The organism is Blastocatellia bacterium (genome assembly GCA_035275065.1).
Lineage (GTDB): Bacteria > Acidobacteriota > Blastocatellia > UBA7656 > UBA7656 > DATENM01.
This window is the reverse complement of sequence record DATENM010000034.1, coordinates 1-57,671: the sequence shown is the minus strand read 5'-3', so window position 1 is coordinate 57,671 and position 57,671 is coordinate 1. Positions and strand designations below refer to the sequence as shown.

The window sequence follows — 57,671 nt, the reverse complement described above, 5'->3', positions numbered from 1 at the left end:
CGAAGCCTACGTCTTCCCCGAAGTCGCCGGCAAGATGCAGCAGGCATTGCGCGAGCGGCTCGCGAATAAAGAATATGACAGCGTCACCAGCGCCCGTGGCTTTGCCGAAAAGCTGACCGCCGACCTCCAAGCCGTCAGCCATGACAAACACCTTCGCGTCGGCTACAGCTACGAGCCGATTCCTGAGCGCAAGAATGCCGAGGAACCATCTGCTGAAGAGATCGAGCGCTTTAAGACGTTCATGCGCCAGACGAATTTTGGCTTTGAAAAGATTGAGCGGCTGCAAGGTAACATCGGCTATCTCGACCTGCGCGGCTTCAACCCGGCGCAGTTTGCCGCCGAAACCGGCGCGGCAGCGATGACTTTTCTGGCCAACACCGACGCGCTGATTATCGATCTGCGGCGCAACGGCGGCGGCGACCCGGCGATGGTCGCTTTCCTGACCAGCTACCTCTTTGGAGCCGAGCCGGTGCATCTCAACGACCTCTATTTCCGCCCCGACGATTCGACGCGCCAGTGGTGGACCTTGCCGCACGTCCCCGGCAATCGCTTCGGTGACAAGAAAGAAGTCTACGTGTTGACGAGCCGGCGGACATTCTCGGCGGCTGAAGAATTCACCTACAATTTGAAGAACTTGAAGCGCGCCACAATCGTCGGCGAGACCACCGGCGGCGGCGCTCATCCGGGCGGCGGGCGGCGGCTCAACGAGCATTTCCAGATGTTCGTGCCGACCGGGCGCGCCATTAACCCCATCAGCAAGACAAACTGGGAAGGCACGGGAGTCGAGCCGGATGTCAAAGTTCCCGCCGATCAGGCGCTAAAGGTGGCGACGGTCGCCGCCCTCGGCAAGCTCATCGAGAAGGAAACCAATGCGCAGCGCAAAGCGCAGTTGCAAGGCGGGCTTGAGGCCGCGCAGAAAGAGCTTGATGAGATGAAAAAAGGCGCTAAACCAACGCCCTAACTGAAAAGATAGTCTGTGCCGCGCGCGTCCGCCGCGAAGTTCCGCGTATCCGAAGGCGGAAGAAAACCGGCGCGCGCGGTCTACTCAACCTCAAAAATCATTTGACGCGGCGCGTGCTAACCATAAGAATAAGCAGTACGCTTGTGGATTTAACCCTGGACCTCATCCTTTGGAAAGAAAGATCCTCGTCGTCGAAGACCATCCCGATAGCCGCGACCTCTTGGCGCTCTATCTTAGAATGCAAGACTACACGGTCTATACGGCGGAAGATGGGCTAGAAGCCCTGAAGCTCGTTCAGCTGGACTGCCCCGACTTGATCATCACCGACCTTTCCATGCCGAACATGGACGGCAAGGAGCTAATCAGGCTGGTGCGCCAGATGCCGCCTTGCACAAGCCTTCCCATTATCGTCATGACAGCCTTTGGCAGCGGCGATGAAGCCGCCGCGCGCCGCGGCGGCGCCAATCAAACGATTGCCAAGCCGATTGATTACGAAGTGCTCCTCCAACAGATCAACCAACTGCTACCTGCCTGAAGGTCCTGGCGCTGCCGATGAGTCGTGGCAACTCGGCGAAAGGCCATCGTCATTCATAACCGCGAACAGAAAAGTACAGGACAGGCGGCCAGCGCCGGACTGTTGCTGATCGGGCTCGCCTACCTCGGCTTTATCAGCCTGGGCCTGCCTGATGGCTTGCATGGCATCGCCTGGCCCTCGGTTCGCGCGACGTTTCAACTAGGGATTGATGCACTCGGCGCGATACTGGTGATGTTCACCAGCGGCTATCTGCTGGCGAGCTTCAGCAGCAGTCGCTTGCTGACGGTCATGAATGTCGGAACCCTGTTGGCGCTCAGTTGCTTGTTGATGGCGATCAGCCTGACGGGTTATGCGCTGGCCCCTAGCTGGGGATGTATGGTGGCGCTCGCGCCGGTTGCCGGAGCCGGGTCGGGAGCGATTGACGCAGGATTGAACAGCTATGCGGCTCTCAATTTCAGCCGTCGCACAGTCAACTGGCTGCATGCCTGTTACGGCATCGGCGCAGCCATCGGGCCGGCCATCATGACTGCGGTGCTGAATGCTGGCCGCCCCTGGCGTTGGGGTTATGCCATCGTCGCGATGACTCAGTTCGTGATGGCCGTGGCATTCGCCTTGACGCGTGCCCGCTGGACAAACATAGACGCGAAGGCGCAGGCTGTCGGCAAACTGCCACGGCAGTCAAACCGCGGCACGCTGCGCTTACCTGCGGTCTGGTTGAGCATCGCGATCTTCTTCATCTACACCGGCCTTGAAACGGCCGCCGGCGCGTGGGCCTTCAGTTTCTTCACCGAAGGGCGCGGGGTTGGAGCGGGTGAGGCCGGTCTGTGGGTGAGCGTGTACTGGGGGAGCCTGACTGTGGGCCGACTGATCTTTGGCTTTGTCGCCGAATCGCGAGCGGCGCGGTGGCTGTTGCGCCTCTGTCTGGTCAGCATCGGCGTGGGTGCGGCGCTGATCTGGCTCAACGCCGCACCCCTTCTAAGCTTCTGCGGATTGGCGTTGATGGGGTTAGCCTCGGGGCCGGTTTTCCCTTCGATGATTGCCGAAACGCCTCGCCGCCTGGGAGCCGCCCACACGGCAAACGCGGTTGGTTACGAGATCGCTGCGGCGATGCTCGGCGCGTCGTTGCTGCCGGCGGCAATCGGCATCGCCGCCAGCCGATTCGGCCTTGAAAGCATCGGCCCGGCGCTGTTGCTTACGGCGATTCTGCTGTTTGTCTTTCACGAGAGCTTGCGCTTCGCCGGGCAGTCGGCGATCCGCGGCGAATCGTCCTCGACATAGGACAGCTTGCGAATGCATCCAGTCTTAGCCACAAAGTCACAAAGAATCACGATAGGCCCGGGGGTTCTTGGCGTCCTCGGTCTTTGTGCGATTCTTCCCGCTATCGCTTGACAATCATGCGCCGCTCGCGGGAATTTCTAACCTGCGCCGCGTCACTTAACAGACGGGCAAGCTCAGTCCGCCACTGCGGATGAATACCTTCATTCAACACACCCGTGCCGTAAGCGGCACAAAGTGAGGCCGATGATGCTACCCCTCCAAGGCATTTACGAAATTGCTATTCCCGTTGACGACCTGAGCAGGGCTCAGGCTTTTTACTGCGACATCCTTGGTCTGAAGATCGGGCTGCGCGATGAAAAGAGAAACTGGCTATTCCTCTATGTCGGTGGCAATGCCGGCATGGTGGTTCTGCAAGAGAACGCCGGCGACTGGCCTTCGCAGCACTTCGCTTTCCAGGCTGACCAGGGCGACCTGGAAAGCGCCGCGGCGAGCTTGCGCGAGCAAGGCGTTGAAGTGGAAGGGCCAATCTTTCATTCATGGATGGGCTCGACATCAATCTACTTCAGCGACCCCGACGGCCATCAGCTTGAAATCCTGGCGCTCGCGTAAGGCAGCCACTAAACGAGCCATTAGCATCCTTGCAGTGGCGAGCGATAATCAGGCCGCCGTAATCATCATCTGGATGCCTGGCTATGCGAACAGAGCAAGACACCGACCCGGTATGGCAACTGCCGGCGGGTGAGCTATCGTTGCCGCGAGATGAGGTTCACGTTTGGCAGGATGACATTTACCTTGCGACTGACAAAAAGGGCCTGCCACGCATGGCGCGGCAGGCTTGGAGAGCTTAGCCCATGAGATTTCCTAGCGCCGGTAACTACGCCGGCAGAACGCTACCGGTTACAAATGTCTGTGCCGACGGCCAGCAGGCGCGCGACGCCGTTGTTTGAATTCACTCAGCGGCAGGTGCTATATTGGCCGCGCATCAACGAATCCCCTTTCAATCAAACAAAAGGGCTTCGCTTGGCGACTGACGGGCCGCCGAGCGCGCCAGATGGGAGAACGCATATGGCTTCAAAAAATCGCCGCCAATTCATCAAGCAGTCGCTAGAAGCTGGTGCCGCAGCGGCGGCCTATACCGCATTGTCGGCTACCGGCGTGGCCGCGCAATCCACGAACAATGTCGCCGGCGCGAATGACCGGCTGCGCGTCGGCCTGATTGGCTGCGGCGGCCAGGGCCGCGGCGACCTCCGCCAGATACTGAAGCTCAAGAACGTCGAATGTGTCGCGCTCTGCGACGTCGACGACGAGCAAGCGGCGCGCGCGCAGAAGATGGTCGAAGGCGATTACTCGCAACACCCGCAACTGGTGACGCGCGACTTTCGCCGCGTGCTTGATCTTCGCGACATCGATGCCGTCATAGTCGGCACGCCCGACCACTGGCACGCGCTGCCGACGATTATGGCTTGCCAGGCAGGCAAAGATGTTTACGTCGAGAAGCCGCTGGCCATCAGCATTGGCGAAGGCCGCGCCATGGTCAACGCCGCGCGCCAGCACCATCGCATTGTCCAGATGGGCACGCAGCAGCGCAGCGCCGCTCACTATAAAGACGCGGTAGAATATGTGCGCAGCGGCAAGCTCGGCAAGATTCGCATGGTGCGCGCCTGGGCTTACCAGAACTGGATGGGCAACATCGCACCGGTTCCCGACAGCGAGCCGCCGGCGACAGTGGATTACGAGATGTGGCTCGGCCCTGCGCCGAAGCGGCCTTTCAACAAGAATCGTTTTCACTTCAACTTTCGCTGGTACTGGGACTACTCCGGCGGCTTGATGACGGATTGGGGCGCGCACATGATCGATATCGCCAACTGGGCAATGAACGTCAAAGCGCCGCTTTCAGCCGCAGCGGTCGGCGGCAAATTCGGGTTCCCCGACGATGCCGAAGAGACCCCGGACACGCAACAGGTCATCTGGTCATACCCCGATTACAGCATGGTCTGGGAGCATGCGACGGCCATCGGGCGCGGCCCTGAGGCGCGCGATCACGGCGTCGCCTTTCACGGCAACAACGGCGTGCTGGTGGTTGATCGCGGCGGCTGGGAGGTCTATCCCGAAAGCGAGCGCGTCAATGGCAAAGCGCGCTATAAAGACGCAGGCATGCCGCGCCAGGGAAGCGGCGGCGATGATTACCACCTCCTGCATATCAAGAATTTCGTTGACTCGGTGCGCTCGCGGCAACTGCCGAACTCGGATGTCGAGATCGGCCACAACTCGATGATCGCCTGTCACCTTGGCAATATCGCCTTCCGACTTGGCCGGCAGGTGCGTTGGGATGTCGAGAAAGAATCGTTCATCGGCGACAACGAAGCGCAGAGCTATCTGACGCGCCGCTACCGCGCGCCGTGGAAACTCCCTGTAGAGTGACAAGTGACAAGTGACGAGTGACAAGACGATGTCGCTCCGATTCCGGTCAAGACTCGGCCTGCGAATCCCTCTTGTCACTCGTCACTTGTCACTTGTCACCCTCACGGGCGGAAGCCCCTGAGCTTTGGTCCCAGTTGCATGGGCAATAAGCTGTAAGCCGTCTCGACCCAGTCGCAGAGAATGGGGCGCGTTTCGCGCGGGTCAATGATCTCTTCGACGCCGAAGGCTTCGGCGGTGCGGAAGGGCGAGCGCAACTGGTTCAATGTCTCTTCGATCTCGCGGCGTCGCGCTTCCGGGTCCGGCGACGATTCGATGTCGCGCCGATAAGCCGCCATCACGCCGCCTTCAATCGGCAACGAACCCCAATCGCCTGACGGCCACGCGTAGCGCAAGTTCAGTCCGTTCGTGTTGCCATGCGCCGCGCCCGCCACGCCATAACAACGCCGCAGCAGGATGCTCACCCACGGGACGCGGACTTGATAGATTGCCGCAATCGCCCGCGCGCCGTACCGCGCTGTGCCGGCGCGCTCGGCTTTGGTGCCGACGACGAAGCCCGGCTGGTCTACGAGGTTGACGACCGGCAGGTGGAAGGTGTCGCAGAGGTCAACGAAGCGGACGAGCTTTTCGCTTGCCGGCGCGTCCAGCCCGCCGCCGTGAAAATGAGGGTCATTGGCCATCACGCCGACCGCATAACCGTTCAGCCGCGCCAGCCCTGCGATCAGCGGGCGCCCGTAAAAGCGGCTGATCTCAAAGAATGAGTCGCGATCAACGATCAACTCGACCAACCGCCGCGCATTGTAGCCGCGCCGCCGGTCGCGCGGGATGATCGAGATCAAGTCCGCTTCCGAGCGGTTCGCTGGATCATCCGTGTCGCGGCGCGGCGGCAACTGCCAGACGTTCGACGGCAAGTAACCGAGGAAGGCGCGAATCTGCGCGAAGGCTTCATCTTCGCTGCCGACCTCGTTGTCGACGCAGCCGCTGCCGTGCGCGTGGATGTGCGAGCCGCCGAGTTCTTCCTTGCCGACTTTCTCGCCGACGCTGCGCTCGACGACCGGCGGCCCGGCGACGAAGAGCTGCGCCGTGCCTTTGACCATCAACGAAAAGTGCGAGTTGACGACGCGCACCGCGCCGAGTCCCGCGACCGAGCCGAGACATGCGCCGACGACCGGAACCTCCGCGAGCAGCGCCACAGAGATGTCCCAGCCCGGCAGCGGCGGCACATAGGTGCGCCCCATCGTCTCGATGGTCTTGACGCTGCCGCCGCCGCCCGTGCCGTCAACCAGTCGGACCAGCGGCACGCGGAACTCGCGCGCCAGCCGCTCGGCGTAGACCGCTTTGTAGCCGACCGCGCCATCCGCCGCACCGCCGCGCACCGTGAAGTCGTCGCCGCCGACGACGACCTTGCGCCCGTCAATGCGCCCCGTGCCGAAGACGAAATTCGCTGGCGTGAACGAAGCCAGTTGACCCGCTTCATAAGTGGCGCGGCCCGCCAGCGCGCCGACTTCATGAAAAGAATGGCTATCGAGCAAGCGCCCGATACGTTCGCGCACCGTGAGTCGGCCATTGGCATGGTGTCGCGCGACGTTCTGTTCGCCGCCCATCTGTTTGGCCAGTTCGGCGCGGCGCTTGATCTCTTCGACTTCGGGCTCCCAACTCAATCGCTTGTCTCCTGAGGAAGGATAGTGTTGATGTTGCGCTGAAAGGCTAAAGCAAAAAGCGAAGATTGAAAAGCCGCGGGGCGGCGGCCACTTGACCAATCGCGGCGGCGGTTGGAGAATGCCTTTTCTCCATTCATCTGCGCGATGGCTTATCCGGCCATTGTTGATTAATCTGGCGGGCTGATTGGAACTGGCATGGGCGGCACAATCATCGATAGCCACCAACATTTCTGGCAGGTCGGGCGCTTCGACTACCCGTGGATGAGCGCCGAGGTCGAGACGCTCTACCGCGACTTTCTCCCTGAGTCGCTCGCTCCGTTATTGAACGAGAATGGCGTAGGGCAGACGGTGCTGGTGCAGGCCAGCAACAGCCTCGCGGAGACGCGCTGGCTGTTAGAATTGGCTGACCGCCATCGCTTCATCGCCGGAGTCGTCGGCTGGGTGGATTTGACTGATCCGCAAGTCGAATCGCGGCTCGCGGAATTTATCGGCCATCCGAAATTCAGAGGCGTGCGCCATCTGGTTGAAAGCGAGCCGGCGGACGACTGGCTCCTACAGCCCGGCGTGCTACGCGGCCTCAAGGTTCTGGCGGCGGGGGGCGTTGCGTACGACTTGCTGGTGCATACGCGCCACCTGCGCCACGTGCTGACGGTGGCCGAGCGCTGTCCCGGCTTACGGCTAGTTGTTGATCATATGGCCAAGCCGCCGATTGCCAGCGGCAAAATAGAGGAGTGGGCGAGCGGGTTGCGAGCCGTCGCGCAAATTCCCGGCATCCACTGTAAACTTTCGGGCCTGGTCACCGAAGCGGACCACCTGAGCTGGAAGACCGAAGATTTACGGCCTTACGTCGAGCGGGCGCTCGAATGGTTCGGCCCTGAGCGCATGATGATCGGCAGCGACTGGCCCGTATGCTTGCTCGCGGCCTCGTACGAACAGGCGCTCACGGCTTACCAATCGTTGCTCGGCGGTTTGAATGATCGTGAGCGGCAACTTGTTCTCGCGGACAACGCCGCGAGCTTTTATCGATTGCCGCAGAATTCTTAACCAATCCTGAGATTTAATAACTATGAGCGAAGCGTACTTCATCACCGGCGCACAGGGCTGCATCGGTTCGTGGATCGTCAAGGCACTGGTCGAGCGCGGCGACGCGCCGTTTGTCTTCGATGTCAGCGATGATGCGCGGCGGCTGCGACAGATCATGAGCGAAGCCGAGATTGCCGCCGTCCGCTTCATCGTCGGCGACATTACCGATTCGTCGGCCATCGCCGCGGCGATGGCCGCATCCGGTGCGCGGCGCATCATTCACCTCGCCGGCCTTCAGGTGCCGACCTGCAAAGCCGCCCCGGTGCGTGGCGCGGCGGTCAATGTCATCGGCGCGCTTAACGTCTTTGAGGCAGCGCGGCAGGCCGCCGTCGAGCGTGTTGTTTATGCCAGCTCGGCAGCCGTCTTCGGCATGAGCGAAGATCACGAGCCGGTTGATGAAACGACGGTGTGCGAGCCGGCTACGCACTATGGCGTTTTCAAGCGCGCCAACGAAGGCAACGCCCGCGTCTATTATCTCGATCACGGGCTGTCGAGTGTCGGGCTGCGGCCCCTGACGGTTTACGGCGTCAACCGCGATACGGGATTGACCAGCGACCCGACGAAGGCCATGAAAGCGGCGGCGCTCGGCGTGCCGTTTCGGATTCGCTTTGGCGGCGCGACCGATTTCCTCTATGTCGCCGACGCGGCAGCGGCCTTCATCGCCTGCGCCGACCGCGCGCCGACGGGGGCGCACGTCTTCAACCTGCACGGGCAGACCGTGTTGATCGAAGAAGTCGCCCGCCTTATCAACGAGACGGCTGGCCGTGAGCTGGCCACATGCGGCGGCCCGCCCATCCCGATTGCCGCGGCGTTGAGCGATGCCGCCATCCGGCAAACCATCGGTGAGCTGCCGGTAACGCCGCTTGGCGATGGCGTGCGCGAAACCATACAACGCTTTGCCGAGTTGAACGCCGCTGGTCGGCTCGACACCGGCGACATCGAAGCCGAGATGCGTGCCGCCTGCGTCTAAGCGCGGAAGATTATGACGAACCCTGGCATTCACCACAGCGGATCGGCGACCATGCGAGCCTGTGTGCTATGTGACGTTGCGCGCATGGAAGTCCGCGACGTGGCGCGCCCACAGACGGGGCCGCGTGAGGTTCTGGTGCGCGTCGCGAGCGTCGGCCTGTGCGGCACCGACATACACATTTTCGCGGGCCACGCCAATTACAACACCGACGCGCACGGGCAGCCGGTGCCGTTTAACCGCGAGCCGCAGATACTCGGCCATGAGCTCAGCGGCGAAGTCGTTGAAATCAGCGCCGAAGTGCGCGACCTGCGCGAAGGCGACCGCGTCGTCATCGATCAAGGGTTGAACTGTGTCAGCACGGCGCGTGCGCCAGTCTGCGAATACTGCCGCACCGGCGATTCGCATCAATGCGAGTTCTACCGCGAGCATGGAATCACAGGGCTGCCGGGCGGGCTGGCTGAATACATCGCCGTTCCGGCGGTCAATTGCGTGCCTATTCAATCATCAATCGGCGCAGAGGCGGCAATGACCGAACCGCTCGGCTGCATCATTCACTCGTCTGATTTTGCGGCGCGGGCGCGCGCCCGCTATGCCATCAACGCTGTCGAGGCTGACGAGCGTGTGCGCGCGGTCTTGATCTGCGGCGCGGGGCCGGCCGGACTGTTGTTCACGCAGTATCTGCGCCAGGCGCTCGGCTACGATGGGCGCTTGCTGGTCAGCGAGCCGAACCGCCGCAAGCGTGCGCTCGCCGAATCGTTTGGCGCGCAGACGATTGATCCGTCTAGCGGCGATGTGATTGAGGCGGTTCGCGAATTGACTGACGGGCGCGGCGTCGAGTATTTGATCGAAGCAACTGGCTCAGGTCGCGTGATGGCGCTGATCCCTGGCCTCATTCGCAAGCAGGCGACGGTCTTGCTCTACGGCCACGGCCATGCCGGCACAGACATGAGCCTGTTGAATAATGTATTATTTAGAGAGCCGGTGCTGGTCGCCTCGGTTGGCGCCTCGGGTGGGTTTAATGCGGATGGCCGCCCCGCGGTCTATGCGCGAGCCCTGGAATTGATCGAATCGGGCCGCATTGACGTGGCTTCGATCATCACACATCGCTACACACGGCTCGATGAGGTGCCGCAGGCGCTTGGCGGCGACTGGCGCGCGGCGGATTACGTTAAAGGCGTCGTGACGCTCTGAACAGTCGCGATGATTCTGAATTCATTTGCCATAATGCGATTGACGAGAAGGAGACTTAAACGATGAAGAACCTGACTGCCCGAATGACGGGCAAGATAATGATTATTCTATTGCTGGCGGCCCTCGCTCTGCTGCCGGTCACTTCGGGCGCGCAAGATCGCTTGAAGACGATGCCGGGATATGACCAGTTCCAGCGCATGAGCAAGGAGATCCCCGGCTCAGTCAAGCCGGGCAACCTCGCGGTCAAATGGGTGGACGGCGGCAAGGCATTCACTTATCAAAAAGACGGCAAGTCGTATCGCTACGACACGGCGACCGGGCAGACGACCGAGGCCGGCCAGGCTACAGGCGATGCGGCCCAGGGCGATACCCCGATGGGCCGCCGTGCGCCCGGCGCGCCTGAGCGCGGGCGGCAGCTCGGCTTTGCCGTGTCGCCCGACGGTAAGCTCAAGGCGCTTTACCGCGACCGTAATCTCTGGCTGAGTAATGCCGATGGCTCGAATGAGATGGCCATCACCAAAGACGGCAGCGAGCAGAAGCGCATCAAGTATGGCGTCGCCAGTTGGGTCTACGGCGAAGAGTTAAGGCAAACGACGGCGATGTGGTGGTCGCCGAACAGTAAGAAGGTTGCCTTCTACCGCTTCGACGAAAGTCCTGTGAAGGATTATTATCTGCAACTCGATCAAACCCAGTTGCAGAGCCGCATGGACATCGAAGCCTATCCGAAAGCCGGCACGCCCAACCCCATCGTTGAGTTGTTCGTTTATGACGTTGACACGAAAAAGATGACTCAGGTTGACGTGCGCGACGGCAAGCCATTTGATAATGCGGTGGTCGGTCACTACGTCTACCGCGTGGCGTGGTCGCAAGACAGCAGCGAGCTTTTGTTCAACCGCACCAATCGCCGGCAGAACATCATGGAGTACACCGCTGCCAACCCTGACACCGGCAAGTGCCGCGTCATCGTTCGCGAAGAGTGGCCGGCAAGCTGGACAGAAAACTCGCCGGAGATGCGATTCCTGGCCGATGGCAAGCGGTTCATCTGGGCGTCAGAGCGCACGGGCTGGCGCAATTTCTATCTTTACGATTTGAGCGGCAAGCTGATTGCCACGCTGACGAATCACCCCTTCGAGGTGGCGAACATCGTGGCGGTGAACGAAACCGCCGGGCAGCTTTATTACATGGCGCGCGACGGCGACAATCATATGAAGCTGCAACTGCATCGCGTCGGTCTCGATGGGCGCGGTGACCGGCGGCTCACCGACCCGGCGCTCAATCACACGGTCAATGTCGCGCCCGATGGCCTTCACTTTGTTGACGTGGCGCAGACGCACGACACCCCGCCGGTCACACGGTTGATGGACGGCGAAGGCAAAATGATTGCCGAGCTGGCGAAGAGCGACACGACGAAGGCTGACCAACTCGGCTTGAAGCGCGTCGAGCTGATCACCTACAAAGCGGCGGACGGCATGACCGATCTGCATGGGCTGCTGCACTTCCCGTCGAACTTCGATCCGACGAAAAAGTATCCGCTGCTGGTGAGCGTCTACGCCGGGCCGGCGACCAATGGGGCGCGCGAAACCTTCAGCACGCCGAATCCGCTCACCGAGTATGGCTTTCTCGTGGCGACGCTCGATTCGCGCAGCGCCGCCGGGCGCGGCAAACGTTTCCTCGACGCCATCTATATGAAACTCGGCACGGTCGAGATTGACGACCAGGCGGCGGGCGTGCGCTATCTGTGGGCGCGGCCCTATGTGGACAAGACACGCGTCGGCATCTTCGGCACGTCTTATGGCGGCTATACGTCGGCGCTCGCGATTTTGCGCCATCCCGATGTGTTTCAGGCGGCGGCGGCTTCGTCACCGCCGACCTCTTGGTATCACTACGACACGATCTACACCGAGCGCTACATGTGGATACCCCAGGAGAACAAAGAAGGCTACGAAGCGGGCAACGCCATGACTATGGCAGACAAGCTCAAAGGTCGGCTGATGATTTACTACGGCACGGCGGACAACAACGTGCACCCGTCGAATTCGATGCAGTTGATTCAAGCCTTGCAGAAAGCCGGCAAGAGCTTTGAAGTGCAGGTCGGCCCGGACATGGGCCATTCGGGCCTGCGCCCGGATCGCATGATGGAGTTCTTCATCGAGAACCTCGTCTTGCGAAACGGCCCCGCGTCTTAGAAACGGTGTGAGCGAAGTAAGAGAGGCTGGCCGCGAAGTCGCAGCCAGCCTCCCCTCTCTCCTCGTCGGCTCCGCATTCGCCTCATCATTCGCCAGCCGTGTTGCCCAGGGCCGGGAGGGCTGGGCATAATGATTACCGGACGGCGCTTGTGCTGAAACCCGTGAGCGTTGCCGCGGGCGTTGGAGTTGTGCGGCGACTGGCGAGGAAACGGTGCCCAGCGAGCGAAGCCATCATCTTCCTTCACAACAAAAATCTCATCAGCCAATTGGCTCAAAGTCGCAAACCGAACCGGGGCGAAAAATCCCCGCGGCGATGCGCGCTCTCAAGCACCGCAACTATCAGCTCTTCTTCGGCGGGCAACTGATCTCGCTGACCGGCACGTGGATGCAATCGGTCGCGCAATCGTGGCTGGTCTACCGCCTGACTGGTTCGGCAATCCTGCTCGGCCTGGTCAGCTTCTCTTCACAAATCCCGGTCTTCTTGATCGCACCCATTGGCGGGGCGATGGCGGATCGCCACAATCGTCATCACACGCTGATCGCGACGCAGACCGCCGCGATGCTGCTGGCGATGGTGCTGGCGGCTTTGACCCTGAGCGGGCGCGTGCAGACCTGGCATCTCTTCGCGCTGGCGGCGCTGGTCGGCGTTGTCAATGCGTTCGACATCCCGGCGCGGCAAGCCTTCGTTGTTGACATGGTCGGCCGCGAAGACTTGATCAATGCCATCGCGCTGAACTCTTCGATGTTCAACGGCGCACGCATTATCGGGCCGGCGGTCGCCGGCATTCTGGTCGCCGCCATCGGCGAAGGCTGGTGCTTCTTTGCCAATGCCGTCAGCTACATTGCCGTGATTGCCGGCCTGTTGATGATGAAGATGACTCGCCGCCGAGCCGAGCCGCCGCCCGGGTCGGCGCTGGCCCACATCATCGAAGGCTTCCGCTTCGTCGCCGCAACCGGGCCGGTGCGGGCGCTGCTGCTGCTGCTGGGACTGGTGAGCCTCATGGGCATGCCGTACGCGGTGTTGATGCCGATCTTCGCAGACCAGATTCTTCATGGCGGCGCGAGCGGGCTCGGCATCCTGATGGGGGCGTCGGGGATGGGGGCGCTGGCCGGCGCTTTGAGCCTGGCTGCTCGCCAGGGGGCGCGCGGGCTGGGCCGCTGGGTGGCGTTTGCGACCGCCGGGTTTGGCCTCAGCATCATTCTGTTCTCTATGTCGCGGCAGTTCTGGTTGTCAGCCGCGTTCTTAATTCCGGCTGGTTTTTCGATGATGGTGCAGATGGCGGCATCAAACACGCTGATTCAATCGATGGTGCCGGACGCCCTGCGCGGCAGAGTGATGGCAGTCTATTCGATGATGTTTATGGGGATGGCACCCATCGGCGCGCTGCTGGCGGGCGTCTTGGCCAATCATCTCGGTGCGCCGCTTACCGTAGCACTTGGCGGCGGGGTCTGTCTGCTTGGCGCGGGCGGCTTTGCATTGCGGCTGCCGGGTTTAAGAGCGGCGGCGCAACCGCTCTTCATCGCGCAGGAGATGGCCGCCGGAATCCCCGCCGAAGAGATGACCGGCAACTCGCTGACCGAGCGCTCTCGAAAAGCCGAAGCCTCATCGCGAAGCTAATCTGGCTCAGCCGCCAGGGCGGCATAGGCTGAGGTGGCTGGCGCATGGTCGCTTGCTATACTGTTATCGGGGTCTCACAGAGAGGAAGAGGTTAACCATAGAAGCTGTGAATCTGAAAAGCCTGAGAATCTATACGAACTATGCCCGCCAGCACGGGCGGCGCTTCATCAAGCAAAAGTTTAAAGAATCACGCAAGCCGATACAGCCGGCTCCTTACCGGCCCGCGCCCGCGACCTGGGGCGATGATGAGCTAACGCTTGCGTGGCTCGGTCATGCGACGGTGCTGATCAACTTTTATGGGACATGGTTATTGACCGACCCGGCTTTGCGGCCACACGTCGGCGTCAACATCGCCGGCCTGACCATCGGCCCGCGCCGCCTGGTGCGACCGGCGCTGGCGAGCAACGAGCTGCCGCGGCTCGATGCCATTCTGGTTTCGCATTCGCACATGGATCATTGTGACCTCGGCACGCTCAAACGCTTACCGCGCCAGACGGCGGCCGTCGTACAGAGCGGCAATGGCGACCTGGTCCGCCGTTTCCGGCGCGTCAATGAGCTGGCGTGGGGCGAGTCGGTCGAGATCAACGGCGCGCGCATCGAAGCCATCGAAGTCAATCACTGGGGCGCGCGACGACTGACCGACAGGCATCGCGGTTATGGAGGGTTCCTGATCACCAAGAATGATCGCGCCCTCGTCTTTGGCGGCGACACGGCTTATACAAGAGCCTTCGGACGGTTGCGCGAGCGTCTGTCACGAATTGATGTCGCTATGCTTCCCATCGGCGCGTATGATCCGTGGATTTATGCCCACGCCAATCCCGAGCAGGCATGGGCGATGCGCGGCGAGATGAACGCCACGTATATTCTGCCGATGCATCACTCGACTTTCCGACTGAGTCGCGAGCCGGTGGATGAGCCCATCACGCGCTTGCTCAACGCCGCCGGCGGCGAGCGCTGGCGCGTCTGCCTGGAACAGCCCGGCCAGCAGTGGCGTTTGTCCGAGGCGGCGGTGGAAGACAATCGCAACCTCGTTCACGCTTTGCCGCTATGATAAACTGCGACACGCTATGAGCAAGCCTCGAAACATCAGAGCGCCGCGCGGCCGCCAGCTCAATTGCAAAGGGTGGCATCAGGAAGCGGCGCTGCGCATGTTAATGAACAACCTCGACCCGGAAGTCGCCGAGCGCCCGGACGAGCTGATCGTTTATGGCGGCACGGGGCAGGCGGCGCGCGACTGGCCCGCCTTTGAAGCGATAGTCGGCAGCCTGCTAGAGCTGGAAAACGACGAGACACTGCTCGTGCAATCGGGCAAGCCGGTCGGCGTCTTTCAAACTCACGAATATGCGCCGCGCGTCTTGATCGCCAATGCCAATCTTGTCGGCCAGTGGTCGAACTGGGACGAGTTCCACAAGCTCGAACGCATGGGGCTGACGATGTACGGACAGATGACTGCCGGCTCGTGGATCTACATCGGCAGCCAGGGCATCGTCCAGGGGACCTTTGAAACTTTTGCTGCCGCCGCCAAGAAACACTTTGGCGGCACGCTCGATGGCCGCCTCGTCGTCAGCGGCGGCATGGGCGGGATGGGCGGCGCGCAACCGCTCGCGGCCACCTTGAACGGCGCGTGTTTTCTCGGCATTGACGTTGACCCGGCGCGCATCGAGAAGCGCATCAAGACGGGGTACTGCGATGTCGGGGCGACAACGCTTGATGAAGCATTGCGCCTGATTGCTGAGGCGCGAGCCAGGGGCGAAGCGGTTTCGGTCGGGCTGGTCGGCAATTGCGCGGATGTGCTGCCTGAGCTTGCGAGGCGAGGCATCGTCCCCGACATACTGACCGACCAGACGAGTGCCCATGACGCTTTGAACGGCTATGTGCCGAACGGCATGACGCTCGTAGAAGCCGACGAGTTACGCCAAGCGAATCCCCAGGAATACGTCGCCCGCTCGACCGAGACGATGGCCACGCATGTCCGCGCTATGCTCGACCTGAAACGCATGGGCGCCGTGACGTTCGATTATGGCAACAACATACGCGCTCAAGCTAAACAGGCGGGCGTTGATAACGCGTTCGAGATTCCGGGGTTTGTGCCGGAATACATTCGCCCTTTGTTTTGCGAAGGGCGCGGGCCATTTCGCTGGGTGGCGCTTTCGGGCAATCCCCAGGACATCCACCTGACCGATCAACTGGCGATGGAGTTGTTTCCAGATGACGAAGTGCTGTCGCGCTGGCTGCGATTGGCGAAAGACCGCGTGCAGTTCCAAGGTCTGCCGGCGCGCATCTGCTGGCTCGGTTACGGCGAGCGCGCCGAGTTCGGCGAAGCCATGAACGACATGGTGCGGACGGGCAGGCTCGAAGCTCCCATCGTCATCGGGCGCGATCATCTGGACACCGGCTCAGTCGCCTCGCCTTATCGCGAGACCGAAGGGATGCGCGACGGCTCGGACGCGATAGCCGACTGGCCCTTGTTGAACGCGTTGCTCAACACGGCGTCGGGCGCGTCATGGGTTTCGATTCATAATGGCGGCGGCGTCGGCATCGGCTATTCGCTACACGCCGGCCAGGTGAGCGTCGCCGACGGCACGGCAGACGGCGCGCGGCGCTTGCACCGCGTCTTGACCAACGATCCAGGCATCGGCGTTGCTCGCCATGTTGACGCCGGCTATGAAGCAGCGACGCGCACCGCGAAAGAGAAGGGCATCAAGGTTCCCGGCCTCGAACCTTCAGAGCGGCGCGCAGATTCGTGACCGTCGTGGAAAAAGAAGGCGGCGCGCGCAGGCCGGTGGATTGGAGCCGGGCAGGAATTCTGCCGAACATTCTGTGCAGAGTCTAACTTAGGAGGAGCGAAAATGTCTGAACCTCAAGATAGAAAAGACCCCGACCGGAAAGAGAATCAACAAGCCGATCTCAACCCTGTCGAGCCGGACGGCAGCGATGTCGTCAGCGGCGGCCCGGGCAGGGCCAGCGGCAGCAGTGACGCTGTCAGCAGTAGCGACCTCGGCCCCGACACCGGCACGGCTCCGCATCAGCCCGAAGGCGGTGGCGAAGTCTACTAGCGCGGTTATCAATCGGCTGTAGCGCCATCTGTCAGATTGCGCAGCGCCTCGCGCAAGCTAACCGCCTTGCGCTACGGGCACATGCCGCTGCCGCTTGAAGTGAAGCGGCTCACTTCGATTTGCGACAGTAGGCACGGATAAAGAACGTCCGGTCGCCGATCTGTAAATCGGGATTCTTATCCGGGCCGAACATGGCGCATGGCTCATAGTTCGCTTCGACCCACTGCATCAAACTCTGGCAGTAATCGCGCCCGAAGACGGCGGCACCAAACTCCGACGTTAGGCGGTTGGTTAACAAGACCAGCTTCGTGTCCGAATCGCGCAACTGGCGAATGGCGCGCGCTTCTCCTGCCTCATCTAAGAAACCCGGCGTCGTGATCTCTTCGCGCAAAGGGTTCCGCCGCCCGCTGAAGAAATCGAGCGAAGTGCCTTCAGGCATCACCGCGATGGCATCCGCGGGCGAGGTGGTCTGCTCGATGTAGCTGAGGGCTTCATTCCACGCCTGCCCGATGTCCGGCACGGCGATGATCGTCCCGCGCGCCGTGGCGATGGTCGTTGTGTTGCGGCTGCGGAAGCGGTGCGCCAACAACCCTGCGGTTACCGCGATGTCAGCGAGAATCAAGCCAATGGCGAGGCTGCGCGCCAGTTGCCGCGCCCGCCGGTCTTTGAAGATCGCTCCAAACGGCTGTGCCCAGCCATAGGTGAACATGATGACAGAGGCGGGCATCAAGTAAGAGCTATACGCGCCGCCACTGCGAACGCGCAGGATGACGCGCGCCAGGCTCGCCAGCGCGTAGACGGCGCAGACGATCAAGATGATGGTCTGCGGGCTCGCCGATGCTGTCATTGCCGACTTCTGAAAGCGTATCAGCATGATGACGAGAAAGATGGCGAGCAACAGCGGCATCGCCAGATAAGGCCCCTTGTCCCAATCCAGGTTAGCCACAAGCGGCAGCAGCAGCAGTGCTGTCGCCGAAGCGCCGAGCAGCCCCCACAGTTGCATCGGACTGGCGCGGCCCGTGTCCGTGACTCGCGCCTTCGGTAAAGCCACATGACTGGCCTGGGACTCACGTCTCATGCGCGTGATGATCCAACTGATGGCCGCGATCATCGCCGCAAGCCCCGCAAGCTTGAGCGTCGCCCCGAGCATCTGCATCACCGACTCGATGGGCCGGTCGAAACCCGACACACGCTTGTTGAAGTAGACCAGCTCGGGCGCGAGGTTGCGCAGAAAAAGCCAGCTTTCCGCCGACAGGGTGTGCCAGCCGACGCGCGTCGCAAAGAAGGCGTAAACGCCGACGGTCAACACCAGCGCAGGGGCGAGGAAGATCGCCGCGAGCCTTGCGCTGCGCCAGAGATTCGGATAGGCGACAAGCACAGCCGCCGTCACCCCTGCGGCCAGCGCCGCAAGCCCCATCTCCGTCTTCGCCAATGTCGCCAGGCCGGCAAGCAGGCCGGCGCACAGGAAGGCCATCGTCAACCGACGACCGACGACCGATGGTCGCCGAGGAGGACTCTCGTTTGACGCTTTACATTGAGAGTGGCCGCGCAGCGTGGCGACCAGCAACGCCAGGGTTGCCAGTCCGAGCGCCGAGCCATGCAACGCGCCGTACGAGTAGGGAAGAATGTAATTGCCGGCTTGCTTGAAGGCGCAAAGCCACATCACGCTCAAGGTCGCGGCGGCGGCGGCGCTCGGACTCATCAGTTGTCGCGCCAGCCAGTAAACCAGCGCCAGGATCAACATCGCCGTGATGATGCCATCGGCATACAACACGTTAAGCGACGGCCCGAAGAGGCGGAAAAGCGCCGCGTGCAGGTAGGGTGAAAGCGGCCCGTAAATATGCCGGACATCGGAATAGAGCATCTCGCCGCCGGCCAGGCGCAGCGGCTGATTCATCTCGCGCCCACAATCAACCAGCGGGTTGCCCCACCGTTGCCACGAGACTGCGAGGCCAAAGGCGAATGATGCTGCGATCAGCGCAACCCAAAACAGATCGCGCTTGTTCTTTAGTAGTGTCACGGTGAAGCGGGATTATAGGCGAATCCGGCGGCGTGTGACAAATGACGCGCAGAGAATTAACCGCCAAGACGCAAAGGACGCAAAGAGGACCTGAAGCACTCTGTCTTTTCTTGGCGGTCTTGGCGTCTTGGCGGTTCAAGTCCTGCGAATATTGAGACAACCGCGGTTGTGTGCTTCAATGGAAAAACGATGAGCAACCTCGACAGCACGAAATCATCCGAACTTTTTGCGCGCGCCGAGCGCGTGATACCGGGCGGCGTCAACAGCCCCGTGCGCGCCTTTCGCGCCGTGGGCCGCGAGCCGCTCTTCATCCGTGAAGCCGAAGGCGCGACCGTTACCGACGCCGATGGCAACCGCCTCATCGATTACGTCGGCTCGTGGGGGCCGATGCTGATGGGACACGCGCACCCGGCGATCATTGAAGCCGTGCGCGATGCCGCGTCGCGCGGCACGAGCTTTGGCGCGCCGACCGAAATCGAAATCGATCTAGCCGAAGAGATCGCCCGCGTCATGCCGTCCATCGAAAAAGTGCGCCTCGTCAGCTCAGGCACCGAAGCGACCATGAGCGCCATTCGCGTGGCGCGCGGCTATACGGGCCGCGATCTCATCGTCAAATACGAGGGCTGCTATCACGGCCACTACGATAGCCTGCTGGTGAAAGCCGGCTCCGGGCTGGCGACCTTCGGGACGCCCGACAGTGCGGGCATCCCTGCCGATTTTGCGCGCCACACGCTGGTGATTCCCTATAACGACGAAGCCGCGCTGGCCACGGCGTTTGCCGAGCGCGGCGATGAAATCGCCTGCGTCATCATCGAGCCGATTGCCGGCAACATGGGCTGCGTGCCGCCCGCCGCAGGGTATCTCGAACGCCTGCGCGAGCTGACTTCGGCGCACCGGGCGTTGCTGATCTTTGATGAAGTGATGACCGGGTTTCGCGTCGCGCACGGCGGCGCGCAATCGCTTTATGGCATCAAGCCCGACCTGACTTGCCTCGGCAAGATCATTGGCGGCGGATTGCCTGTCGGGGCCTTCGGCGGTCGCCGTGAAGTGATGGACGTGGTTGCGCCGCTCGGCCCGGTCTACCAGGCGGGAACGCTTTCGGGGAATCCGCTGGCGGTGAGCGCCGGTTTGGCGATGCTGCGATTGATCCGCGAGACCAATCCGTACGCCGAGCTTGAGCGCCGCAGCGCCCTGCTCGAACGCGGGCTGCGCGGCGCGGCGGGCGAGGCCGGCGTTGCGGCGACTGTCAATCGCGTCGGCTCAATGCTGACGGCCTTCTTCAGTGAAGCGCCGGTGACGGGCTGGGACACGGCGAAGCGGGCGGATACGGCGCGTTATGGGCGCTTCTTCCGCGCCATGCTCGAAGCCGGCATTTATCTAGCGCCGTCGCAGTTCGAATGCGCTTTTGTCAGCTCCGCGCACAGCGACGCGGATATTGAGCGCACCGTCGAAGCCGCTCGGCGTGCGATGCCGTCGTTGCGTGGTTGAGGCGCGCGGTCGGTTGATTAACTGCGTTGCGAGTAGCGATCTTTGTCCGCGTCGAGATGTCTCGTCGTCTGCTCGGTGACACTGGGCGGGGGCAGCGTATAGCCCTGCGGCTCGGGCGGCAGCTCGCCGGTCTGCCGGCGCGGCGGCATGGCATTGGTTGTCGGATGGTTCTGCAAATGCTGCATGGCGGTTCGCACGCTGACGATTTCGGCGATGCCTTTTCCGAGCAGCGAAAAGGCGGGGAAGAGCATGGCCCACCACCAGCCGCGTCCGCCGGGGCTGAAGAAGATGGCAAGCGCAACGATGAAGAAGCCGACGCCCATGAACGCATGGGTCAAGCCTTTTGCCAGGTTCGGCGGCCCTTCTTCGCGGTGGCGCCGACGCTTGCGCCGCGAATCGCGATCATCGGCCAGCTTCCCGGTCAGCGCCTGTGGCACCAGCGAGAGGTTCGAGCCACACGTCCGGCAGTAGGTCGTCCCATCGGCGTTCTGCGATCCGCAGTTCGGGCAAAACATAGCTTTCCACCTCGTCCTTTTCACCGAAGCATAAACGCAAAGACGGGACTTGGCAATCAGCGAAGAACCCTGCAACTAATTCGGGCTGACGAAGACCAGCTCGACGCGCCGGTTTGCGGCTCTCGCCGCAAGCGTGCGCTGAGTTGACACAGGCATCGTCGCGCCCCTTGATTCAACTTTGTAATTTGCGCTCGGCAACCCGAATGCCGCCAGGTAATCGGCAACCGCCTGGGCGCGCGCCATTGCAAATTCGTCCGCATTCGCCCGCTGGTCGGCGTGGCCTTCGATGGTGAACACGGCGATCTCTTTGTGTGCCGCCAGCGCCTGGCCGAGCGCCTCCATCTTGGCTTTGGCGCGCAGGTGCAGCGTCGGCTGGTTGGTGATGAACAGGGTGTCGGGAATGACGGCGACAAAACCGTTAGCGTTCGGCTTAATCGTCAGGATGCCGCCGACCGAAGCGCGCAACTCTTCAAAGCTGCGACGGCGGGCCTCGACAGTGCGGCGTTCGCGCTCGGCATGTTCGATGGCATCAAGGCGCGAGGTGTTCTCGTTGAGCTTCGCGGATGCCGCGGAGTTTTGTGACTGCAACTCCTGAATCTTCGCCTGCGAATCGTTCAGGCTCTGCGTCAGACGGTCAACCTCTGCGCGCAGCCGGTCGTTCTCCGAGCGGAGCTGGCGATTCTCTGCGCGCGCTTCGGCGCCGTCGCGCATGGCGCGATCCAGTTGATTGCCGATATCTGTACGCGCCAGCTCGGCGGCTTTGAGCCGCGCTTCCGTATCCGAGAGCCTTTCGCCGAGGTCGGTGGCGGTGGCGGTGGCTTTGCGGACTTCGGCATCGCGGCGGGCAATCTCAGCGCGGCGCTCGGCGGCGACGGCGCGCTCTTCGGAAACTTCGCGGGCGCGCTCGGCCAGCGAGATCGAATCGCGTGACACGCGGCCCGTCTCGTGAACATTGGCGCCGCGGCGGTAGAGGTCTTCGGCCTGGCCGAGCAGGTTGACGGCCTGGTTAAAATCTTCCGGCGCATATCGCTCGGCATCTGCCAGCCGGGCAATCTGCACGGCGCGGCGCGCTTGCAACAGCTCAACCGGGGTTTTGTTGTAAGCGCGCTCGGCGACTTCGGGTACGGTGTTGTCTTTATAAAAGTTGCCGGCGTCGCCTGTAAAATAGACTTCAGAGGTTTGCACCTGAACCTTGGCGGTCGAAGGCGCAAGGTTTTCCAGCACCACCTGGCGTGACGGCAGCTTGACCAGATAATGCGGCTCGGCGGTGATGATCATCGCAAAGGTCTGATAGGGCGTCGCCGCTTTCAAGCGCGCCGAGCTGCCCGACAGTCGGAACTCGCCGAGGTTATCAATCTGCCCGGCAGGTGTGATAGCCCACAGCACGTAGGTCGTATAGTCTGCGCCGTAATTGAACGCGGGAATCATGTTCTCAATCGTAATGTCGATCTCGCTTTCGTTGCGCTTGCGCCAGCGCTCGACGGTCGCTTCGCCGTGCGCGGTCGGGCGCAGGGTGGTTCCTGCAAAGCGCACGGTCACGGGGTCTTTGAAATAGGTAATGGCGATGGTGCGGCGGCGCAGGTCGCCTTGTGCTTGACCGATGATCGAGATGGATAGCGAAAAGGCGATGAGCAAAGCGATAGAGAAGGGAAGGAGCATGGTTTTCTTCATAAGAACGATTCCTCTCGCGTCGAGTTGGCGCAGCCGCTATGCCGGGTCGGTTCGGGGCACGCGGCGGCTGCCTGACTTAAACGCTGATCCGGTTGCGAGGTTTCACCAGAGCCATTTTAGCAAGTGGGGATGGCGGGCGACAAGAAGGGATGGTTTCAGGCCAGGGCCTATTCATTCTCGAATAACCATTGGGGATGAACCGCCAAGACGCCAAGACCGCCAAGAAAAGCTCGGCGTTCTCTTGGCGTCCTTGGCGTCTTGGCGGTTTAAGCCCGGAGAATGAATAGACCCTGGGTTTCAGGCCAGCACATGGCTGAGGGTGGCGTTGATGTCGTCAAAGCGAATCGGTTTGCTGATGATGTCGTTGACCAGCCGGTAACGCCGGTGGTCGCCTTCGGCCTGTACGGCGTAGCCCGTGACCATAACGATTTTCAGTTGCGGCCAGCGGCGGCGTATCTCTTCGGCCAGCGCCCAGCCATCAACGTCCGGCATAGACAGGTCTGTGAAGACCAGGTCGAAGGCTTCGCGCTCAAGCCGGCCAAGCGCGTCACGTCCGTTGGCCGCAAAATCCGCCGCGTGCCCCGCCAGCTTCAGCATCCCGACCAGCACGTCACGTACACGGTCGTCGTCGTCTACGACCAGCACCCGCGCCGTTTTCGCCATGATGCTATCGGAGATGCTGGCGACGCCGTTGACGGCCCGGCTCGATGGCAGCGAGATGGTGAAGGTGGTGCCGCGCCCAGGGATGCTGCGGACGTCAACCTCGCCGCCGTGACGCTCGATAATGCTGTAGCTGACAGCAAGGCCGAGCCCCATGCCGGTGACCCCTTTGGTGGTGAAGAACGGCTCGAAGATGCGCTGGCGCACATCGCGCGTCATGCCGACGCCGTTATCACTGAAGGAAACGCGCACGAAGCCATTCTTATGCTTCGACGAGATACGCAGTCGCCCGCCCTGCGGCATGGCGTCGAGCGCGTTGAGAATGATGTTAACGAAGACTTCGCGCAGCTCAGAGGCCGTGCCGCGCACCATCGGTACGTTGTTCAGGTCGAGCGCGACCTCGTAAGTCAGGCCGCGCGCCTGTGCTTCGTGCTGCCAGCGCGCCCGCGTCAGGGTCGTCGAATCCTGAAGCAGCTGGTTGACGTCAAAGCTTTCGTATACTTCATCGCTCGGTTGCAGGCCGAAGCCCTGGATGCGCTTGACGGTCTGCGCCCCATCCAACGCGGCCTTCTCGATGATGTCGAGGCGGGCAATCAAGTGCTCGTCCGACCACTCGCGCTTCAACAACTGGGCGTGTCCGAGGATGGCCGCGAGAATGTTATTGAAGTTGTGGGCGACGCCCGATGCCAGTTGCCCGAGCGCCCGCAGCTTGTCGGCCTGTGCGGCGCGCTCCGAGGCGACGCGCTCTTCAGTGATGTCGCGGGCGATGGCCAGGACGCTGGTGACGCCGCCCTCATCGTAGATCGGCGTTAAGGTCATTAACATTAGCCGCGATTCGCTGTTGCGGCGGAATGTGCGAATCTCAAATGACTGCGCCGCGCCGGCTATCGCCCGGCGGAAACGCTCGGCGATCAGCGGCTTTTCGCTCTCCGGCACGCAATCGAGATAGGTGATCGATTTCAGTGTGTCACGCGAAAAGCCCGACTGCCGGATCAACTGCTCGTTGAACCAGATGAAGCGCCCGTTGGGTGAAAGCGCGAAGATCGAATCGTTGGCGTGCTCGATGAGCTTGACCAGGAAGTTACGCTGCTCGCGCGCCACCGCCTCGGCGGCGCGTAGCTCGGAGAGCTCGCGCACGATGCACACAGCGCCGCGTGGCGCCGCCCCCTCTTCTCCGTCAATCTGGCTCTCGAAGCTGGTTCCGAGCGGCGCGATGGTAACCAGCACGGGGCGTTTCAGGCGTTCGGGGATCAGCTCGTAGGTGTGCGGGCGGTTCGTCTGTAGCACCTGCGAGACGCGGCAGACTTCGCCTTCGGAGCCCTGCAACAGGTCGCAGCAGCGGCAGCCGATCAGCTCGCTGACGCTCGCGCCTTCGAGCGCCGCGGCGGTCTGGTTGACGCGCCGTAGCGTGCCGTTCTCATCGAAGATGAACACGCCATCGGTGAGCGCATCAAACGTCGCTTCCCATTCGAACTTGCCTTGCGATACCAAGTCGAACAGCTCTGCGCGCTGCAAGGCGACGCGCACTTGATTGGCGACGGCACGCAACAACTCGACCTCTTCATCCGTCCAGCGGCGCGGGCCTGTGCGCATGAGGGCGCTGATCGTTAAATGCGATTCGCCGTCGAAACCAATGTGCAGGCTGACGAAACTGCGCGTCCCCACCTTCTTCAACAGGGCGCTGGCCGCGGGCGTCAAGCGAAGGTCATTCTCCGCATCATCGCAGCGCATCACGTCACCGTCGAGCAAGCCTTTAAAGTCACCCGTGTCAGCATCTCGATATGTGCGCCGCGAGCGGGTGACTTTGCCTTCGTTAAACTCGCATTCGTTGATCCAGGTCTGACTCTCTTCCTGGCGGCGCGTGATCGTCACGCGGTCAACGGAAAGATGTTTACCGAGTTGCTCGGCGACGATGGGGAAGATTTCGTCCAGGCGATTCGACTGATTGATGCCATGAATAATCTGCGTGACGAGTGCGGCGCGCGTCGCCGATTCGCGGACTTCCTTGTACAGCTCGGACTGCCGCAAGGCGACAGCGGCTTGTTCGGCGACCGACTGCGCGATAGCAATCTCGCTCGCCGTCCACTGGTGCTGATGCTCGCAATGCAGAATGCTGAAGACGCCAATTGGGCGACCGCCAGAGCGAATCGATGCGAACATAATCGATTTCACTTCGGACTCACGATACTGGCGGTGCGCCGCCACCAGTCGCGGATCATTGAACGGGTCTCCAACGACCACCGGCGTGTCGGCAGTCAGTAGCGTTTGCAGCATGGGATTGTTGATCGTCGGCACATGCGCGAAAGGCGCTTTGCGTTGCGTGCAACAATCGGCGACATATTCGTGAGTGATGGGAAGCGCGTCAGGCAATGGGTCGGGCAATAAGGCCAGCCGGCAGCGGCAGACGCCAAGCGCCGCGCCCAGCTCGTTGACAATGGTTTGCATCACATCGGCGTCTAGCGAGCTGTGGACCGCCGCGCTGATGCGCCGGATGAGCGCTTCGCGGCGGGCGTTCTCTTGCGCCTCATGATAAAGAGCGACGCTGTCCATCGCCGCGGACATCTGCACGGCGACCAGGCGGATTAAGCGCAGTGCTTCGTCGGTGAAATCGCGCGGCTGGTCGAACTGTTCGAGGGCCAGCACGGCGACCATCTGGCCTTTGCGCGTAATCGGCGCAAACACCAGCGCGCGCACGCCGAGGCGGACGAAGGGCGGACGGTCGTGTGGCTCGCAATCGCCGGTGTTGGGCATGACGATCAAATCGCCGGCGACAAGATTGTCATGGATTGCCTGATCACTCAGGTCGAGGACGCTGCCCATCAGACTAGGCACCAGGGCGCTCTGGCGGTATTCGGCGCGCGCCACAAGCGATTGGCTCGTCGCATCGAGGTCGGCGGTAGCGATGTCGCTATCGCCCATGAAAATGGCGATGCGCGACATATCCAGCGTTGTTCCGAGGCCGTCCACAGCAGCCTTCAGAACATCTTCCACGGAAGCGGCATTGCGGATGCCCGCGAGCAAATGATGTGTACGTTCTTCGCGCTGGACCGCCTCGCGGCCTCGTTCGAGTGATTGTTGATGGTGGAGCGCAAAGCCGATGACCGGCGCGAGCGTTCGCAAGGCATGACGCTCTGTGTCGGTTTGGCGCTGATGTTTGATTCGATAAAAGAGAACTGCGCCTAAGGTGCGCGACCCTTCGACGAATGGCGCGAAGACCATTCGCCCGCCTTTCAGGGCGGCAGGAAGGTTTTCAGAGACGTTCTGAAGGTTCGCTCTCAGCGGCGAATCCAGCTCAGCCAGATCGACTTCGATGGGTGCTCTCTCGTGCGCCAGCCGACGCGCAAGCTCGATCTCGATTGCACACAGCCGTTCGCGGGCAGCGGCATTCAATCCTGCCGCTGAATGCTCGGCGGCGCAGCTCCAATCATCCTGTTTGAGCAAGATGACCAGGCGAAGCGGCGCGAGCGTCCGGGCTAGATGGTCTGCAAGACCGGCAAGCAAGGTTTGCGAATCCGGGGACGAGCGCGCCAGCGTCACCGTGCCTTCGACCAGCGCACAATAATCCGTCTGGTGGCGTTTGCGGCCTAGTCGTTCCCACATTCGATCTAACAATATCGCTACCCTTCGTCACTTGTCCCTGGCCATTGGTCGGCTGAGAAAGAGCAAAGGACAAATGACCACGGAAAACTATGGCTATATCGCCCGGTTGCCGGTCAGCCGTGTGCCGGTAATCGTCAAGACGCTGAAGCCGATATCGGCCTCGGTCAATTGATCATCATAGGCCCGCCCCGGCTCGTTGGCTTGCTCGCGCAATTCTCTCCAGAAGCTGATCGGCTTCGACATGAAAACTTTGACGATCTCAGGGTCGAAGTGGGTGCCGGCGCAGCGCAGTAACTCTTCAACCGCGGCTTCAAATGAGCGCGCCTGATGATATGGACGATCCGAGGTGATCGCATCGACGGCATCGGCGACGGCGAAGATACGAGCGTTGATGTGAATCTGCTCGCCGCTCAGACAGTTCGGATAGCCGCTGCCGTTGTACTTCTCGTGGTGCTGGCCAACGACCGGCGCCGCGCCCTTCAGGAAATCGATGCCGCTGATGATCCGCAGCCCGTGGTTAATGTGCTCGCGCATCTCCACCCACTCGTCGGCGGTCAGCGGGCCGCGCTTGAGCAGGATCGAATCGCGCACGCCGATCTTGCCGATGTCGTGCAGCAGCGCCCCTTGTTCCAGCGCGATCAGCTCGCCCTGCGACAAGCCCAGCTTGCGCCCTAGCTCCAGCGAGAAGGAGACGACACGATCCGAGTGGCCTTTGGTTTCGACGTCGCGCGCTTCCAGCGCCGTCGCCAGCGCCCTGAGCGTGGCGCGATAATTCAGGAAGAGTTTTTCGAGCGCCTGATTGAGGTTGGCATTCGCAGCAGTCAATTCGTTGGTTCGCACCTGGACGAGCTCTTGCAGGTGTTGCTCGTAAAGGTGATTGGTTTTCAACAATCGCTGGTGGCGCAGCGCGCGCGCGACGGCGGCCTCGACTTCCGCGAGGTCGAACGGCTTGGTGACGTAATCATACGCGCCGCGCCGCATCGCCTCGATGGCGCTCTGAATGTTGAGGTTGCCGCTGATCAGCACGACGACGGTGTGACGGTTGAGGCGCGTGATTTCGCTGAGCAGCTCAAGCCCGCTCATTCCGGGCATGATGATGTCCGACAGCACTAAATCATAAGTTTCGGATTTGAGTCGTTCGAGCGCGTCGAGCGCGCTGGTCGCGGTGTTGCAATCGTAGCGTTTGGCGAGCAGTGTATAGAGCACGCTCAACACATAGGGCTCATCATCGATGATGAGGATGCGCCCGGGCGCTCCAGAGTCGAGACTTAGCGGCATATCGGCTGGGTCGGCCATTACCTGCACCTCCGTCCAAGAATCACCGTGTCCACTTGGGGGTGAGGATCACTACTGCGTTGGTAGTGAGGGGAGGCAGCAATTTTTTGGTTCGTTATTTTTGGATGCGTCCAAAAGCCTAAGCTTTTTGGGGGTCGCGTGGATGATAGTACAGAACGCGCTTACTTGGCAACACTTTTTCTATAAATCGCAACAGGTTCGCCGCCATCGCTCTACGGCGCTGGCTCCTCGTTGTAATCGTATTTGCTGTAGCCGCCGGCGTCGCCGACGATGAAGATGAAATCCTTGCCGGCGGCCCGCACATAGGTGACGCCTTCGGGTTTCATCCGGGCGTCAAGACCGGTCTCTTCGCGCGGGCGGGCTTCCGTCTTCGACTGGTCGGCGTCGCCATTCCATTCCCAAAGTGTGAAGGCGGTTTTCTCGTGATGCTCGGGGGCGCCCGAGATAATCAGAAAAGCCTTCAGGCGGCTGTCGTATTGAATGTCGCGTATGCCCAGCCCGCCGAGTGATAATTGGATGACACTCGGCGCAGTCAGTTGCAGGCTTTCGACGGTGAAGGGCTGATTTGGGTCGGGAATCTTCAATGAAACGAGCAGCGCATTGCTGTTGACCTGCGGCGAGCGCAATCCGAGGAGCAGGCGACGCTGTAACGGGTCGGGATCACATGCGATGCCTTCGATATTCAAGCCGCCGTCCGAGGCTTTGACGTCGGCGAAGGATTTCAACTCCGGCACCTTCTGAATCAGGAACTCGCGCAGGCCGCTCATGGTCTCGGCTTTGGTGACCGTCTGCGAGGCGGCGTCAAAGGTGAAGCGTAAGAGGCCGCCTGCCTTTCCGGCGTCGACCTTGGATTGCGAGCCGATGATGTAAAAGTAGGTGCCATCGGTGGTAATGCCCTCAGCGTCTTCGACGGTGGCGCCGAGCGGGATGGTCTTTAGCTGGTCGCCCGCCTGTTGCCCTGCGGCGTCAACCTGCATCCAGAAGATTTCGCCGGGGCGGCTATCGTCAACGATCAGCACGCCATCAGTCCCAGGCACGGCGACCACGCCGGACGGCTCGAATCCAGCGGGCGCGCCGCGAAAGGCTGTGCCGCCGCCTTCTTTGATTTTCAGCTTGGCCTTGCCCTTGGAGTTGGTTTCAATCTTCGGCTGGTTGCCGCTCATCTGGCGCGAGGTGATATAAAGCGCCAGGCCGACTGAAAGTACGACGGCGAAGATTTGCGCCAGAATGCGGCTGATGCCGCTGATATAGGCTGCCTTCAGGCGCTCGTCGCTGCCTTTCTTCTTCTTCTTCTTTTTCTTGTCGCCGTCACTCTCTTTGCCCTTTTCAGCAAGCGCGGCGGGCGCTGCCGCATCCTGCCGCGGCGCGGCGAAAGCCGGCGGCGTCGGGTTATCAATGTGAGCGAAAGCCTGCGGTGAAGGCACGTTTGCCGCCGCCAGCTCGCTCTCGGCGGTCGTGTCCATGCCGGCGGCGCGGTTGCGAATCTCGGCGAGCGCCTCGGGCGAAAGCGTCGCCGTCGTATTGGCGACGGTCTGGGCGCGGTTGCGGAAGGTCAGAACAGTCTGCCCCAGTTGAATGGTGTCGCCGTGACGTAGCGTATGGGCTTGTGTGCTGAGCCTGTGGCCGTTGACGTAAGTGCCATTGCGCGAGCCGAGATCAACGATGCTATAACCGCCGTCGCGCGCCAGCAACATCGCATGGGTATTGCTGACCGTCGGGTCGTTGAGGATGACATGATTGTGCGATGCCTTACCGATCTCCAGCTCCGGCTGCGAGGCGAAGTACTCCAGGCGTTCGCCGGTCGGCAGCACGGCGATCAGTCGCGGGCCGTGCAGGCGGTCAATCAGCGCGAAGATAGCCGAAGGCGTGGCCAGACGAATCGCCAGATTGCGGCTGCCAAGCTCGCGGCGCGCGTCATCAAGGGCGGCGGAGTCGGTCGGGTCCGCGATGGCGAGGATGGTCTGCTCGCCCTCCTGGCCGATAGCCACCATCTGGCGCTGGCGCGCGAACTGCGGCGTCAGCTTGGTGGCGATGGCTTGATCCACAGGCGCTGTGGCGAGGTCAACGGTCGACAGCTTAAACGTGCTGCTCATCAGGTCGCGCAGGCTCTCTTCGCTGGCGACTCGCCCATCGATCAACGCGGCGTAGAGCCGGCGCCCTGGGCTTTCTTGTCTCAGGCGGGCGACATCGGCTGGTGAGGCAAGGCCCGCGGCGATGACGGCATTGGCGAGCGAATCTTCGGTCAGCGGCGGCGGCGCGGCCCGTTGAATGACCAGCGTGCGGTCGCTCGCCAGCGTCGTACTCGTGTCACCTGCTCCGGCCATTCGGAAGGTCAGCTTGGAAAGGCCGAGGCCGATGACGTCGCCATGTTCCAATCGCTGAGGTTGCGCGAGGCGCTGGCCATTGACGAAAGTGCCGTTGCGTGAGCCCAGGTCGCTGACGGTGTAATGCTCACCTTCAACGCGGATTACCGCATGACCGGAAGAGACCGCCGGGTCGGCAATCACCAGATCGTTGCGCGGGCCTTTGCCGATCTGTGTCTCGGCCCGGGTCAGCTCGCGTTCATAGGCGTCGCCGGTCGGCAGCAGGATGTAGAGCCGCGCGGTGGCCGCAGGCACTGAGGCGGCGGGGATGGCGGTTTCGGTGGTGGCTTCTTCATTGACGAGGCTGCCGAAAGCTTGAGTGTGCTGTGGCGCGCCCGGCGCGGCGCTAGCCATCTGCCCGCTGTTTACGACATTCGCCGAACGCCCGGAATCTTTCACTTCGGGCTCTTTGACTTCGATATTGAGGGCCGCGTAAACATCGTGCAGGTCATTGCCGCAGCGATAGCAAAACTTCTGACCTTCGCGGGCGATGGATGACTTACATTTTGGACACTCAAGCGTCATAGCGGTGGAATTCGGTGCTTAAGTAACTGATCTTGTGAATTATAGAAATTGCTGGAACCGGCGATCAAGAGCCTTATTCAGCTTGCCCGACCTCCGGCCCATGACTGGCGCAGTATAGCGGCTGACTCAGGCAAAAAGCAAGAAAGCGCCAGACGGCAAAGAGGCACTGCATTGACAGTCAAGGTGGGGCGGTCTACAATCAAGCCATTCGAATTTGGATTTGAAGGAGTTTTAGACAATGGCCGGACTTGGAATGCCTGAGTTGCTGATCATTCTCGTGATCATTCTGGTGCTGTTCGGTTCGCGGAAAATCCCCGATTTGGCGAAGGGCCTCGGTGAAGGCATTCGCAACTTCAAGACAGGGATTCGCGGCGACGACGCCCGCGAGATTGAAGAGAATCGTCGTCGCGACGAAGCCGAGCGCCGCACGACTTAAGTCAAGAAGCTGTCTCTCCCCTCAGTAGCTCACAACAACTGAATTCACTCGCCAGGTCACTAACGCCGCTGGATTGGCCGTCGGATAGGTGTCTCTATGCAGAGGGGTGGGCGGAGTCTACTCGAACTCCTCTGTGAGCATTTTTCGCCCGGCGAAGCCGGCATCGGTTTCGTGCCACCAGCGGATTTCGTCTTCGTCGGGCTTCCAGCAGAGGAAGACAATACGGCCTTCGTACTCGTAAGGGAAGTCTACCAATCCGTTGCTAAAATCCTTCACCTGGACGCCGATTCCCTGAATCTCCTGAATGGCTTCGGTGAAAGCGAGCATATATTTTAGGTAGAGCGGGCCGGCTGGCGAACCGCCACCATAGCGTGCTTGCTCGCGCGCCAGATCGATTTCAACCCGCAGATCGAGCAAACGGGCGCGCGCCTTGGCCATGCGCGCCAGCAAGCGCCGCAAGGTCGGAATTAAGCTGCGCGCCTCGACAAGAGTGAATACGCGAAATTCCTGCTCGTCTTCTACCATGCGGAATTTTCCTAAAGCTTATGCTGCACCAGCGCCCCGCCACGGTCAAGCCATCGGCGGCGGCCTTTCTAGTGTGCATTTGTTGGCGTCAGCCCGTGGCCGATGGGATATAGACCGGGCAGTTCAACCGGCAGCCGGCCTTTGAATTCAATCTCTCCGAGGACGGCTTTAAGCGCCGCCGTCTCTGCCGCCGGATAGTACTCGTAGGTGAGGACGTAGCTCGGCAGCTCCGGCACGAACGACAGCATATACGGGCTGCCGTAGAGGACGAAGACGAACGGCTTGTCGAGCGCCGAAAGGCCCTTCAGCAGATTGATCTCGCCTTCGCTGAGGTCAATCGAGCCTTTGTAGGCGGCGACGCGAATGAAGCCGTTGACGATGACGATGTCGGAAAAACTGGCCAGCTTCCTCAGTAGATCGAATTCAGCGGGCGAAGTTTTATCCGAAACAAAAACGTTCGTCGTGCGCGCGTGACGTTTCATCAGGCCCTGCAAAAAGACATTGCCCGGCACACTGCCTTGCCAGCCATCCTGGTTGTCTACGAGGCTGATGAATAGGACTTTCTGTTCCGGCGCGAGCTTGAGCGGCAGCGCTTTCTTGTCGTCGCGCACCAGGGTCACCGCGCTATCGATGATCTGTTGAGCCGTCTGCTGATGCTCGCGCGAGCCCAGCACCTGGCCGAGCTTGCTGAGGTCAGCCAGCCGGTTCTTATCAAGACCGAGTTGCTGCTTGGCGGCCAGCACTCTGCGGACTGACTGATCGATGCGCGCCGTAGAGATGACGCCCGATTCGACGGCGCGTTTGACGGCGTTGAAGGCTTGCTCGACGCTCGGCGGATAAAGCAGGATGTCGGCGCCCGCCTGCAAGGAGCGCACGGCGGCTTCACCTTCCGGGTAGTGCGCCGCCACGCCTCGCATGTTGAGCGCATCGGTGAAGATGACGCCATTGAAGTGCAACTCGTCGCGCAGCACGCCGGTGAGCATCTTGGGCGATAGCGTCGCCGGCAGGTTTTCGGGTTCGATTCGCGGCAAAGCGATGTGCGCGCTCATCACGCCGCCGACACCCTCCTCGATGGCCGCGCGGAATGGCGGCAGCTCGATGGCGTCCAGCCGCGCCCGCTCGATGTCAATCGTCGGCAGCTCCATGTGCGAATCGGTTGAGGTGTCGCCGTGACCGGGGAAGTGCTTCGCCGTCGCCATCACGCCCGCCGATTGCGCGCCGCGAATGTAAGCGCGCGCCATGCGCGACACCAGTTGCGGGTCGCTGCCGAACGAGCGGATGTTGATGATGGGATTGCGCGGGTTGTTGTTGACGTCTACGACCGGGTAGAAGTTGACGTGAACGCCGATGGCGCGCGCCTCTTCAGCCGTGATGCGCCCGGCTTGAAACGCGAGATCGGGATTGCCGGTCGCGCCCATCGCCATAGCGCGCGGCAGGCGGGTTGCGCCAATGTAGCGATAACCGGCCCCGCCCTCGAAGTCCGCCGTAAACCACAGTGGCACCTTCACCGATTGTTGTAACTGATTGAGCAGCAGGGCGACGCCTCCAGGCTCGTGCATGGCGTTGACATCGCCGAGCAGGTGATAGCCGCCGACGTGAAATTCTGTGATGTCGCGGCGCATTTGCTGGTAAGCCTCGCTGGTGTCCGTCAAAAACATGCCGACCGTCGCGGGGATGATTAACTGGCCGATTTTTTCATCAAGCGTCAGCGACGCCAGCGTCGTCTCGGCCCACGATGTGGTCGCGGCAGGCGATTTGATCTTGGCTTTCTGGTGATTGTCAGCCAGCGGCGCGGCAAAGACATTCGATACGCTCAGGATGAGCAGGGCAAGCAGGGCGATTTTTATCGTGCGCACGGGTTCCTCTGGTCTTCAAGATTTATGGGCCAATCGAAATCGAACCATAACTCTAGTCAGTCGAGCGCGCAGCGGTCAACCGCGAATGAAGGATGCCGGGCGGCGGGTGTATAATTTGACTGTGACGCATCAGGTCGTTATTCAAGCCAACCTTCAAGGGGAACGACGATGAGGCGAAAGCTACTTCTTCTACTTGCAATCAGCCCGCTTTTGCTGACGCTCGCCTGCGGGCGCAATCAGAACGCGGACCGCGCCGCCATCAACAGCAATGCCAACCCGAATGCGAGCGCGCCACCCAGCACGGCGGCCCGTAGCGACGGCTGGATCGCGCTGAAGACGAAACTCGCGTTAGTGGCCAACAGCCCGACGAGCGGTTATGAAACCGACGTCGATGTTAAAGAAGGCGTCGTCACGCTGACGGGCAAAGTAGATACGGCGGAAGTCCGGAGTGAAGCCGAGCAGGTCGCGCGCAAAGTCGAAGGCGTGCGCAACGTCAACAATCAGCTTCAGGTCGTGCCCGAAGCCCGCCGCCAGGAAGTCAACGCCGCGGACAACCGCATCAAGGATGAGATTCAGAAACTGATGGACAGCGATTCAAAGTTACAGAGTCTGTCGCTGTCGGTTGATAGCAATGCTGGGGTGGTGTCGCTTGACGGATCGGTAGACACTGTCGAGCAGTTATGGCACGCGGCGCAGGCGTTTCGCAAGGTGCCGGGCGTCAGGGCTGTCGTCACCAGCGGCGTGACCGTCAGAGAAGATGTGTCGGCCTAATCGCTCGGCTTTCGATTGCGTTTGCCCTGTGGCGCAATCTGTTAGATTGCGCTAGGCGCTGCGCAATCTAACAGATTGCGCCACATTCAATTGAAATCCGCTTTAGGCTTTCGAGTTCCGCCGGCGCGAGGCGATCTGTTTTGACGACGCGGTCTTGTGCAAGGCGGTTGCGGCTTGCGTGCGCCCGGCGGGCTTTGGCGCTTTCGCCAGCTTCACCGCGCAGGTTGTCTGGTGCTTGTGAATGGCCTGCTGGACGCTGCGATAGCCTTTGCGCGTCGGGTCGGCCTCAAAGTGCGCCGGGTCTTTCAATCCATAGCGCCATTTGAAACCATTCTTGCGCATGACGCTAATGATGCGTCGCCCGCGCGGCGTGATCTGCTTACGGCCCTTTGGCCCGCTGGCGATGCCTGAGATATCCACAGCGAATGCGGCCTCGTGCAGCGAGTGGCCGGACGGCAAGGCGTAATACAGTCCGGGATTGCGGGCGCGGCAGTTGCGATCCTGAGAGCAGCGGTGCAAGCGTGCCTGTTCCGCGGACGAACGCCAGGCGCTGGTCACTTGCGGCCTGATGCCGTCGCGCTTGAGGTCGTGTATCGCCTTTTGATAGCTCTTCGCAATTTTCGGATCAACGAAGCCCTTCGGATGACAGGGAACTTGTCTCGCCAGTTTGCTGGTTCTTTTTGCATTCGGCTTTCTTCCTTCGCAAGGCAGACAGCTAACAGGGACGGTGCGAACCGATTTTATCGCGGCTGTCCTCCTGGCCGGTGCGGTGCTTCTATGTGATGCGGCGGCAAGGCTCTGGGTGGCTAAGGCAAAACTACAGGCGGCGGTGATGATGGAAACCCTAAACCCTTGTGCCATGGCAAAACGTAAGCGAAACCACGGTCCCTGTTCGTTAGTCATGTGATTGGTTCCTGTGAGGGCGTTGGATTTTTCCAGAGGGGCTAGTTCTGGTTCAAGCAAATGACGCTGGCGGGCTTGGCCTTCCGCTTAAGAGTATAAACGATGCGTCAAGTGCCGCGGCCTGTAAATCCAGTCGCGGGGCAGCTCCAGACGATTTCTACACCGTTCTTGGTAACCCGGCTCACTTTTTGCTCACCGCGAGGAATAAAAAAAATCTCGCCGATGCGCGATGACCATCCTATGGCGCGCGCATCGAGGTCGAAGGATAACAGCGGCTGCACGGGCGATAGCCTTTCGACCGCGCCTGTGACACCCCTAGCGATTGCTTTTTCTTATCGAGCAGCTCGCAGCCGCTTTTATGATAAAGCTGGTCGGCGGGCGACACATAAACCATTGCCTCTGTCGTCGGGGGCGGGGCGGAGGAGATGGCCGGAATGTTCGGGCCGATGGCCGAGGGCGAAAGCGGCGCCACTTTGCCGGGCTTGTCAGTGGAGCTGGCCGGGGTGGCGGCGCTCGTTGAAGGTATCGCGTTGCCGGAGCCAGACCCCCAGACGCCGCGCTGGCTCTGCATGGCGTCGCGCTCGACGGCGCGAAAATCACTGCTCATTTTGAACTCTTCGAGCGGGCGCATGAAGGCGAGCCCTTCGCGCAGCAGCTCGTTGTTCAGCAGCGTGCCGTCGCGTGTGAAGACATAGGCGAGTGTCTGCCCGTTATCGTCTTTGTTGGCGCGCGCGGTGTTGGCCGGATCAAACTCCAGGCGGACATCTTGCTTCAGGGCCGCCTTTTCGACGAAGCTCAAGGCGTTCTGTCCGAACTTGCCATAAATCTCTTTTGGCGTTTTGCCGTCGGGCGTTTCGATGCCGATCATGCGCACAGGGCCAATGCCTTCGACTTCGAGGGTGTCGGCGCGAAGCAGACGAGTGACTTTGTGGAAATTGGTCGGCGGCGTTTCGACCTCCGCGGCCCGCGCCGGCAGCGCCGGGGCAGCGGCAGCGGTTGCTGTCTGCACCACCTGCGGCGGTTCTTTTTGCCCGAGGCCGCGCGCCACCATGAACCCGATGGCGAACCCAGCGACCAGCGCGACGGCGATATAAATGGCGACGTGACGGCGGTCCACACCGATGTTCCAGTGTGGTCTATCGTCTTTCGCGAATGGCGTTGGCTTAAGTGGTAACATCTTTACTACTCACTGATGATGCACGGCAGTCAATCGTTAGAAGCCGGAAGCCGCTGGCGCTGTGGCGGGCGGAGTTTGAAAGCCCGGCTCGACGCAGAATTCTCGCACCGTGTCTCTGGCGAAGTCAACTGTGTCGTGAAGTGACGGTGACTCTCACGGCGATGCCACTTGGAGCGCGCGGCCATCGCCGTCAACGCGCGTGAGCGCTTCGGCCATCGCCACACATTGCAAAATCCCTCAAAAAACCTGGGATTTTTGACGATTCCCAGTTGCATCTTTCGTTTGACTGTAGTAATCTTCGCGTCGCAGTCAACCCCTGTTTTCGCTGGCTCGTATGGGGCGGCCCAAGCAGGGGTATCTTTTTGGGCGGCATAACCTCGCCGTCTGGACGACGCGGATATGACCGCTTGCACTGCGACTCGTCGGCATTTGTGCCGACCCCAATATTCTATGAAGGAGAAAGAGGCATAGCTTAATTATGGCAACTGGAACTGCAAAGAAGAAGATGTCGAAAACGCAACTGGCAACCGAACTCGGCGAAGCCACCGGCACCAACAAGAAGGCGGCGGCGACTTTCCTGGATTCGTTGAATGAGATCGCTTACCGCGAGACCAAGAAGAATGGCGAGTTCACCATTCCCGGCATCGGCAAGCTCGTGGTCAAGAAGACCAAGGCGCGCATGGGCCGCAACCCGAAGACCGGCGAAGCCATGAAGATCGCCGCCAAGACGGTCGTGCGCTTCCGCGTCGCCAAGGCCGCCAAAGATTCGGTGCTTCCGAAAAAGTAAGCGAGCGCGTCCGTGCGTTCGCTTGATTCGCAAAGCCGTATCGCGGTGGCTGCGCTTGAACCGTTCAGCCATCCTCATCGCTACCAAATTCTCGCAGCCACCGCGAGCGGCTTCCTTTCTGTACCTCTTGCTCCTTTTCTCGCTCAGTGCCAACGCGCCTCAAGTCGGCGATGTCATACAAACAGCCGCGCTCGGTACAGGTTGTTCTCTTTACTGAAACGCCGCGAGGCCGCGAGTACTTGCTCTTGCGCCGCGTCCAAAGTCATGGCGGCTTCTGGCAATCGGTCACCGGCTCGCTTGAAGCGGGCGAAACCCACACCGCGGCGGCGATCCGCGAGGTCTATGAAGAGACCGGCTACCACGCACGCCACGACGACTTGATCCCGCTCGGCATCGTCAACGTCTTCGAGATCGCGCCGCAGTGGCGTGTCAAATATGCTCCCGGGGTGACCCACAATGAGGAACATTGCTTTGCCCTGGAAGTGGCGAAGCGGGATGTGGTGATTGACTGCATCGAGCACGATGGGTTTGTCTGGGTGGATTACGACACGGCCGTCGAGATGATCTATTGGGAGAGCACTCGCCGCGCTCTGGCTGCCGTCGCCGACCTGCCGCGTTGATCGCTGAGCGGCCCGAACACATCGGTCATCAATCAGCCGAGGTCAGGTGCGCGATTTCAAGAAGAGGTACAGCCCGCCGGCGCCGAATAACATGTTCGGCCCCCACGCTGCCAGCATCGGCGGCAGCATCTCGTAGCGGCCCATTTGCTCGAACAGCGACAGCATTCCCCAATAAACCAGGCCGATGGCGATGCCAATGGCGACCCCATACAGCGCGCCGCGTTTGCCGACCGAAAACGCGAAGGGCAGGGCAACGATGACCATCACCAGGCAGGCGAGCGGAAAGGCGATCTTTGCTTGCAGGGCGATGCGCAGGTCGAGGACGTCGAAACCCGCTTGCTGCAAATCGGCGATCTTATGGCGCAACTCTGCCAGCGTCAGCGAGCTTGAGCTGCGCACATCCTTCTTAAAATAGTCGGGCCTTTCGGCCAGTTGCACGCGCTGTTCTTTGAAGGGATTGTAATAGACCGTCCGATCATTATTGAAGCGGCGCTCCCAACCGTTTTCTAAAACCCACTCGCCGGTCGCATCGTCCCAACGAGCCCGCCGCGCGTAGAGCCGCCGAGTAATGCCGAACGGCTCGCGCGTCAGGTCAATCACGTTCAGCCGCGCAAACGTATTGCTGCTGCCGTCAAAGTAGGCATAGTTAAAAATGCGCGACTCCTGTCCGAAGAGCCACTGATTGGTCGTTTGATAAAACGTCTGCGGCGGCTCCTGGCCCTTGCGGATTAAGTAACGGAGGTTGTTCTGGCGGCTATTGGTGAACGGCAGGATGTAATCTTGATTAAAGAAGACGAAAGCCGATAGCAATAGCGAAGCCATCAGCGCAGGAACCGCCATCCGATATATCGATTGGCCCGATGCGGTGAGCGCGACGACCTGACTGGTTTTTTGCAACAGCCCGAAGGTCACCATCACGGCGACCAGCGCCGCCATCGGCGTCACATAGTTAACAATCATCGGCAGCAGGAAGACCAGGTAGTTGATGACCACAGACCAGTCTGTGTGATTGCGAGCGATGGCGTCGAGCAGTTGAAAGAGTGTGATGATCAGGAAAAGCGCTGAAACACCGCCGAGGATGAAGACGAAAAAGCGCATGAGGTCTGAAAGCACTAGCCGGTCAAGCAACTGAAGCAAGCGCAGACGTGGTGCGCGCCGCCCCCCGCTATTGCCGGCAGGTCGCTGGCGAGCTGGCTGATTCCCGACAGGCGCGGGGCTGCCGGCATCCCCATTCTGCGGGGCGCGTGCGGGCAACAGGTAGCGCAGGCTGCGCAACAGGGCGAGCGGGTCGGCACCGGGCCGCCTTTGCAGCGCCAGCACCAGCAGGCCGAGCCCGCCCATAACGATGTTCGCTTGCCAGATGCCGAGCCAAACCGGCAGCTTGCCGACGACGGCGGCGTGCTGACCGGACAAGGCCAGGAGGTAATAGCTGATGGTAAAGGCAAGGCCGAGAAAGAGGCCGAAGGAGCGGCCCGTCCTGACGTTGCTGATGCCAAAGGCGACGCCGAGCAGGGCAAAGACCAGGCAAGCCGTCGGCAGCGCCAGCCGCCGGTGAATCTCTGCGCGCCACGGGCGTTCGTCCGCCGGGGCCGGCGTGAAGTTGACGAGCTGGCTCCAGGTCATCTCTTCAACCGCGGTCGCCTCTCTGTCGAGCCCCATGTCGTCTTTGTTATCGCTCGGCGCCTCGATGCCGAGGGTCATTTGTGTGAAGCTGTTGGTGGTGTATTTCTCCTGTAGATTCTTCTTTCTTTTTTCGCGTGATTCGCCGTCGGCACTCGCCGTCGCCGCATCGGCAGTCGCCGCGGGGCGCGATTCTTTCGGATGACTGGCGGATTTGCTTTCAGCTTCCGCGTCGGGGGCGGCGACCCGTGCCGTCTGGTGAGCCATGCCTTTCTCAAGGTAAAGCTCAGGCATATCCGAGCGCGCGCCTTGACGCAGCGCGCCTGAGTTGGCCGTGACAATCGTCATCTCGGAAGGGTCTTGCCCGAGGTCAACCAGGAAGACGTTGCGCCACTGATTGCGCGCCCGGTCAATCTCTTCGATATAGAGAACCTTTTGCGGGATGCTTTCCTCAAAGACGCGCGGCTTGATTTCGGTGTTCAACCCTTGAAAGACGAGGCTCTGGTTCGACTTCAAGTCCGTGAGCTGTCTTATGCTTCGCGGCAACCATGAAAAAGTCAGGTAAAGCATGATGGCCGTGACGATTAGCCCGACGGCCATGACGGGCCGCAGCATGCGCGTGCGCGGTAAGCCACTGGCACCGAGCGCGATGATTTCGCTGTCGCCTGACATTCGGCCCATGCCGACGAGCACACCCATCAACAAGGAGATCGGCAGCGTGAAGACCAGGATTCCGGGGATTAGCGCCGTCAGCAGCCGCGAAATCGCTTGCATCGGCAGCCCATTTCGCGAGGCGACGACCAGCAGCTCCGAGAACCGGCTTGCTTCATGGAAAAAGATGATCGCCGTCAGCAGCAGCAAGCTGAGCAGCAAGTACGGGACGATTTCGCGAATCAGGTAGCGATCAATCAGGCGCAACATCACCAGCGAGTCTATCACGCGCCTCATGACGGCAGCAAGAATGCCTGTCAGGCACCCAGGGTCTATTCATTCTCCGGACTTAAACCGCCAAGACGCCAAGACCGCCAAGAAAAGCTCGGCGTTCTCTTGGCGGTCTTGGCGTCTTGGCGGTTCATCCCCAATGGTTATTCGAGAATGAATAGACTCTGGTCAGGCACCATCAAGCCCTCATGCCGCCGGTTGCTCGCGGCATCTGGCAGGTGAGCCGGTTCAAGGCGAACAAATAACTGTGGCCGTCGAAGGCTGCGCCCCTTTGACTATTGACACAGACAGTCGCCGCCTCTAAAACTATTGCGCCACGCAACATCAAATTGAGCCGGCACGCTGGTGCCATAGCTGGCATAAATAAAGGCAAGATTCTAACCCACGCCAGCTCGATGTCATTCGCAGCACCAGCGCGCAGCCCGTTTCGCGCTCGAATTCCCCGCGCCCGTTGACAAAGAGGAATGCGGTAGCTAAAACTACCGTCGTCATTTCTTCATCAGTGGAATAACACGCGCCAGAACCCCACGCGTATAGGGATCACCAAGCCGCGCCTCAGCGTCACAGCATGCGAGCCATCCCCATGAAGACGAGCGAGCCGAACAACACCGCGCCGCCGTCGCCGGATGAGTCAGGCGATACCGGCAGCTTGTTGCCGTTTATGTCGCTCATCCCCGCGCACCTTTTAACCTGCGCGCCGATTCGCGCTCCGACGACCCGTAACGGAATTGGTTCTCTCATTCAGATGGTTATCTGAGAGTGAGCCGTCGGTCTAACTGACGGCTCACTTTGCCCAAAAACATTTGCAGGCGTGTCAGGATTGGACTGTCCAATACCGCTGCGGCAAAGACGGCTACATGACAACATCAAATGCGAAACCGGCGCAAGGCCGTGTGATCTTCAGCGACGAGGATTGATCCCCGAAAACATGCCGCGGCTGCCGGGTGTTCCGACTGAGCTTGACTTGAGGATAAAAGCGGATTGGCTTGAGATGTTGGCTGGCCTTCCAGGTTGCGAGTCTCAGAAGCGAAAAATAAAAAAGCGCGGCATCCCTCCCCAGAAAATACCGCGCTTTTGAGTGGCTGCCCGAAGGACGAGCCACAGTCAAACTATTTGGCTAAGTGTCAAAAGAATTATGCTCGAAAGTGGTTGAAAAATTCTTGAAGTCTAAGGTTACTTTTAACGGGTTGCCAATAATAGGCCACTCGCCGCCTTTGCAAGGTCTATGCGCGTGATGCCGTCGGCCGGGCGAAACTGGCCCAACGTATTTGCACTCATCAACCCGCGACTGACCGCGACACTGACATAACCGCGCGCCGCGACCGGAATCTGTTGCCAGTCGGTAAGACCCGGATTGATCGAGCCCGACGACTGAGCCGCGCTGCCCAGTCCGAGGGCTTTAACCAGGGCGATGGCGACCGTCAGGCGGTCGGCCTGACCATTGGGATTGAACTGCGCGCCACTGGTGTTAAACAGGTCGCCGTTCGGCGAATGCGCGACACTCTCGATGAAAATGGCATCGCCGCCACTGACATCCGAATAGGTGGGCGAGTAGGGTAGAAATTGGGGGACACGCAAACCGGCGCCGAGCATCAGGGCGCGCGCCGCCTGCAACCGCGTGGCCGTGGCGGTCGGTGCGAAATCGTTGTCCGTCACCGTCATCAACCCGCAACGCAAGGCTCGCAAGGCGGCCTGTCGCTCGACGGGTGAAGACTGGTCCAGGCCAACGACAGTGGAGTTCATGCGAATGACTTCGATGGCGCCGCTGAAACGTTGCGCCGTGCCGGTGACGGCATCGCTGGTGTTTGTGACCTTGATCGTCCAGGTGCCAACTGCCGGGTCGTTGAGCGTCATGCCGACTTTTTGCGAAGTCGGGCCGAGGAATTGCGCCGCGGGCGCTGCCTTGACGGTCGTGAGATCGTGGCTCAGCGCCATCGTCAGGGCATTGCCCGGCAGGTTCTGATTCTGCCAGGTGATCCCTGTGGTGGCGAAGACGGCGTCCGCCGGCACCTCAAAGGTGGCAGACCAGGTCGCGCCCGGCGCGACAACGCCAGTAAAGCCGCCGAGCAAGCTGCGCGACAGCGAAAAGGATGCGGTACGGAGTTGCTTGCGGAAGTCGCCGAACTCGGTATTCAAAGCCGCTTTGCGCACCGCCGCATAGGTGTTCAAATAGCCCGCGCCAACTTCATATCGCGAATAACCGAGCATCGGCGTCGCCGTGTCTTGCAGAATGCTCTTGACTTGATCCGGCTCAAGCGCGGGATTCGCCTGAAGCATTAACGCGATGGTCGCGGCGACGTGCGGCGCGGAGAAGCTCGTGCCCGAGCTTGAGGTGTAGCGCGGCAGGTAAGAAGGCGAGATGGTCTGCAAATCGTTGTCGGTCGAAGCCAGGCCGGCGCTGAGCCCTGATGTGCCGACCACATTGATGCCCGTGGCTCGTGCGGCGACGACCGCCTGGCCGGGCGCAACGAGCGTTGGATAGAACTCACCGTAGCCAGCCGCGCCACGCGATGAGAAGCTCGACAGCGAGCCGCTCTTGGTAGCAGCGCCGACGCCGATCACCCAGGGGGCGACCGAGTAAGGGTTCAATGAGTTGGCCTGATCGCCGCGATTGCCGGCTGAAAACACGACGTTGATGCCATTGTCGTGCAGCACCTGGGTGGCGATGTTGACCGGGTCATTGGCGTCAAAGACACCGCTGATGCCAAAGCTGCAATTGACGACGCGGATGTTCTGATCGAGGCGGTGCGTCAAGACGTAATCCATCGCTGACAACACGAAAAAGAGATTGGCGTCGCCGGCTGACAGCCCCAGCAGCTTCGCTCCGGGGGCCATGCCGCCGTAATAGCCACCCGACGCCGCGCCTGTGCCAGCAATGACGCTCGCCACAAAGGTGCCGTGACCCATCGTCAGATCACTATCGTTCAACCCTTCGACGGCGGTCGGATACATAAAGGTCGGGGCGCCGCCTTGCGCATCGGCGATGCGAACGTTTTGAATGACTTGCTGACCATAGGAGAGATCGGGGTGCGTGGCGTCTATGCCCGTGTCGATCACCGCCACAGTGACGCCCTGGCCGGAGACTGGCAGGCCACCGTTGCGCGACGTCAGCACACGGTCGCTCACCACGCTGCGCTGACCTGTGATGACCCGCGTGTCATCGGCGAAGAACTCGAATGTCTTATTCGAATAGATTGAGCGTATCGAAGGTAGCGACGAGACCGCGGCGATCTGTATCTTGGTGGCATTGACCAGAACGATTGGCAGATTGTGGAAGCAAGTGCCTCCGGCGATGCCTGCGGCGCGCAGCGCATTGAAATCGTCGGCGGTCGGCATTTGGTGAAAGACGAAGAAGACGTTGACCGCACTCGAATCAGGCAGATAATTCAAGGTCAGCGCCAGTTGCGGGTCGAGGCTCTGGATGCCTGTCGAGTCCGCGCCGGTCAGTACCACACCTTCCACGCCTGTATAAGTTAAGGCGTCAGCGCCGGTCAGTACGACGCCATCTGCGCCGGTTAGCACGACACCATCTGCGCCGGTCAACACAACGCCATCGGCACCCGTGAGAACGACGCCATCTGCGCCGGTCAGCACAACGCCGTCAGCACCGGTTAAGACCACTCCCTGGCCTGCTGTGAAGCAGATGCCTGCCAGGGCGGTAATGCCATTTTGTGTAAGGAGAAACAGCGCTAAAAGCGCCGCGACGCGTGGGGAGGTGAATCTTTTCATTTTCAATAGCCTTATCCTGATAATCGTAAGTGCTTTATTTTTAAACCCAATACCGCGATAGCACGAGATGCTTTGCGACGGCAACATTATTCATGTCGACCTTGAAAAATCCTTGACATGAAATCGATTTAGACTGCCAATTCAAAATTCTCTTTGCGCTGTTGCCTGCGGCTCAGCAATGAGCAAACAAAATGCCACTCTTCTCCAATTGAGCTTCCCCTTTGACTCATCGTCAGGCAAGAACTCGTTGGGTGTCGCGTTTGTTCGTTTAAACGTTGAAAATAAAAGTAGAAGCTCGTTCGCCGAACGACTTTTGAGCGACCCTGAAGTCAAATTGAATCCGACAAGATGAAACTGTGGCGAGCAAGAACTTTCGTGGTTGTACTAAAGCGATGCGGCAAAAAATACAATGCGGGCAATGTGAAGGAAACTAACACAGCGTGTGAGGAAACAGCTTCCTGATTCAAGTGGGAAAATAAGAGGGAATGGAGCTGAGGGGATTCGAACCCCTGGCCTCGTGAATGCGAGCCACGCGCTCTGCCAACTGAGCTACAGCCCCGACTGAAAATTTATCCTAAGTGATGCGCCGACATCTGTCAAGCAGCGTGCCTGCGGCTTTACAGGGTCCTTTAGCGATTCTCTCGCCCTTGAGGTGACTGTTAACCATTGCTCGCGTATAATGATCGCCGCTTCGATCTGACATTCAAGGCCGCGCTGCTTCGTGGACTCCAATCGGAGGAAAGTCTGATGGCTGCCGCCGCCGCTGAACAGTTAACTTACGAGTCCCACAAACTGCCGGAGACGGTGCGGCTTCGCTGTGTGGCTGATTCGACGCTTATGCTATATACTCCGACGGGCAGGTTGTTCAAGGAGGGAAGGGGACTGAGATGCTGACACCAGATACGTTGCTACAGAACCGTTATCTCATCGGGCGGCTGCTCGGACAGGGCGGCATGGGCGCGGTCTATCAAGCCACAGATCAGCGGCTCGGTCACACGGTCGCCCTCAAACAGACCTTCTTTACCGATGAGATGATGCTCAAGGCGTTCGAGCGCGAAGCTCGCTTGCTAGCCAGTCTGCGCCACCCGGCCCTGCCAAAAGTCAGCGATCATTTCACGGAGAGCAACGGCCAGTTCCTGGTGATGGAGTACATCGCCGGCAACGATCTCATGACGATGCTTGAGAAGCGCGGCGGGCCATTTGACGCCGATCAGGTCGTCGAGTGGGGCGAGCAGTTGCTCGGCGCGCTGGCTTACCTGCACGGCCAGCACCCGCCCATTATTCACCGCGACATCAAGCCTCAAAACCTCAAGCTCACCGACCAGGGCCAAATCATCCTGCTCGACTTTGGCCTGGCCAAAGGGCTGCCCGAACAGACGCTACAGTTCGCTGCCGGTCAGAGCATTTACGGTTATACGCCGGATTATGCGCCGCTCGAACAGATCAAGGCCGAGGGCACCGATGCGCGCAGCGACCTCTACGCCCTGGCCGCGACGCTCAATCACATGCTGACGAACACGACGCCGCCCAGCGCCTTGACACGCGCCATCGCGATTGCCAATCAGCAGCCCGACCCGCTGCGTCCCGCCAATGAGATCAATCCGCAGGTCAAGCCGGCCATCGCGCAGGTCTTAAAACAGGCGTTGTCATTGATGCGCGAGCAGCGTCCGGCTTCAGCAGAAGTGATGCGCAAGATGTGGCGCGATGCCAGTCAGGCAACAGCGCCCGCCGGCAGACCGACGAGTCCGCCGCCCACGATTGTGGCGCCGCCGGCGTCGCCGGGTGCGGGTGGGACCGCGCCGCTCAGCGGGCGACAAAGCTCGCCTGTCGCGCCCAACCCGACGCAACCCGGCGGTCAGTACCCTTCGCCGCCACAGCCAAGCTGGCCGAATGCGCAGCCGCCCGGTCAGCCGAGCTGGCCACCGCCGCAACAACCGCAGGCGAGCTGGCCGCCGCCACCTCAACAACCATCGAGCTGGCCGCCGCCGCCGCAACAGACAAGCTGGCCGCAGGCCCCACCGCCTCAACCCACGCAACCGAACTGGCCGAACGCTCAAACATCGCCGCCTCCAAGCTGGCCGAATGCGCAACCACCCGGTCAGCAGAGCTGGCCGAATGCGCAGCCGCAATATGCGCAGCCGCAATGGAGCGGCGGCGCGCCTTCTTATGTCGCCGCGCCGCGCAAATCGCGAACCGGCCTGTGGATCGTTCTCAGCATAGTTGGCGTTTTAGTTCTCGGCGTCGTCGCTTTAGCCATCATCGGATATATGGCAGACAACAGCAGCCCGTCGGGCACTGCCAATAGCACCAGCAGCTATCCGCCAGCGACCAAAACCTATCCGGACAACAACTCCAATTCGAGTGCGGCGAACACGACGCCGTCCTCAAACGCCAACGCCAACGCCAATACATCCGCGAGCGATACTTCGGCGACTGGCAATGTCGTTGACAAGATTCTAACGAATTACGTGAATGCGCTGGGCGGCGAAGCGGCGATCAAAGCGGTGTCGAGCCGAGTGGCTACTGGAACATTTGATGTTCCTTCGGCTGGCGTCAGCGGCACGGCGGAGTTTTACCTGAAAGCCCCGAACAAGTACCTGTTCGTCGCGACGGTGCCGGGGCTGGTCGCCACTCGCAGGGGCTTCAACGGCAGCACCGGATGGGAAACCGACAACGAAGGCAACGTCAAACGGATTACCGGCGCTGAGCTGGCTGCGATGAAACGCGATGCCGATTTTTATCACGAGCTGAATCTACGCAGCGGATATTCGAGCATGACGTTGAGCGGCAAAGAGAAGGTCGAGGGCAAGGACGCTTTCGTCATTGACGCTAAAGGCGAGGATGGCACGGCGCAGAAACTTTACTTCGACATGCAAAACGGCCTGTTGTTGCGCAGCGACGAAACGCGCGAATCGAAGACCACGACGACCTATTACACGGATTACCGGACGCTGGACGGAATCAAATTGCCGTTCACCTTTCGTCAACAGGACGGCGAAACCAATGTCGTCATCCGCATCAAAGAGATGCGCCACAACGTGACAGTCAACGACTCGGTCTTTAACCCGCCGTCGAAGTAAAGATCACCGGCCGACAGGTCATTTGATCTTTACAGCGATGCCCTGTAAGGGAGAGGCGTTGAAATGGCTTGATACAGCATCGGCCAGCATGACGCCTGGGAGCTTGCGCTCAGGACCGCACCGGCTGGTATCCTTTGCGCGCCGCACCGCGCTTTCAAGAGCTGCCGCGCAGACTCCGCCCTGCCCCCAATGCACAGTAGCCTCTTTGGCATTCGATTTGTATAATCAAAGCTGAGATTAGAGGACGCGACAAGCCCGAAAGCCGAACTTCAGAGGGGATGCTGAAGCCTTGAAGCGAATCATTTTCCTGCCGCTCATCTTAATTCTATTGGCCACCTCCGTGCGCGAGTCGCGCGTCGCACTCAGTGGCGATCTCAATGCGTCGGCGTCGGCGTCGAGCGCTGAAGTCCAGCCCGTGCGCGCGCTCGACGAGTATAAAGAAACCATCAAGTCGCACGGCGGCAGCCTCAGCGATCAAGGTGTGCTGATTCAATCGCTCGATGGCCGCACGACGTTTGCCGACCACAACGCCGACATCGCCTTCAACCCGGCGTCGGTGATGAAACTGGCGACGTCGCTGACGGCGCTGGCGAAGCTCGGCCCGGATTATCGCTACCGCACCAACTTTCTTGCCGATGGACCGCTAGACGCAGGCGCGCACAAGCTCAATGGCGATCTGGTTGTCGAAGGCACGGCGGACCCGATGTTCGCGGCCCAGGACGCGCAGGACGTTGCCGCCGAGTTAACCCGGCTGGGCGTCGGTCGCGTCAGCGGCGCGTTGCGCATCGCCGGCCCTTTTTACTTTTTCGCCACCGGCTATCACTCGAACCTTTCGCGCGAAACCTCTGCGTCGAAGCTGCGCGCGGCGCTGCAAGCCGCGGGCATTCACATAGACGGGCAGACAGTGTTTGGCGATAAGTCTGGAACCCCGCTCGTCACGCACTACTCAGAGCCCTTGCTGCACATCCTGTTTTATCAGAACGCCCACAGCAGCAATGCCATTGCCGAAGTCGTCGGCGAATCGGTCGGCGGTCCGCCCGCTGTGCAGTCGTTTCTGATCAAGCAAGTCGGGCTGCGCGACAGCGATATTTATGTCGGGCGGACTTCGGGGCTCGAGTTCAACCGCATCACGCCGCGGGCGGCGCTGCAAGTGCTGCGCGCCTTGATTGGCCTGCTCGGAACCTACTCGCTGAAGACGGAAGACGTGATGCCGGTCGCCGGCGTCGATTCGGGGACGTTGAAGGCACGCTTCGTAAGCGACGCGGCGCGCGGCGCGGTCGTCGCCAAGACCGGCACGCTCGTGTCACTCGACAACGGCGTCAGCACGCTGGTCGGCATCGCCTACACCAAGTCAGGCGGCCCTTTGCTGTTCGGGATATTCAACTCAGACGGCGGCGTCCATTCCTACCGCCGCCTTCAGGATGATTTCGTCGAGCGGCTGATTGCCGAAGAAGGCGGCCCGGCCCCGGTCTCGCGCAGCGAAGACGCGCTCGCCGATACGACGCGCCGCACCATCGTGCAGGTGGTTTACAAGCCGCACGCCCAGGCGACTGACGCGGCGGCGGATTAGCAACAACTGGCGATCAGCGCGGCGACGGCAATGAAGCGACAGTTCGAACAATTTTCAACCGCCAAGCTCTGGATCATAATCGTCAGTCACTTTGTCTTAGTCGCCGCGTCACTGATTTGGAATTATCAGGATGGCTACGACCTGCTCGACAGTTTCGGTCGCATGGTTTTGATTGGCATCGTCGTTAGCGCCCCGGCAATCTATTCCATCGTGCAAGCAGTCGCGGTATTGCTTGAGCGCCGCCGAGACCATCAGGTCTCAGCTAATCCCAGCGACCGGGAATCTGTGCATGGCAATCGGGGCACGAGCCGTCGCGGATGCGGTTCTTGAGGATGCGAAAACCGTAGCGCTCAATCAGCATCGCCTTGCAACCGGGACAATAGGTGTTCTCATACCCGCCGACGCGCCCCGGCAGATTTCCGGCATACACGAATTTCAAGCCCGCGCCATAACCGATCTCGGCGGCGCGGATCAAGGTTTCGACTGAAGTATTGTCCGGCCCGGTCATCTTGTAATCTTGATGAAACGCCGTGACGTGCCACGGAATGTCGGGCGAAACCCCTGCGATGAAATCGGCGGCGGCCTTCAGTTCATCATCCGAATCATTGAAGCCGGGAATGATCAGCGTCACGACCTCCAGCCAGAAGCCGCGCTCGTAAACCAGCTTAATGGTGTTGAGGACGTTTTCGAGCAGCCCGCCAAGCTTGCGGTAGTTTCTATCGTTGAAGCCCTTGAGGTCGATTTTATAAAGCTCCGTCCACGGACGAATGTAGTCGAGCACTTCAGGCGTCGCATTGCCGTTTGAGACATAGCCGCAAACGAAGCCTTGAGGTTTCGCTTGCTTGAACACCTCAACGGCCCACTCGCTGGTAATCAGCGGCTCGTTGTAGCTCGACACCACAAGCCGCGCCTGATAGCGCCGCGCCGCCTCGACCAACTGCTGGGGCGTCACGTCGCGCGGCGGCGCAATGGCATTCGGATCACGCAAGGATTGCGAACTTATCCAATTCTGGCAGTTTGCTACCGCGAGAAAATTGGCCAGATAGGAATGATCTTCTTCCACTTCCATGTTGTAGACATAGCCGTCATAATCTTCGGCCTCAATGCTTCGGATAGGCACAAAGAAATGGTTTTCCGACTTCCAGCAGCGCCGCTTTTCTGGATTATCGAACCAACGAATGAGAAATTGTGTCGGCGAGCGGTGAATAGTTCGTCCCTGCAATTTCCCTTCTTTGGGTATTGTGTAACGGCGCAATGCGGGCACTCTGCCAGTCTTGAGCACGAGCAATGCAACTCCGTAAGCAAGCTCTTCTGATTTTGTTGCGGTGGAAATCAGCCCATTGCGTTCACGATGGCCATCGCCTTCGGCATATGCGGTTAGGAAAGCCTCGATGACATCTGGCGGAGCTTGAAACAGTTGGTCAGGCACGTACTTATTTCCTGAACCAATTCCACAAAGGCTGGCGAATAGCAAGGCAACCGAAGATTTGTATAGTACGACGGCAAGCGTCGTCGAACGCTTAGTGATTGTAGCCTCCAAACCAAAGACTTCTTTGATTAGCCGTTTGACCTTTTCAGCATACGCGGTTTCGTGGAGACCGAAAGAAAACGTCAGCATTCCTGAATGTGCACGGCGTGCGACATCCTGCCAGACATTGCCTTCTGCGCAGTAGTATCCAAGCAAGGTTGCAAGTTTTTCATCAAGCGGCAGACCGCGCGCAATGCCAGGCTCATGCTCGTTATAGAAGCGAACGGATTCATTTTTAATTATGAGTTTGCCATCGTACTTCGCCAAATCATCCAAAACCCAGAGGCCGCTTCTCAGGTTATCTTGCATGAACCGTACCCAACTGCTAGATCGATGCACCTCTTCGCTGATACACAACGCACTGATGCCTTGCACTGTCTTTGCAGATAACGGTTCGATAAGGTCGCCGGTTATTTCGCGCCGCATTCTAGAGGGGCTAACCTGTTGCCAAAGTAATTCTGGCACGTCAAGAATCACATCGTCGTCGCAAGGTAGGTTGCGCGGGAGAGCTAGGCAATGATCGCGGCTCAGCTCCTCAGCCTTGATGAACGCCGGCTCTTCAGGTCTGCGGCCCGATTTCGGCTTGCGAATCGCGAGCAGTTTATGATCAGGTGTGCATTGAACGGGCGGGCAGAAAGCAGCCTGAATCTTTAACATCTTGCCGTGGTATTCATGCCGGAAGATCGCCCGCACTTTCTGGACTTTTCCTGTATGACTGTATACTGACAGATCCGACGGGTAAGCAATTTCGGCGTCGCTCAGATCTTCCTTTCTTTCTGCCTGCTCGAACAGCTTTTCAAAGGCTATTGCCCCGCGTGTTGTGCCGATCCGTGTAGATGGCGCAAAGCAATAGCTGCAATGGTAATCGCATCCGAGCATGCCGAAGGTCAGCGCCAGCGAGCCGGGATAGGCATGAAAAAACGGCTTCTTCTCTGTCGGGTCGCAGGCCAGCGCCGCGACGTAGCCGGTCGGCACCATCAAGCGCCCGCCTTCGTTGTAACGCACGCGGCAGATGCCATCGAGCCCCGGCAGAATCAAACAGCGATGCCCGCAGGCATAACAGCGAACGCGGTCGCCTTCGAGCCGATCATAGATTTCGCCTTCGACGGTTCGCGCTTTGAGTATTTGTTTCAAGGGTATTGCTGCCATGATTAACCTTCAATTATTGGATGTTGATAATTGCTTTCTAACTGCTGTTTTTATTTTACCACTACGGCTAGATAGTGGACGACTCTCAATAGCAAATCCGCAGCGTTCGCGGAGCAGCCGTCGCGCGGTCGCCTTCTTTCGCTTCACGATTTCGCTATCGGGATGGTAAATTGAATGGCTAAATAAATGGCAGAAAGGCCACCCCGATACCCGATGAAATTACGCATACTGCATCACGATCATTGCTTTGACGGTTTTGCGTCCGCCGCCGTCTTCTCGCGCTTTTTCAGTGAGATCATCAACCCGCGGGCCGAGATCGGCTTTGCCGGATTGTCGCACAAGCCGAATCAGAAGTTCATCGAAGAAGAGCTGTTCGATGGCGACGAAAACGCGATTGTGGATTTCAAGTACAGCCCGACGGAGCGTTTGACATGGTGGTTCGACCATCACCAGAGCGCCTTCCTGTCGCCTCAGGACGAGAAGCATTACGTCGGCGGCGTCTGGCCGTCAAAGTTCTATAACCCGGCGTACAAGTCCTGTACCAAATTTATCGCCGACACCGTCGCCCATAAGTATGGCTTCCGTGCCGCCGACCTCGCGGAATTGATCGAGTGGGCCGACATCATTGACGGCGCGCAGTACGAAGACGCCCGCACGGCGGTCGAGCTGGCGGCGCCGGCCTTGCGCTTGATGCTGGTCATCGAAGCGAGCCGCGACCGCGCCGTGATGGATCGTATCATTCAAGGCATGCAGCGCGAGCCGCTTAGCGCGCTCATCGAAGAGCCGCTGGTCGCCGCGGCTTTCCACCCGCTTCATGAGCGCCACCGCCGCATGATCGATCTGATCGGCGAGCGCGCCCATTTCGACCGCGGTGTCATCTACTTCGATCTGAGCAATGAGGACGCCGAAGGCTACAGCAAATTCATCCCCTACTATCTGTTCCCGCAGAGCGTCTATTCGGTGGGCGTCAGCCTATCGCCGTCGCGCTCGAAAGTCTCTGTGGGCTTCAATCCCTGGAGCCCTTCGCCGCGCCGTCACAACCTGGCGTCGATCTGCGAGCGTTATAACGGCGGCGGCCATGCGGTCGTCGGCGCCATCTCTTACCGGCCTGATGAGATCGAGTTGGCGCGCGAGACCGCTACGGTGATTGCCGCCGAGTTACGCGAAGGCTCAGAGTAGCTGCATCGGCTGGGGGTTCTGCGCGTCGCTGTAATCGTAAAAGCCGCGCCCGCTCTTCCTGCCATAAAGTCCCGCAAGCACCATGCGCTTTAACAGCGGCGGCGGCGCGAAGCGTTTCTCCTTGAATTCATCAAACATAATGTTGGCGATATAGTAGGTCGTATCCAGTCCGACGAAATCGAGCAGCGTTAGCGGCCCCATCGGGTGACCGCAGCCGAGCTTCATGCCATTGTCTATGTCAACAATCGAGCCGATGCCTTCTTCGAGCCCGCGAATCGCATCGAGCAGGTAAGGCACAAGCAGCCGGTTGACGATGAAGCCGGAGCGATCCGAGGTCTGCACAGGCACTTTGCCGATGTCGCGCGCGAAAGCGGCGGCTTCTTCAAAGACGTCCGGGTCGGTCAGGATCGTCCGCACGACTTCGACCAGCTTCATCACCGGCACAGGGTTGAAGAAATGCATGCCGATGAAGCGCCGCTGGCGCTCTGCGCCGGTCGCCGTCATCATCTGGGTCACAGACAAACTCGACGTATTGGTCGCAAAGATCGTCTCCGGCTTGCAGATGGCGTCAAGCGCGGAGTAGGTGCGGTTCTTCTCGGCGATGTTTTCGATGATGGCTTCGATGACGAGGTCGGCGTCCGCCGCGTCTTCAAACCGCGTGGAACCGCGCAAGCGCCGCAGCGTGGCGTCTCGGTCGCCGGAAGCGAGCTTGCCTTTTTCAACCAGCTTGCCGAGTTGTTTTTCGATGCCGCCGAGCCCTTTCTTGAGATACTCGTCTGCGACTTCAATAACCGTCACTTCGCGTCCCGCCTGGGCGCAGACCTGAGCGATGCCCGAGCCCATCAGCCCGCAGCCGAGGACGGCGACTTTATGAATGGCCATGATTGATTAGCCTCCGGTAAGCGATTAAAGCCGAGTTTGACTTAATGGCGTCCCCGCACGAGTTGGTACTTACTGAGGACGCTTTCTTCCCATTCGTCGTATGCCTTGAACATGTTCTTGATCGTAGCCACTTCTGCGGGCGTGGCGGGAGACAGCGGCTTCTTGTCCTTCGCCGCCATTTCAAGACCTTCAGCGCGCCGGTTCAAGAGTTCGGCGTACTGCTGTTTGATCTGGTCACTGCGGTCGTCGATGTGGGACACGCTCATCACATCGCGCCCCGCGGCGCGCAGCGAATCGGCAAGCTGTTGGGCATCGCGACTTGGCGGCGGCGCGTCGTAGGACTGAGAGAGCAGGTCTTCGGCACTATGAATTCGCCTTGAAAGGCTAATCACATCCTGTCCGACATGCCTGAGCTGAACCTCCTCAGCGGCCCGTTCCTGCGCTTGATTGAAATTGCGGCCCGCCATTGCAAAGCTCGCGGCGACGATCAGCATGCAGGCGATCATCACCGCATTCCACAGTCGCGCGCTATTGACAGTCATCGTTGATTCGGCGGGTATGACGAAAGCGAGCGCGACACCGGCGACGAAACCGCCGCCATGCGCAATGTTGTTGATCCCCGGCATCATGCCAATGGCAAAGCCGAACGCTGCCCAGATCAACATCGATTTCATCAAGGCTCTGCCAAAGACGCCGCCGAGACGGTAACCATAAGCCGCCATCAAGCCGATCAAGCCGAAGAGCGCGCCCGAAGCCCCTGCGGTGAAGCTCGGACTGATGATCATCGAGGCGAGGCCGGCGACAACTCCTGTGACCAGATAGATGAAGATGAATTTCGCCGAGCCGAAAATTTCTTCGACCTGCGGGCCGACCTGATAAAGCGCGATGCTGTTGAACAGCAGATGCACTAGCCCGATGTGCAGAAAGTTCCAGGTCACCAGCCGCCACCACTCGCCGTTGGCGAGCGCGCCCGGATAGAGCGCGCCGATCCCGCCCAGCACAGAGGTGCTGGCGCTCTGCATAAAAGCTTCAGCGCCGGCGCCATTGCGCATCTCGACGAGGGCCATCAGCACGAAAAGCGCGATGTTGATCGTCAGGATGATGATCGAAATAAAGTGGCCGCCGGTCGAGGCGTGCAGAAAGGTGCGCGCCGGCACGGCCTCTCTGCCGCACATCGGGCAGTGCTTCTCCGACGCGGGCACCAGCGCCCGACACGCCTGACACATCACCAGTTTTTTTCGTTCAGCGGCCATCGTTAATGAGAGGTCAAAAGGCTTCGACGATCATCGCGATGCCCTGGCCGCCGCCGATGCAGGCGGTTGCCAGCCCATAGCGCTTTTGGCGTCGGCGAAGCTCGTGCAGAACGGTCAGCACCAGCCGCGTCCCCGACGCGCCAAGCGGGTGGCCGAGCGCAATCGCGCCGCCGTTGACGTTTGTGCGCTCGCGGTCGAGCCCCAGCTCGCGCTCGACGGCGAGGTACTGGCCGGCAAAGGCTTCGTTGACTTCGACAAGATCGATCTCTCCGAGCGTCAAGCCGGCCTTCGCGAGCGCCTGCTGCGAGGCGGGTACAGGGCCAATTCCCATAATCTCTGGCGGAACTCCGGCGATGCCCCACGAGACAATGCGGCCCAGCGGCGTGGCTTCGAGCTTATTCGCCGTCTCGGCGTCGGCGATGACGACACAGGCCGCGCCGTCAACAATCCCCGACGCGTTGCCGGCGGTGACGAAGCCGTCTTTTGAAAACGCCGGCCTGAGCTTGGCCAGCCCTTCCATCGTCGTATCGGGGCGCAGGTGATCGTCGCGCTCGAAGGGAGTCACGCCTTTGCGTGTCTGAATTTCGACGGCGACCACTTCATCACTAAAGCGGCCTGCCTCCCATGCGGCGGCGGCGCGTTGCTGGCTTTGCAGGGCGTACTCGTCTTGCGCCTGTCGCGTCAGGTCGTGCTTGCGCGCCAAGTTTTCAGCCGTCTGCGCCATGTAGTAGCCGCAGTGCGTGTCGAGCAGCGCGACCATCAGCGAATCTTCGAGCTTGCCTTCGCCGAGCTTGAGTCCCCAGCGGGCGCCGCGCAAAACGTGCGGGGCCTGGCTCATCGATTCCATGCCGCCGGCAAGCACCGTCTGGGCCTCGCCGAGCTGGATCATCTGCGCGCCACTGATGATTGATTGAATGCCCGATCCGCACAGCCGGTTGACGGTCAGCGCCGGCTTGTCAATCGGCACGCCAGCCTTGAGCGCCACATGGCGCGCGCCGTAGATGGCATCGCCCGAAGTCTGCAAAGCGTTGCCGATCACCGTGTGGTCAATCTGTTCGGGCGCGGTGCCGCTCCGTTCAATCGCCGCTCGCGCCGCAATCGCGCCAAGCTCGATGGCCGACAGGTCGCGCAGCGCCCCACCATATTCGCCCATCGGCGTGCGCGCGCCGCCGAGAATCAAAATGTCTTTTGTCATTCGCACTCTCCTGGTCACTTATCACTCTCCTGTATGTTAGCTGAAGCCTGTGCGCCATTCAATTTCGCCGGGGTGTTGTTTTCTTTTGTCGGCTTCGAGTACAATTCACAGAGGCACTTCGGGCCGTACGGCTTCTCGGGCGGAGAGAAACTGGCTACCCCCGGCTGCTCTTGCATCTCAGGAAAACAAGGACGGGCTTGGATGAAGAATAAATACTTGCTGTTGGCGCTGGCGCTGATCTTACCTTTGACCTTCGCCGGTGCGCATCCCATGCAGCGCTCCGCGCAATCGCTCGATGAAGGCGAGGCGCGCAAGCGCATCGCGAACGATTTTGCGGAAGCCCTCCTGCTGGCGCAAGAAAAGTCGGCTTCGACGGTAGATTATGATCGCGCCGCCAAGGCCTCGATCAACGGCATGCTGCGCACGCTCGACCCGCACTCGATGTATTTTGACGCCAAGCAGTGGGAAGAGTTTCAGAACGACCAGCGCAGCCGCTATTTCGGCATCGGCTCGGCCATCGTCCAGCGCAACGGCAAGGTCTATATCTGGGCGCCCACGGAAGGGACGGCTTCGTACCGCGCCGGCCTGCGCTATGGCGACCTGATCACCGCCATCAACGGCGAATCTACCGAGGGTTTGAATCAAACTCAGGTGCGCAACAAGCTGATCGGCCCGGATGGCACTCAGGTGGTCGTCAAAGTGGATCGCCTCGGTGCCGGGCCGCTTGAATTCAAGCTGACGCGCGGCGCGGTGCCGCTGCCATCGCTGTCGAACGCGTTCATGCTCAGCAACGGCACCGGCTACATCAACCTGGATCGCGGCTTCAACACCACGACCTATGATGAAGTGCGCAAAGCCGTCATCGACTTGCGGCAGCAGGGAATGACCTCGCTGGTCTTCGACCTGCGACTCAATCACGGCGGTCTGGTTGATCAGGCGTGGCGGGTGTCGAACCTCTTCCTCTATCAAGGACAGAAGATTCTTTCGATGCGCGGACGCCCGGCGATCTTCCCAAACCGCGATTACACGGCGACCAACCCCGCGCCCGACGATTATCCCATCGTCGTGTTGATCAGCCGCGAGACCGCTTCGGCGGCAGAGATCGTCGCCGGCGCGCTGCAAGACCATGACCGCGCGCGGCTGGTCGGCGAGAACAGCTTCGGCAAAGGGCTGGTGCAGAACCCGTTCCCGCTCAAAGACGGCTCGGCGCTTATTCTGACCACAGGGCACTATTACACGCCGAGCGGGCGCTTGATTCAGCGCGATTACAGCGGGCGCTCGTTTTACGATTACTACCTGAAGCGCGGCGACAAAGAAGCCGTGCAGCACACCGAAGAGAAGAAGACCGACACCGGGCGCACGGTTTACGGCGGC

The 57,671-nt window shown here is 60.5% G+C and carries 40 protein-coding genes and 1 tRNA gene (1 of these 41 running past the window's edge); 23 read left to right on the top strand and 18 right to left on the bottom strand.

Features of this window, described 5'->3' with window-relative positions:
* The 5 genes from VJ464_06710 to VJ464_06690 all read left to right on the top strand — a co-directional run.
* Window positions 1-961 carry the 3' portion of a S41 family peptidase gene (locus VJ464_06710; protein HKQ04805.1) on the top strand. The gene continues 167 nt to the left of window position 1, outside the view, so 961 of the gene's 1,128 nt are visible here — the last part of the coding sequence; the start codon falls outside the window, past its left edge; its stop codon occupies window positions 959-961.
* A 169-nt stretch (window positions 962-1,130) separates the two neighbouring features.
* Window positions 1,131-1,496: a response regulator gene (locus VJ464_06705; protein ID HKQ04804.1), complete on the top strand. Its 366-nt coding sequence runs from the start codon at window positions 1,131-1,133 to the stop codon at window positions 1,494-1,496.
* A gap of 24 nt (window positions 1,497-1,520) precedes the next feature.
* The gene (locus VJ464_06700) at window positions 1,521-2,774 is read left to right on the top strand and encodes an MFS transporter (protein ID HKQ04803.1); all 1,254 of its coding nucleotides are present in this window, start codon (window positions 1,521-1,523) and stop codon (window positions 2,772-2,774) included.
* A 243-nt stretch (window positions 2,775-3,017) separates the two neighbouring features.
* A complete protein-coding gene (locus tag VJ464_06695) occupies window positions 3,018-3,383 on the top strand; it encodes a VOC family protein (protein ID HKQ04802.1) in 366 nt (121 codons plus the stop codon).
* A gap of 456 nt (window positions 3,384-3,839) precedes the next feature.
* On the top strand, window positions 3,840-5,195 hold the full coding sequence (locus tag VJ464_06690; GenBank protein ID HKQ04801.1) for a Gfo/Idh/MocA family oxidoreductase: 1,356 nt from the start codon (window positions 3,840-3,842) through the stop codon (window positions 5,193-5,195).
* Between the two features lie 101 nt (window positions 5,196-5,296).
* Here the strand turns inward: VJ464_06690 and VJ464_06685 are convergent, their stop codons facing one another.
* Window positions 5,297-6,853, bottom strand: a complete 1,557-nt coding sequence (locus tag VJ464_06685; protein ID HKQ04800.1) for a carboxyl transferase domain-containing protein — start codon at window positions 6,851-6,853, stop codon at window positions 5,297-5,299.
* A 195-nt stretch (window positions 6,854-7,048) separates the two neighbouring features.
* Between VJ464_06685 and VJ464_06680 the strand changes: the two genes are divergently transcribed.
* From VJ464_06680 to VJ464_06645, 8 genes are all read left to right on the top strand, one after another.
* Window positions 7,049-7,897, top strand: coding sequence for an amidohydrolase family protein (locus tag VJ464_06680; protein ID HKQ04799.1), 849 nt, complete (start codon window positions 7,049-7,051; stop codon window positions 7,895-7,897).
* A 22-nt stretch (window positions 7,898-7,919) separates the two neighbouring features.
* The gene (locus tag VJ464_06675) at window positions 7,920-8,906 is read left to right on the top strand and encodes an SDR family oxidoreductase (GenBank protein ID HKQ04798.1); all 987 of its coding nucleotides are present in this window, start codon (window positions 7,920-7,922) and stop codon (window positions 8,904-8,906) included.
* Between the two features lie 12 nt (window positions 8,907-8,918).
* A complete protein-coding gene (locus VJ464_06670; protein HKQ04797.1) occupies window positions 8,919-10,097 on the top strand; it encodes an alcohol dehydrogenase catalytic domain-containing protein in 1,179 nt (392 codons plus the stop codon).
* Window positions 10,098-10,159: 62 nt separating this feature from the next.
* Window positions 10,160-12,283 carry a DPP IV N-terminal domain-containing protein gene (locus VJ464_06665; protein HKQ04796.1) on the top strand — a complete coding sequence of 708 codons (2,124 nt, stop codon included), beginning with the start codon at window positions 10,160-10,162 and terminating at the stop codon, window positions 12,281-12,283.
* Window positions 12,284-12,596: 313 nt separating this feature from the next.
* The gene (locus tag VJ464_06660; GenBank protein ID HKQ04795.1) at window positions 12,597-13,901 is read left to right on the top strand and encodes an MFS transporter; all 1,305 of its coding nucleotides are present in this window, start codon (window positions 12,597-12,599) and stop codon (window positions 13,899-13,901) included.
* A gap of 106 nt (window positions 13,902-14,007) precedes the next feature.
* Window positions 14,008-14,952 carry an MBL fold metallo-hydrolase gene (locus tag VJ464_06655; protein HKQ04794.1) on the top strand — a complete coding sequence of 315 codons (945 nt, stop codon included), beginning with the start codon at window positions 14,008-14,010 and terminating at the stop codon, window positions 14,950-14,952.
* 16 nt (window positions 14,953-14,968) lie between these two features.
* Window positions 14,969-16,648: a urocanate hydratase gene (hutU, locus tag VJ464_06650; protein HKQ04793.1), complete on the top strand. Its 1,680-nt coding sequence runs from the start codon at window positions 14,969-14,971 to the stop codon at window positions 16,646-16,648.
* A 102-nt stretch (window positions 16,649-16,750) separates the two neighbouring features.
* On the top strand, window positions 16,751-16,957 hold the full coding sequence (locus tag VJ464_06645) for a hypothetical protein (protein HKQ04792.1): 207 nt from the start codon (window positions 16,751-16,753) through the stop codon (window positions 16,955-16,957).
* A gap of 109 nt (window positions 16,958-17,066) precedes the next feature.
* Here the strand turns inward: VJ464_06645 and VJ464_06640 are convergent, their stop codons facing one another.
* Entirely contained in the window at window positions 17,067-18,854 is a 1,788-nt protein-coding gene (locus VJ464_06640; protein HKQ04791.1) for a hypothetical protein, read from the bottom strand.
* Window positions 18,855-19,166: 312 nt separating this feature from the next.
* Between VJ464_06640 and hemL the strand changes: the two genes are divergently transcribed.
* Entirely contained in the window at window positions 19,167-20,465 is a 1,299-nt protein-coding gene (hemL, locus tag VJ464_06635) for a glutamate-1-semialdehyde 2,1-aminomutase (protein HKQ04790.1), read from the top strand.
* A gap of 17 nt (window positions 20,466-20,482) precedes the next feature.
* On the opposite strand, the gene VJ464_06630 is transcribed toward hemL, so the two are convergent.
* From VJ464_06630 to VJ464_06610, 5 genes are all read right to left on the bottom strand, one after another.
* Window positions 20,483-20,980 carry a zinc ribbon domain-containing protein gene (locus VJ464_06630; GenBank protein HKQ04789.1) on the bottom strand — a complete coding sequence of 166 codons (498 nt, stop codon included), beginning with the start codon at window positions 20,978-20,980 and terminating at the stop codon, window positions 20,483-20,485.
* A gap of 75 nt (window positions 20,981-21,055) precedes the next feature.
* Window positions 21,056-22,651 (bottom strand): OmpA family protein, encoded by a 1,596-nt coding sequence (locus tag VJ464_06625; GenBank protein ID HKQ04788.1) that lies wholly within the window; start codon window positions 22,649-22,651, stop codon window positions 21,056-21,058.
* A gap of 297 nt (window positions 22,652-22,948) precedes the next feature.
* Window positions 22,949-26,911: a GAF domain-containing protein gene (locus tag VJ464_06620; GenBank protein HKQ04787.1), complete on the bottom strand. Its 3,963-nt coding sequence runs from the start codon at window positions 26,909-26,911 to the stop codon at window positions 22,949-22,951.
* Window positions 26,912-27,004: 93 nt separating this feature from the next.
* The gene (locus VJ464_06615) at window positions 27,005-28,207 is read right to left on the bottom strand and encodes an HD domain-containing phosphohydrolase (GenBank protein ID HKQ04786.1); all 1,203 of its coding nucleotides are present in this window, start codon (window positions 28,205-28,207) and stop codon (window positions 27,005-27,007) included.
* A 212-nt stretch (window positions 28,208-28,419) separates the two neighbouring features.
* Window positions 28,420-31,095, bottom strand: a complete 2,676-nt coding sequence (locus VJ464_06610; protein HKQ04785.1) for a DUF3616 domain-containing protein — start codon at window positions 31,093-31,095, stop codon at window positions 28,420-28,422.
* Between the two features lie 238 nt (window positions 31,096-31,333).
* Here VJ464_06610 and tatA point away from each other — a divergent pair, with 238 nt between their 5' ends.
* Window positions 31,334-31,531 carry a twin-arginine translocase TatA/TatE family subunit gene (gene tatA / locus VJ464_06605; protein ID HKQ04784.1) on the top strand — a complete coding sequence of 66 codons (198 nt, stop codon included), beginning with the start codon at window positions 31,334-31,336 and terminating at the stop codon, window positions 31,529-31,531.
* A gap of 117 nt (window positions 31,532-31,648) precedes the next feature.
* On the opposite strand, the gene VJ464_06600 is transcribed toward tatA, so the two are convergent.
* Window positions 31,649-32,056 (bottom strand): DUF2203 domain-containing protein, encoded by a 408-nt coding sequence (locus VJ464_06600; GenBank protein HKQ04783.1) that lies wholly within the window; start codon window positions 32,054-32,056, stop codon window positions 31,649-31,651.
* 68 nt (window positions 32,057-32,124) lie between these two features.
* Complete coding sequence (locus tag VJ464_06595; GenBank protein HKQ04782.1) at window positions 32,125-33,912, bottom strand: glycoside hydrolase family 3 N-terminal domain-containing protein; 1,788 nt, start codon at window positions 33,910-33,912, stop codon at window positions 32,125-32,127.
* 168 nt (window positions 33,913-34,080) lie between these two features.
* On the opposite strand from VJ464_06595, the gene VJ464_06590 reads away from it, so the two are divergent.
* Window positions 34,081-34,683, top strand: coding sequence for a BON domain-containing protein (locus VJ464_06590; GenBank protein ID HKQ04781.1), 603 nt, complete (start codon window positions 34,081-34,083; stop codon window positions 34,681-34,683).
* Window positions 34,684-34,785: 102 nt separating this feature from the next.
* On the opposite strand, the gene VJ464_06585 is transcribed toward VJ464_06590, so the two are convergent.
* Together VJ464_06585 and VJ464_06580 are read right to left on the bottom strand one after the other, a co-directional pair.
* Window positions 34,786-35,544 carry a D-alanyl-D-alanine carboxypeptidase family protein gene (locus VJ464_06585; protein ID HKQ04780.1) on the bottom strand — a complete coding sequence of 253 codons (759 nt, stop codon included), beginning with the start codon at window positions 35,542-35,544 and terminating at the stop codon, window positions 34,786-34,788.
* 280 nt (window positions 35,545-35,824) lie between these two features.
* Complete coding sequence (locus VJ464_06580; GenBank protein ID HKQ04779.1) at window positions 35,825-36,763, bottom strand: thermonuclease family protein; 939 nt, start codon at window positions 36,761-36,763, stop codon at window positions 35,825-35,827.
* Between the two features lie 478 nt (window positions 36,764-37,241).
* Between VJ464_06580 and VJ464_06575 the strand changes: the two genes are divergently transcribed.
* Both VJ464_06575 and nudB read left to right on the top strand, forming a co-directional pair.
* Window positions 37,242-37,550, top strand: coding sequence for an HU family DNA-binding protein (locus tag VJ464_06575; GenBank protein ID HKQ04778.1), 309 nt, complete (start codon window positions 37,242-37,244; stop codon window positions 37,548-37,550).
* A 170-nt stretch (window positions 37,551-37,720) separates the two neighbouring features.
* Window positions 37,721-38,170, top strand: coding sequence for a dihydroneopterin triphosphate diphosphatase (gene nudB / locus VJ464_06570; protein ID HKQ04777.1), 450 nt, complete (start codon window positions 37,721-37,723; stop codon window positions 38,168-38,170).
* A gap of 42 nt (window positions 38,171-38,212) precedes the next feature.
* Here the strand turns inward: nudB and VJ464_06565 are convergent, their stop codons facing one another.
* From VJ464_06565 to VJ464_06555, 3 genes are all read right to left on the bottom strand, one after another.
* Window positions 38,213-40,729, bottom strand: coding sequence for an LptF/LptG family permease (locus VJ464_06565; GenBank protein HKQ04776.1), 2,517 nt, complete (start codon window positions 40,727-40,729; stop codon window positions 38,213-38,215).
* A 1,182-nt stretch (window positions 40,730-41,911) separates the two neighbouring features.
* Window positions 41,912-44,461: a S8 family serine peptidase gene (locus tag VJ464_06560; protein ID HKQ04775.1), complete on the bottom strand. Its 2,550-nt coding sequence runs from the start codon at window positions 44,459-44,461 to the stop codon at window positions 41,912-41,914.
* A 486-nt stretch (window positions 44,462-44,947) separates the two neighbouring features.
* A tRNA-Ala gene (locus VJ464_06555) sits at window positions 44,948-45,020 on the bottom strand.
* Between the two features lie 328 nt (window positions 45,021-45,348).
* Here VJ464_06555 and VJ464_06550 point away from each other — a divergent pair.
* From VJ464_06550 to VJ464_06540, 3 genes are all read left to right on the top strand, one after another.
* Window positions 45,349-47,541, top strand: a complete 2,193-nt coding sequence (locus VJ464_06550; protein ID HKQ04774.1) for a protein kinase — start codon at window positions 45,349-45,351, stop codon at window positions 47,539-47,541.
* Window positions 47,542-47,830: 289 nt separating this feature from the next.
* Window positions 47,831-49,111 (top strand): D-alanyl-D-alanine carboxypeptidase, encoded by a 1,281-nt coding sequence (locus tag VJ464_06545; GenBank protein ID HKQ04773.1) that lies wholly within the window; start codon window positions 47,831-47,833, stop codon window positions 49,109-49,111.
* 30 nt (window positions 49,112-49,141) lie between these two features.
* Window positions 49,142-49,441, top strand: coding sequence for a hypothetical protein (locus tag VJ464_06540; protein HKQ04772.1), 300 nt, complete (start codon window positions 49,142-49,144; stop codon window positions 49,439-49,441).
* Here VJ464_06540 and VJ464_06535 read toward each other — a convergent pair.
* Window positions 49,374-51,788, bottom strand: a complete 2,415-nt coding sequence (locus VJ464_06535) for a radical SAM protein (GenBank protein ID HKQ04771.1) — start codon at window positions 51,786-51,788, stop codon at window positions 49,374-49,376. The genes VJ464_06540 and VJ464_06535 overlap by 68 nt on opposite strands.
* 213 nt (window positions 51,789-52,001) lie before the next feature.
* On the opposite strand from VJ464_06535, the gene VJ464_06530 reads away from it, so the two are divergent.
* Window positions 52,002-52,967: a phosphoesterase gene (locus tag VJ464_06530; protein HKQ04770.1), complete on the top strand. Its 966-nt coding sequence runs from the start codon at window positions 52,002-52,004 to the stop codon at window positions 52,965-52,967.
* On the opposite strand, the gene VJ464_06525 is transcribed toward VJ464_06530, so the two are convergent.
* The 3 genes from VJ464_06525 to VJ464_06515 are packed head-to-tail and all read right to left on the bottom strand — an operon-like array spanning window position 52,959 to window position 56,297.
* Window positions 52,959-53,849 (bottom strand): 3-hydroxybutyryl-CoA dehydrogenase, encoded by an 891-nt coding sequence (locus VJ464_06525; GenBank protein HKQ04769.1) that lies wholly within the window; start codon window positions 53,847-53,849, stop codon window positions 52,959-52,961. The two genes, VJ464_06530 and VJ464_06525, sit on opposite strands and share 9 nt — an antisense overlap.
* A gap of 41 nt (window positions 53,850-53,890) precedes the next feature.
* Entirely contained in the window at window positions 53,891-55,102 is a 1,212-nt protein-coding gene (locus tag VJ464_06520) for a rhomboid family intramembrane serine protease (GenBank protein HKQ04768.1), read from the bottom strand.
* 13 nt (window positions 55,103-55,115) lie between these two features.
* Window positions 55,116-56,297 carry an acetyl-CoA C-acetyltransferase gene (locus VJ464_06515; GenBank protein ID HKQ04767.1) on the bottom strand — a complete coding sequence of 394 codons (1,182 nt, stop codon included), beginning with the start codon at window positions 56,295-56,297 and terminating at the stop codon, window positions 55,116-55,118.
* A 201-nt stretch (window positions 56,298-56,498) separates the two neighbouring features.
* Here VJ464_06515 and VJ464_06510 point away from each other — a divergent pair.
* Window positions 56,499-57,671: S41 family peptidase (locus VJ464_06510; GenBank protein HKQ04766.1), on the top strand; the 1,173-nt coding region annotated here is incomplete at its 3' end.

Excerpts from the sequence above, each read along its gene's own strand:
- VJ464_06690 (HKQ04801.1), top strand. The coding sequence starts at position 3,840 with ATGGCTTCAAAAAATCGCCGCCAATTCATCAAGCAGTCGCTAGAAGCT.
- VJ464_06590 (HKQ04781.1), top strand. The coding sequence starts at position 34,081 with ATGAGGCGAAAGCTACTTCTTCTACTTGCAATCAGCCCGCTTTTGCTG.
- VJ464_06575 (HKQ04778.1), top strand. The coding sequence starts at position 37,242 with ATGGCAACTGGAACTGCAAAGAAGAAGATGTCGAAAACGCAACTGGCA.
- VJ464_06585 (HKQ04780.1), bottom strand. The coding sequence starts at position 35,544 with ATGGCACAAGGGTTTAGGGTTTCCATCATCACCGCCGCCTGTAGTTTT.
- VJ464_06615 (HKQ04786.1), bottom strand. The coding sequence starts at position 28,207 with ATGGCCGACCCAGCCGATATGCCGCTAAGTCTCGACTCTGGAGCGCCC.
- VJ464_06675 (HKQ04798.1), top strand. The coding sequence starts at position 7,920 with ATGAGCGAAGCGTACTTCATCACCGGCGCACAGGGCTGCATCGGTTCG.
- hemL (HKQ04790.1), top strand. The coding sequence starts at position 19,167 with ATGAGCAACCTCGACAGCACGAAATCATCCGAACTTTTTGCGCGCGCC.
- VJ464_06625 (HKQ04788.1), bottom strand. The coding sequence starts at position 22,651 with ATGAAGAAAACCATGCTCCTTCCCTTCTCTATCGCTTTGCTCATCGCC.
- VJ464_06520 (HKQ04768.1), bottom strand. The coding sequence starts at position 55,102 with ATGGCCGCTGAACGAAAAAAACTGGTGATGTGTCAGGCGTGTCGGGCG.
- hutU (HKQ04793.1), top strand. The coding sequence starts at position 14,969 with ATGAGCAAGCCTCGAAACATCAGAGCGCCGCGCGGCCGCCAGCTCAAT.
- VJ464_06630 (HKQ04789.1), bottom strand. The coding sequence starts at position 20,980 with ATGTTTTGCCCGAACTGCGGATCGCAGAACGCCGATGGGACGACCTAC.
- VJ464_06580 (HKQ04779.1), bottom strand. The coding sequence starts at position 36,763 with ATGTTACCACTTAAGCCAACGCCATTCGCGAAAGACGATAGACCACAC.
- VJ464_06620 (HKQ04787.1), bottom strand. The coding sequence starts at position 26,911 with ATGTGGGAACGACTAGGCCGCAAACGCCACCAGACGGATTATTGTGCG.
- VJ464_06600 (HKQ04783.1), bottom strand. The coding sequence starts at position 32,056 with ATGGTAGAAGACGAGCAGGAATTTCGCGTATTCACTCTTGTCGAGGCG.
- VJ464_06680 (HKQ04799.1), top strand. The coding sequence starts at position 7,049 with ATGGGCGGCACAATCATCGATAGCCACCAACATTTCTGGCAGGTCGGG.
- VJ464_06660 (HKQ04795.1), top strand. The coding sequence starts at position 12,597 with ATGCGCGCTCTCAAGCACCGCAACTATCAGCTCTTCTTCGGCGGGCAA.
- VJ464_06640 (HKQ04791.1), bottom strand. The coding sequence starts at position 18,854 with ATGAATCAGCCGCTGCGCCTGGCCGGCGGCGAGATGCTCTATTCCGAT.
- VJ464_06665 (HKQ04796.1), top strand. The coding sequence starts at position 10,160 with ATGAAGAACCTGACTGCCCGAATGACGGGCAAGATAATGATTATTCTA.
- VJ464_06695 (HKQ04802.1), top strand. The coding sequence starts at position 3,018 with ATGATGCTACCCCTCCAAGGCATTTACGAAATTGCTATTCCCGTTGAC.
- VJ464_06645 (HKQ04792.1), top strand. The coding sequence starts at position 16,751 with ATGTCTGAACCTCAAGATAGAAAAGACCCCGACCGGAAAGAGAATCAA.
- VJ464_06525 (HKQ04769.1), bottom strand. The coding sequence starts at position 53,849 with ATGGCCATTCATAAAGTCGCCGTCCTCGGCTGCGGGCTGATGGGCTCG.
- VJ464_06560 (HKQ04775.1), bottom strand. The coding sequence starts at position 44,461 with ATGAAAAGATTCACCTCCCCACGCGTCGCGGCGCTTTTAGCGCTGTTT.
- VJ464_06530 (HKQ04770.1), top strand. The coding sequence starts at position 52,002 with ATGAAATTACGCATACTGCATCACGATCATTGCTTTGACGGTTTTGCG.
- VJ464_06540 (HKQ04772.1), top strand. The coding sequence starts at position 49,142 with ATGAAGCGACAGTTCGAACAATTTTCAACCGCCAAGCTCTGGATCATA.
- VJ464_06515 (HKQ04767.1), bottom strand. The coding sequence starts at position 56,297 with ATGACAAAAGACATTTTGATTCTCGGCGGCGCGCGCACGCCGATGGGC.
- VJ464_06550 (HKQ04774.1), top strand. The coding sequence starts at position 45,349 with ATGCTGACACCAGATACGTTGCTACAGAACCGTTATCTCATCGGGCGG.
- tatA (HKQ04784.1), top strand. The coding sequence starts at position 31,334 with ATGGCCGGACTTGGAATGCCTGAGTTGCTGATCATTCTCGTGATCATT.
- VJ464_06610 (HKQ04785.1), bottom strand. The coding sequence starts at position 31,095 with ATGACGCTTGAGTGTCCAAAATGTAAGTCATCCATCGCCCGCGAAGGT.
- nudB (HKQ04777.1), top strand. The coding sequence starts at position 37,721 with ATGTCATACAAACAGCCGCGCTCGGTACAGGTTGTTCTCTTTACTGAA.
- VJ464_06670 (HKQ04797.1), top strand. The coding sequence starts at position 8,919 with ATGACGAACCCTGGCATTCACCACAGCGGATCGGCGACCATGCGAGCC.
- VJ464_06535 (HKQ04771.1), bottom strand. The coding sequence starts at position 51,788 with ATGGCAGCAATACCCTTGAAACAAATACTCAAAGCGCGAACCGTCGAA.